The 55,085-nt window shown below is 59.6% G+C and carries 52 protein-coding genes, 5 tRNA genes and 1 pseudogene (1 of these 58 only partly in view); 30 read left to right on the top strand and 28 right to left on the bottom strand.

Annotation, left to right across the window (positions count from 1 at the left end; translation table 11 throughout):
- Both AC30D7_RS14335 and AC30D7_RS14330 read left to right on the top strand, forming a co-directional pair.
- A protein-coding gene (locus AC30D7_RS14335; RefSeq protein WP_490134493.1) for a DUF6124 family protein crosses the window boundary here: on the top strand, positions 1 to 363 show its 3' portion. Its footprint begins 15 nt before the window's first position; the window shows 363 of its 378 coding nt (coding positions 16-378); the start codon falls outside the window, past its left edge; its stop codon occupies positions 361 to 363.
- 16 nt (positions 364 to 379) lie between these two features.
- Positions 380 to 646 carry a hypothetical protein gene (locus AC30D7_RS14330; protein ID WP_490134492.1) on the top strand — a complete coding sequence of 89 codons (267 nt, stop codon included), beginning with the start codon at positions 380 to 382 and terminating at the stop codon, positions 644 to 646.
- 274 nt (positions 647 to 920) lie between these two features.
- Here AC30D7_RS14330 and ampC read toward each other — a convergent pair whose 3' ends face one another.
- Positions 921 to 2,075: a class C beta-lactamase gene (ampC, locus tag AC30D7_RS14325; RefSeq protein ID WP_490134491.1), complete on the bottom strand. Its 1,155-nt coding sequence runs from the start codon at positions 2,073 to 2,075 to the stop codon at positions 921 to 923.
- Between the two features lie 160 nt (positions 2,076 to 2,235).
- On the opposite strand from ampC, the gene AC30D7_RS14320 reads away from it, so the two are divergent.
- A complete protein-coding gene (locus AC30D7_RS14320; RefSeq protein WP_490134490.1) occupies positions 2,236 to 3,114 on the top strand; it encodes a LysR family transcriptional regulator in 879 nt (292 codons plus the stop codon).
- A gap of 40 nt (positions 3,115 to 3,154) precedes the next feature.
- Here the strand turns inward: AC30D7_RS14320 and gudD are convergent, their stop codons facing one another.
- Positions 3,155 to 4,498 (bottom strand): glucarate dehydratase, encoded by a 1,344-nt coding sequence (gene gudD, locus AC30D7_RS14315; RefSeq protein ID WP_490134489.1) that lies wholly within the window; start codon positions 4,496 to 4,498, stop codon positions 3,155 to 3,157.
- A gap of 23 nt (positions 4,499 to 4,521) precedes the next feature.
- Positions 4,522 to 5,868, bottom strand: coding sequence for an MFS transporter (locus AC30D7_RS14310; RefSeq protein WP_490134488.1), 1,347 nt, complete (start codon positions 5,866 to 5,868; stop codon positions 4,522 to 4,524).
- Between the two features lie 283 nt (positions 5,869 to 6,151).
- On the opposite strand from AC30D7_RS14310, the gene AC30D7_RS14305 reads away from it, so the two are divergent.
- Positions 6,152 to 6,868, top strand: a complete 717-nt coding sequence (locus tag AC30D7_RS14305; protein ID WP_490134487.1) for a FadR/GntR family transcriptional regulator — start codon at positions 6,152 to 6,154, stop codon at positions 6,866 to 6,868.
- Between the two features lie 110 nt (positions 6,869 to 6,978).
- Here AC30D7_RS14305 and trhP read toward each other — a convergent pair whose 3' ends face one another.
- Complete coding sequence (trhP, locus tag AC30D7_RS14300; protein WP_490134486.1) at positions 6,979 to 8,304, bottom strand: prephenate-dependent tRNA uridine(34) hydroxylase TrhP; 1,326 nt, start codon at positions 8,302 to 8,304, stop codon at positions 6,979 to 6,981.
- 175 nt (positions 8,305 to 8,479) lie between these two features.
- Here trhP and AC30D7_RS14295 point away from each other — a divergent pair, with 175 nt between their 5' ends.
- A complete protein-coding gene (locus AC30D7_RS14295) occupies positions 8,480 to 9,541 on the top strand; it encodes an AI-2E family transporter (RefSeq protein WP_490134485.1) in 1,062 nt (353 codons plus the stop codon).
- On the opposite strand, the gene AC30D7_RS14290 is transcribed toward AC30D7_RS14295, so the two are convergent.
- The 3 genes from AC30D7_RS14290 to AC30D7_RS14280 form a co-directional block, all read right to left on the bottom strand.
- Positions 9,538 to 9,720 (bottom strand): hypothetical protein, encoded by a 183-nt coding sequence (locus AC30D7_RS14290; RefSeq protein ID WP_007940423.1) that lies wholly within the window; start codon positions 9,718 to 9,720, stop codon positions 9,538 to 9,540. The genes AC30D7_RS14295 and AC30D7_RS14290 overlap by 4 nt on opposite strands.
- Before the next feature lie 101 nt (positions 9,721 to 9,821).
- Positions 9,822 to 10,016 (bottom strand): hypothetical protein, encoded by a 195-nt coding sequence (locus tag AC30D7_RS14285; protein ID WP_018925407.1) that lies wholly within the window; start codon positions 10,014 to 10,016, stop codon positions 9,822 to 9,824.
- A 192-nt stretch (positions 10,017 to 10,208) separates the two neighbouring features.
- Positions 10,209 to 10,577 carry a hypothetical protein gene (locus AC30D7_RS14280; protein WP_490134484.1) on the bottom strand — a complete coding sequence of 123 codons (369 nt, stop codon included), beginning with the start codon at positions 10,575 to 10,577 and terminating at the stop codon, positions 10,209 to 10,211.
- 238 nt (positions 10,578 to 10,815) lie between these two features.
- On the opposite strand from AC30D7_RS14280, the gene AC30D7_RS14275 reads away from it, so the two are divergent.
- Together AC30D7_RS14275 and AC30D7_RS14270 are read left to right on the top strand one after the other, a co-directional pair.
- Positions 10,816 to 11,634 carry a shikimate 5-dehydrogenase gene (locus tag AC30D7_RS14275; RefSeq protein ID WP_018925409.1) on the top strand — a complete coding sequence of 273 codons (819 nt, stop codon included), beginning with the start codon at positions 10,816 to 10,818 and terminating at the stop codon, positions 11,632 to 11,634.
- 198 nt (positions 11,635 to 11,832) lie between these two features.
- Complete coding sequence (locus AC30D7_RS14270; protein ID WP_490134483.1) at positions 11,833 to 12,351, top strand: cupin domain-containing protein; 519 nt, start codon at positions 11,833 to 11,835, stop codon at positions 12,349 to 12,351.
- Positions 12,352 to 12,521: 170 nt separating this feature from the next.
- On the opposite strand, the gene AC30D7_RS14265 is transcribed toward AC30D7_RS14270, so the two are convergent.
- Positions 12,522 to 13,169: a YceH family protein gene (locus AC30D7_RS14265; RefSeq protein WP_305480573.1), complete on the bottom strand. Its 648-nt coding sequence runs from the start codon at positions 13,167 to 13,169 to the stop codon at positions 12,522 to 12,524.
- Between the two features lie 127 nt (positions 13,170 to 13,296).
- Here AC30D7_RS14265 and AC30D7_RS14260 point away from each other — a divergent pair, with 127 nt between their 5' ends.
- On the top strand, positions 13,297 to 13,806 hold the full coding sequence (locus AC30D7_RS14260; RefSeq protein ID WP_095633963.1) for a DUF1993 domain-containing protein: 510 nt from the start codon (positions 13,297 to 13,299) through the stop codon (positions 13,804 to 13,806).
- A gap of 70 nt (positions 13,807 to 13,876) precedes the next feature.
- Here the strand turns inward: AC30D7_RS14260 and sstT are convergent, their stop codons facing one another.
- A complete protein-coding gene (sstT, locus tag AC30D7_RS14255; protein ID WP_490134482.1) occupies positions 13,877 to 15,109 on the bottom strand; it encodes a serine/threonine transporter SstT in 1,233 nt (410 codons plus the stop codon).
- Between the two features lie 334 nt (positions 15,110 to 15,443).
- Here sstT and AC30D7_RS14250 point away from each other — a divergent pair, with 334 nt between their 5' ends.
- Complete coding sequence (locus tag AC30D7_RS14250) at positions 15,444 to 16,598, top strand: MFS transporter (RefSeq protein ID WP_028941214.1); 1,155 nt, start codon at positions 15,444 to 15,446, stop codon at positions 16,596 to 16,598.
- Between the two features lie 4 nt (positions 16,599 to 16,602).
- Here AC30D7_RS14250 and nhaR read toward each other — a convergent pair whose 3' ends face one another.
- Positions 16,603 to 17,502 carry a transcriptional activator NhaR gene (nhaR, locus tag AC30D7_RS14245; RefSeq protein WP_138867943.1) on the bottom strand — a complete coding sequence of 300 codons (900 nt, stop codon included), beginning with the start codon at positions 17,500 to 17,502 and terminating at the stop codon, positions 16,603 to 16,605.
- A gap of 156 nt (positions 17,503 to 17,658) precedes the next feature.
- On the opposite strand from nhaR, the gene AC30D7_RS14240 reads away from it, so the two are divergent.
- A complete protein-coding gene (locus AC30D7_RS14240; protein ID WP_007940414.1) occupies positions 17,659 to 17,901 on the top strand; it encodes a hypothetical protein in 243 nt (80 codons plus the stop codon).
- 28 nt (positions 17,902 to 17,929) lie between these two features.
- Positions 17,930 to 18,679, top strand: a complete 750-nt coding sequence (locus AC30D7_RS14235; RefSeq protein ID WP_018925415.1) for a TerC family protein — start codon at positions 17,930 to 17,932, stop codon at positions 18,677 to 18,679.
- Between the two features lie 80 nt (positions 18,680 to 18,759).
- Here AC30D7_RS14235 and AC30D7_RS14230 read toward each other — a convergent pair whose 3' ends face one another.
- On the bottom strand, positions 18,760 to 18,930 hold the full coding sequence (locus AC30D7_RS14230) for a hypothetical protein (RefSeq protein WP_490134481.1): 171 nt from the start codon (positions 18,928 to 18,930) through the stop codon (positions 18,760 to 18,762).
- Between the two features lie 171 nt (positions 18,931 to 19,101).
- Here AC30D7_RS14230 and AC30D7_RS14225 point away from each other — a divergent pair, with 171 nt between their 5' ends.
- From AC30D7_RS14225 to AC30D7_RS14215, 3 genes are all read left to right on the top strand, one after another.
- A complete protein-coding gene (locus AC30D7_RS14225) occupies positions 19,102 to 19,830 on the top strand; it encodes a cysteine peptidase family C39 domain-containing protein (RefSeq protein WP_490134480.1) in 729 nt (242 codons plus the stop codon).
- A 93-nt stretch (positions 19,831 to 19,923) separates the two neighbouring features.
- Positions 19,924 to 20,139, top strand: coding sequence for a DUF6021 family protein (locus tag AC30D7_RS14220; protein WP_490134479.1), 216 nt, complete (start codon positions 19,924 to 19,926; stop codon positions 20,137 to 20,139).
- Positions 20,140 to 20,151: 12 nt separating this feature from the next.
- Positions 20,152 to 20,376 (top strand): hypothetical protein, encoded by a 225-nt coding sequence (locus tag AC30D7_RS14215; RefSeq protein WP_490134478.1) that lies wholly within the window; start codon positions 20,152 to 20,154, stop codon positions 20,374 to 20,376.
- A 58-nt stretch (positions 20,377 to 20,434) separates the two neighbouring features.
- On the opposite strand, the gene pbpG is transcribed toward AC30D7_RS14215, so the two are convergent.
- Together pbpG and folD are read right to left on the bottom strand one after the other, a co-directional pair.
- On the bottom strand, positions 20,435 to 21,373 hold the full coding sequence (pbpG, locus tag AC30D7_RS14210; protein ID WP_490134477.1) for a D-alanyl-D-alanine endopeptidase: 939 nt from the start codon (positions 21,371 to 21,373) through the stop codon (positions 20,435 to 20,437).
- A 259-nt stretch (positions 21,374 to 21,632) separates the two neighbouring features.
- Positions 21,633 to 22,487, bottom strand: a complete 855-nt coding sequence (folD, locus tag AC30D7_RS14205; RefSeq protein ID WP_490134476.1) for a bifunctional methylenetetrahydrofolate dehydrogenase/methenyltetrahydrofolate cyclohydrolase FolD — start codon at positions 22,485 to 22,487, stop codon at positions 21,633 to 21,635.
- A 275-nt stretch (positions 22,488 to 22,762) separates the two neighbouring features.
- Here folD and AC30D7_RS14200 point away from each other — a divergent pair.
- The 12 genes from AC30D7_RS14200 to AC30D7_RS14145 all read left to right on the top strand — a co-directional run bounded on the left by AC30D7_RS14200 (position 22,763) and on the right by AC30D7_RS14145 (position 33,359).
- A tRNA-Arg gene (locus AC30D7_RS14200) sits at positions 22,763 to 22,839 on the top strand.
- A gap of 32 nt (positions 22,840 to 22,871) precedes the next feature.
- Positions 22,872 to 22,947: transfer RNA gene (locus tag AC30D7_RS14195), tRNA-His, on the top strand.
- A 56-nt stretch (positions 22,948 to 23,003) separates the two neighbouring features.
- Positions 23,004 to 23,088 (top strand) — tRNA-Leu (locus AC30D7_RS14190).
- 78 nt (positions 23,089 to 23,166) lie between these two features.
- Positions 23,167 to 23,242 (top strand) — tRNA-His (locus tag AC30D7_RS14185).
- Between the two features lie 400 nt (positions 23,243 to 23,642).
- Positions 23,643 to 24,953 carry a trigger factor gene (gene tig, locus AC30D7_RS14180; RefSeq protein ID WP_019580008.1) on the top strand — a complete coding sequence of 437 codons (1,311 nt, stop codon included), beginning with the start codon at positions 23,643 to 23,645 and terminating at the stop codon, positions 24,951 to 24,953.
- A gap of 93 nt (positions 24,954 to 25,046) precedes the next feature.
- Positions 25,047 to 25,682 (top strand): ATP-dependent Clp endopeptidase proteolytic subunit ClpP, encoded by a 636-nt coding sequence (clpP, locus tag AC30D7_RS14175; RefSeq protein ID WP_007940402.1) that lies wholly within the window; start codon positions 25,047 to 25,049, stop codon positions 25,680 to 25,682.
- A 111-nt stretch (positions 25,683 to 25,793) separates the two neighbouring features.
- Positions 25,794 to 27,077 carry an ATP-dependent Clp protease ATP-binding subunit ClpX gene (gene clpX / locus AC30D7_RS14170; RefSeq protein ID WP_019648407.1) on the top strand — a complete coding sequence of 428 codons (1,284 nt, stop codon included), beginning with the start codon at positions 25,794 to 25,796 and terminating at the stop codon, positions 27,075 to 27,077.
- A gap of 231 nt (positions 27,078 to 27,308) precedes the next feature.
- Entirely contained in the window at positions 27,309 to 29,705 is a 2,397-nt protein-coding gene (gene lon / locus AC30D7_RS14165; protein ID WP_490134475.1) for an endopeptidase La, read from the top strand.
- A 151-nt stretch (positions 29,706 to 29,856) separates the two neighbouring features.
- On the top strand, positions 29,857 to 30,129 hold the full coding sequence (locus AC30D7_RS14160) for an HU family DNA-binding protein (RefSeq protein WP_002552737.1): 273 nt from the start codon (positions 29,857 to 29,859) through the stop codon (positions 30,127 to 30,129).
- Between the two features lie 53 nt (positions 30,130 to 30,182).
- Positions 30,183 to 30,259 (top strand) — tRNA-Asp (locus AC30D7_RS14155).
- A gap of 102 nt (positions 30,260 to 30,361) precedes the next feature.
- On the top strand, positions 30,362 to 32,233 hold the full coding sequence (locus AC30D7_RS14150) for a SurA N-terminal domain-containing protein (protein WP_490134474.1): 1,872 nt from the start codon (positions 30,362 to 30,364) through the stop codon (positions 32,231 to 32,233).
- A gap of 277 nt (positions 32,234 to 32,510) precedes the next feature.
- Entirely contained in the window at positions 32,511 to 33,359 is an 849-nt protein-coding gene (locus AC30D7_RS14145; protein ID WP_490134473.1) for a DUF2242 domain-containing protein, read from the top strand.
- A gap of 291 nt (positions 33,360 to 33,650) precedes the next feature.
- Here the strand turns inward: AC30D7_RS14145 and AC30D7_RS14140 are convergent.
- Positions 33,651 to 34,746, bottom strand: a pseudogene (locus AC30D7_RS14140) (AraC family transcriptional regulator).
- Between the two features lie 3 nt (positions 34,747 to 34,749).
- A complete protein-coding gene (locus AC30D7_RS14135; RefSeq protein ID WP_490134472.1) occupies positions 34,750 to 35,880 on the bottom strand; it encodes a carbon-nitrogen hydrolase family protein in 1,131 nt (376 codons plus the stop codon).
- A 208-nt stretch (positions 35,881 to 36,088) separates the two neighbouring features.
- Here AC30D7_RS14135 and AC30D7_RS14130 point away from each other — a divergent pair, with 208 nt between their 5' ends.
- Both AC30D7_RS14130 and AC30D7_RS14125 read left to right on the top strand, forming a co-directional pair.
- Positions 36,089 to 38,128 carry an oxidoreductase gene (locus AC30D7_RS14130; protein WP_490134471.1) on the top strand — a complete coding sequence of 680 codons (2,040 nt, stop codon included), beginning with the start codon at positions 36,089 to 36,091 and terminating at the stop codon, positions 38,126 to 38,128.
- Positions 38,129 to 38,181: 53 nt separating this feature from the next.
- Positions 38,182 to 39,123, top strand: a complete 942-nt coding sequence (locus AC30D7_RS14125; protein ID WP_490134470.1) for a 1-aminocyclopropane-1-carboxylate deaminase/D-cysteine desulfhydrase — start codon at positions 38,182 to 38,184, stop codon at positions 39,121 to 39,123.
- A gap of 58 nt (positions 39,124 to 39,181) precedes the next feature.
- Here the strand turns inward: AC30D7_RS14125 and AC30D7_RS14120 are convergent, their stop codons facing one another.
- The 3 genes from AC30D7_RS14120 to AC30D7_RS14110 form a co-directional block, all read right to left on the bottom strand.
- Positions 39,182 to 39,736 carry a cytochrome b gene (locus AC30D7_RS14120; protein ID WP_490134469.1) on the bottom strand — a complete coding sequence of 185 codons (555 nt, stop codon included), beginning with the start codon at positions 39,734 to 39,736 and terminating at the stop codon, positions 39,182 to 39,184.
- A 192-nt stretch (positions 39,737 to 39,928) separates the two neighbouring features.
- Positions 39,929 to 40,756 carry a phosphonoacetaldehyde hydrolase gene (gene phnX, locus AC30D7_RS14115; RefSeq protein ID WP_490134468.1) on the bottom strand — a complete coding sequence of 276 codons (828 nt, stop codon included), beginning with the start codon at positions 40,754 to 40,756 and terminating at the stop codon, positions 39,929 to 39,931.
- 118 nt (positions 40,757 to 40,874) lie between these two features.
- Positions 40,875 to 41,984, bottom strand: a complete 1,110-nt coding sequence (locus tag AC30D7_RS14110; protein WP_490134467.1) for a 2-aminoethylphosphonate--pyruvate transaminase — start codon at positions 41,982 to 41,984, stop codon at positions 40,875 to 40,877.
- A 113-nt stretch (positions 41,985 to 42,097) separates the two neighbouring features.
- Here AC30D7_RS14110 and AC30D7_RS14105 point away from each other — a divergent pair, with 113 nt between their 5' ends.
- Positions 42,098 to 42,961 (top strand): LysR substrate-binding domain-containing protein, encoded by an 864-nt coding sequence (locus AC30D7_RS14105; RefSeq protein ID WP_490134466.1) that lies wholly within the window; start codon positions 42,098 to 42,100, stop codon positions 42,959 to 42,961.
- A 102-nt stretch (positions 42,962 to 43,063) separates the two neighbouring features.
- Here AC30D7_RS14105 and AC30D7_RS14100 read toward each other — a convergent pair whose 3' ends face one another.
- Complete coding sequence (locus AC30D7_RS14100; RefSeq protein ID WP_490134465.1) at positions 43,064 to 44,488, bottom strand: type VI secretion system Vgr family protein; 1,425 nt, start codon at positions 44,486 to 44,488, stop codon at positions 43,064 to 43,066.
- Positions 44,489 to 44,719: 231 nt separating this feature from the next.
- On the opposite strand from AC30D7_RS14100, the gene AC30D7_RS14095 reads away from it, so the two are divergent.
- Positions 44,720 to 45,424 carry a YebC/PmpR family DNA-binding transcriptional regulator gene (locus AC30D7_RS14095; RefSeq protein WP_007940960.1) on the top strand — a complete coding sequence of 235 codons (705 nt, stop codon included), beginning with the start codon at positions 44,720 to 44,722 and terminating at the stop codon, positions 45,422 to 45,424.
- Between the two features lie 154 nt (positions 45,425 to 45,578).
- Here the strand turns inward: AC30D7_RS14095 and AC30D7_RS14090 are convergent, their stop codons facing one another.
- From AC30D7_RS14090 to AC30D7_RS14050, 9 genes are all read right to left on the bottom strand, one after another.
- Positions 45,579 to 46,883, bottom strand: coding sequence for a leucine-rich repeat-containing protein kinase family protein (locus AC30D7_RS14090; RefSeq protein WP_490134464.1), 1,305 nt, complete (start codon positions 46,881 to 46,883; stop codon positions 45,579 to 45,581).
- A gap of 81 nt (positions 46,884 to 46,964) precedes the next feature.
- The gene (gene zapE / locus AC30D7_RS14085) at positions 46,965 to 48,092 is read right to left on the bottom strand and encodes a cell division protein ZapE (protein ID WP_490134463.1); all 1,128 of its coding nucleotides are present in this window, start codon (positions 48,090 to 48,092) and stop codon (positions 46,965 to 46,967) included.
- Positions 48,093 to 48,322: 230 nt separating this feature from the next.
- Entirely contained in the window at positions 48,323 to 49,369 is a 1,047-nt protein-coding gene (locus tag AC30D7_RS14080) for an ABC transporter substrate-binding protein (RefSeq protein WP_019580022.1), read from the bottom strand.
- 18 nt (positions 49,370 to 49,387) lie between these two features.
- On the bottom strand, positions 49,388 to 50,503 hold the full coding sequence (locus tag AC30D7_RS14075; protein ID WP_019580023.1) for an NAD(P)/FAD-dependent oxidoreductase: 1,116 nt from the start codon (positions 50,501 to 50,503) through the stop codon (positions 49,388 to 49,390).
- Positions 50,500 to 51,855 (bottom strand): FAD/NAD(P)-dependent oxidoreductase, encoded by a 1,356-nt coding sequence (locus AC30D7_RS14070; RefSeq protein ID WP_490134462.1) that lies wholly within the window; start codon positions 51,853 to 51,855, stop codon positions 50,500 to 50,502. Before AC30D7_RS14070 ends, AC30D7_RS14075 begins: the two co-directional genes overlap by 4 nt.
- The gene (locus tag AC30D7_RS14065) at positions 51,852 to 52,142 is read right to left on the bottom strand and encodes a (2Fe-2S)-binding protein (RefSeq protein WP_018925441.1); all 291 of its coding nucleotides are present in this window, start codon (positions 52,140 to 52,142) and stop codon (positions 51,852 to 51,854) included. Before AC30D7_RS14065 ends, AC30D7_RS14070 begins: the two co-directional genes overlap by 4 nt.
- Positions 52,143 to 52,149: 7 nt before the next feature.
- On the bottom strand, positions 52,150 to 52,944 hold the full coding sequence (locus tag AC30D7_RS14060) for an ABC transporter permease (protein WP_019580025.1): 795 nt from the start codon (positions 52,942 to 52,944) through the stop codon (positions 52,150 to 52,152).
- Between the two features lie 6 nt (positions 52,945 to 52,950).
- Positions 52,951 to 53,820 (bottom strand): ABC transporter permease, encoded by an 870-nt coding sequence (locus AC30D7_RS14055; protein WP_490134461.1) that lies wholly within the window; start codon positions 53,818 to 53,820, stop codon positions 52,951 to 52,953.
- Positions 53,817 to 54,842, bottom strand: coding sequence for an ABC transporter ATP-binding protein (locus tag AC30D7_RS14050; protein ID WP_064618870.1), 1,026 nt, complete (start codon positions 54,840 to 54,842; stop codon positions 53,817 to 53,819). The genes AC30D7_RS14055 and AC30D7_RS14050 overlap by 4 nt, the downstream gene beginning before the upstream one ends.
- Positions 54,843 to 55,085 lie beyond the last annotated feature (243 nt).

Below are 55,085 nucleotides of genomic sequence, written 5' to 3'. Positions count from 1 at the left end.
CCTAACCCTCCCGAAACCCAAGCCGATGATGATTCCCTAGATCCCGTCGAACTTTCCGAAGTGACCGAACCCGCCATCAGCGCTCGTTTACGTAACCCCAGGCGCGCCGACCCGATCAGCCACATCTTCACCATCGTCCCCGGTGTCCACACAGAAACCCTGCTAAGCCACGCCTGCGAAACCCTCGCGTCCCTGAATGTCCTGATCACCGATCTGGCCTGCAAGCTGGAAAGCTCCAACCGCAACGTGGCGCTGTCGATTCAGCAGTTGGCGGTGGTCGCCGAATTGCTGGTGAACCGCGCGCTGGACACTATCGATCCGCCCGAAGGCGTGTCTGCTGTTCAGCCAGGCACTCAACATTGATCAGGGAGGTTCAGCTATGGCTCGATACATGCCGATTACGGGCATCGACTGCAGAATCCCGTCGTTGCTGATTGATACCGAAGCGCCTGTGGATGTGTTGCATGACACGGCGGCCTACCGCATCAGAAGCGTGACTCAACTACTGGAAACCCTCTCCATCGGCGAGGGGATCAGCCGCGAGGCATTGCTGTTGCAGGACTTCGCGCGGGTGCTGGCGATTCCGTTGCGCGACGGCTGTGATTTGATGGATGTGATCGGGCGACGATTGCAGGCACAGATTTAAATGCAGTAACGAAAATGGGCGACCTCAACGGGTCGCCCATTTTGTTTGCCAACGGAAATCTGAAACTTGGTGATCCATTGTGGCGAGGGAGCTTGCTCCCGTTCGGCTGCGTAGCAGTCGTAAATCCGGCATCCGAGGGCTATCTGATGCAACGCGGTGATGGGTTTGGGGCCGCTGCGCAGCCCAGCGGGAGCAAGCTCCCTCGCCACAGGTTCTGTGCCAATCCGGCCAATGATTTCCAGGCTCGGCAGCTGCTACGGGGCGTCGCCCTCGGCTATTTGGTCAGCGCACTCAGAATCTGGTAGGCAATTTTGACTCGCTCCGGATTCGGGTAGTTTTTGTTGGCCAGGATCACGATGCCGATGTTCTTCGCCGGGATAAAAGCGACATAGGCGCCGAAGCCGCCGGTTGAGCCGGTTTTGTTGATCAGCAAAGTGTCGCGTTGAGGTTGCGGTGGGGTCAGCCACTGGACTTCATGGGCCTCCATCGCCATCTGCGACGAGTTGCCAGCCAGTAATGTGTCGAGTGTCACCGGGTAGTTGTAGAGCTCCCACCCCAGCCCTTGAGTCATGCCACCAACCGTGTAGTAACCGGTATGACTGATGGCGATCGCTTGCTGCAAAGGCTTTTCCAGCGAAGCGGGATTCATATTCGCTTCAACATAGCGAAGCAGATCCGAGGCGCTGGTTTTCACGCCATACGCTTCGGAATCCAGTGCACCCGGCTCGACCCGCACAGGCTTGTCGTCCTTGGTGTAACCCTGGGCGTAAAGCCCCATCTGATCCTGCGACACCTTGAGGTAAGTGTGTTTGAGGCCGAGTTTCGGCAACAAGGTTTTTTCCATCAGCTCATCGAACGGCGCCCCCATGCTCTGGGCTGCCAGATAGCCGAACAGCCCAAGGCTGGGGTTTGAATACTGGCGATGAGTGCCGGCGGCGTAGATGGGTTTCCACTGCTTGAAATAGTCGAGCATCTTGTCCTGATGGTCTGCCTCGCCAGGGAATTGCAGGGGCAGGCCGCCGGCGGTGTAGGTGCCGAGTTGCAGCACGCTGATGTTGTCGAAGGCGCTGCCGCGCAGGGCTGGCAGAATCTGACTGGCGTTGTCCGACAAGGACAGTTTGCCGCTCGCCTGGGCGTAGGCGGCGAGGGTGGCGGTGAAGGTTTTGCTCACCGAACCGATCTCGAACAGGGTGTCTTCGGTGACTGCCTTGCCGTTCTCTTTCGAGGCCACGCCGTAGTTAAAGTAATGCGGTTGGCCATTGACGGTAATCGCGATTGCGATGCCGGGAATCTGCTGTTGCTGCATCACCGGTTCAATGGCGGTATTGACGATGGATTCGATGCGCTCGTCAGCAAAGCTGTGACTGGCACCGAGGAAGAGTGCGAAAACGCTGTAGGGCAAGAGTCTTTTTTGATTGTTCGTGGGCATGATTGAGTTACTTTCCATGATTTCAGAGGATGTTAACCGCTACACTCCGAGCGGTTTTTCAAGCCGGTCCACTGCTGGGCGAGCCAAATCTATGCAGTTTGGTGAAGGCTGACAAACGACGATATTTCGGATGAGCCATTAGAAAATTTTGGGAGTGGGCATGATTCGACCTCATCTGCCGCTGAATGCGCTGCGCGCTTTCGAGGCGTCGGCGCGTCATTTGAGTTTCACCCGGGCGGCGGTGGAGTTGTGCGTGACGCAGGCGGCGGTGAGCCATCAGGTCAAGAGTCTTGAAGCCCAGCTTAACGTGACTTTGTTCAAACGCCTGCCCCGTGGGCTGATGCTGACCAGTGAAGGTGAAACCCTGCTGCCGGTATTGTGCGAATCCTTCGACCGGATTGCCGAAACTCTGGAGCGTTTCGAAGGCGGGCATTTTCGTGAGGTGCTGACGGTGGGCGCTGTGGGGACGTTCGCGGTCGGTTGGCTGTTGCCGCGATTGGCGGATTTTCAGAAGAAACATCCGTTCATAGATTTGCGCCTGTCGACCAATAACAATCGGGTCGATGTGGCCGCTGAAGGTCTGGATTACGCCATCCGCTTTGGTGCGGGAGCGTGGCATGGGATTGAAGCGGTGCGGTTGATCGAGGCGCCGCTGTCGGTGCTCTGCGTTCCAGAGATTGCCCGGCAATTGCAGACGCCAGAGGATCTGTTGCAGCAAACACTGTTGCGCTCCTATCGCACGGATGAGTGGCCGGAATGGTTTCAGGCGACCGGTCTTTCGTCCCATACCGTACTGCCTCGAAGCATCGTCTTCGATTCGTCGTTGGCGATGATGGAGGCGGCGCTGCAAGGAGCAGGTGTGGCATTGGCGCCGCCGCTGATGTTTGCCCGGCATCTGGCGGCGGGTGCAATCGAGCAGCCGTTCGCCATCGGGATCACCACCGGCAGCTACTGGCTGACCCGCTTGCAGTCGCGCCCCGAAACGTCGGCGATGGCGGCGTTCCGGGGCTGGCTGCTGCAAGCGGCCCAGATGAACTAGTGTGAAGACCACTCCCTGTGGGAGCGGTGTTTCCAGAGGTTTAGCGCACCAGGCACGGCCGCTTGTTATCGAACTTCCATCCCGAAATCAGAAACTGCATCGCCACGCTGTCATCCCGCGCGCCGAGCCCCATGCCTTTGTACAGTTCATGGGCCTTGGCCAGTTGATCCATGTCCAGCTCAACTCCCAGGCCAGGTTTTTTCGGCACCTGCACGCAGCCGTCGACGATTTGCAGCGGCGCTTTGGTCAGGCGCTGGCCGTCCTGCCAGATCCAGTGGGTGTCGATGGCGGTGATCTCACCCGGCGCAGCGGCCGCGACGTGGGTGAACATGGCCAGGGATATGTCGAAGTGGTTGTTGGAATGCGAGCCCCAGGTCAGGCCCCATTCGTGGCACATCTGTGCGACCCGCACCGAGCCCTGCATGGTCCAGAAGTGCGGGTCGGCCAACGGAATGTCCACCGACTGCAACTGGATCGCGTGGCCCATTTCCCGCCAATCGGTGGCGATCATGTTGGTCGCGGTTTTCAGGCCCGTGGCACGACGGAATTCAGCCATGACTTCTCGCCCCGAGTAACCATTCTCCGCGCCGCACGGGTCTTCGGCGTAAGCCAGGACGTGATGCTGATCCCGGCACAGGCGGATCGCTTCCTTGAGCGACCAGGCGCCATTCGGGTCGAGGGTAATGCGCGCATCGGGGAAGCGTTCAGCGAGGGCGGTGACCGCTTCGATTTCCTCGTCGCCGCGCAACACCCCGCCCTTGAGTTTGAAGTCTTTGAAGCCATAGCGGGCGTGGGCGGCTTCAGCCAGGCGCACCACGGCGTCGGCGCTCATGGCTTTTTCGTGACGGAGGCGGAACCAGTCATTGTCGGCGTCCGGCTCACCGCGATAAGCCAGATCGGTTTCGTTGCGATCACCGACGTAAAACAGGTAGCCGAGCATCTTCACTTCATCACGCTGCTGGCCTTCGCCGAGCAAAGCGGCGACCGGCACGTCCAGGTGCTGGCCAAGCAAGTCCAGCAGGGCCGCTTCCAGGCCGGTGACCGCGTGAATGGTGATGCGCAGGTCGAATGTCTGTAAACCGCGACCACCGGCATCACGATCGGCGAAGGTCTGGCGCACTTGATTGAGGATCTTCTGGTACGTGCCGATCGGGCTGCCGACCACCAGTGCGCGCGCGTCTTCCAGGGTCTGGCGAATGCGCTCGCCACCGGGTACTTCGCCAACGCCGGTGTGACCGGCGTTGTCCTTGAGGATCACGATATTGCGGGTGAAGAACGGGCCGTGGGCGCCGCTTAGATTGAGCAGCATGCCATCGTGGCCAGCCACCGGCACAACCTGCATGCTGGTGATGATCGGGGCTTTTGCGGCTTCTTGTGGGTTCATTTTTTTGTCCTTTAAACCAATGTTCAAGCGTGATTCGGCGCTGGTTTGCCCAGTGCAACGGCCGGTGCGGGTTTCGGTTTATTGCGCGCGGCGAAGACGATGATCGCGGCGATGATCGAGGTGGCGGCCAGGCCGTAGAGCCCGCCCTGGATTGAACCGGTGTGTTCTTCCAGCAAACCGAAGGTGGTCGGCGCCACGAAGCCGCCGAGGTTGCCCACCGAGTTGATCAGCGCGATCACGCCGGCGGCGATCCGCGCATCCAGGTACGCCTGGGGAATCGGCCAGAACAGCGACGAAGCCGATTTGAAACCCAATGCGGCGAAGCAGATTGCAACGAAGGCGAAGATCGGCCCACCGGTGGTGGACATGAACATCCCCGCCGCAGCGATCAGCAGGGCAGTGGCGACCCAGGCTTGCTGGTGCTTCCATTTGCCCGACAGCGAGGCAAAGGCGTACATGCCGACGATCGACAGCAGCCACGGAATCGAGTTGAACAAGCCGACCTGGATGTCGCTCAGGTCGCCCATTTTCTTGATGATGCTCGGCAGCCAGAAAGTCGCGGCATAGATGGTCAATTGAATGAAGAAGTAGATCAGGCAGAACAGAATGATCTGGCGGTCCTTGAGCAGTGTGCCCAGCGACGGTTTGATCGGCGTCGCGGCTTCGCGGGCCAGTTGTTCGTCATCGATGGCTTTGACCAGCGCGTCCTGTTCGGCCAGGGTCAGCCATTTGGCGTCGTGGGGTTTGGAGTCCAGCCAGAGCCAGACGAACACGCACAACCCGACCGAGAACATGCCCTCGATGAAATACATCCATTGCCAGCCGTGCATGCCCAAACCGTTGATTTGCAGCAGCAACCCTGACAGCGGGCCGGAGATCAGCGACGCAATAGCCGAACCGCTGAGGAAGATCGCAATTGCCTTGCCGCGTTCCGCGCCAGGCAACCAGCGGGTGAAGTAATAAATTACTCCGGGGAAGAACCCGGCTTCAGCCACACCAAGCAGAAACCGCAGGATGTAGAAGTGGGTTTCGTTCTGGATGAACGCCATGCAGGCGGCCACCAGGCCCCAGGTCAGCATGATGCGGGTCAACCAGATTCGCGCGCCGACTTTTTGCAGGAGGATGTTGGAGGGGACTTCGAACAGTGCGTAACCGATGAAAAACAGACCGGCTCCGAGGCCGTAGGCGGCAGCGCCAATCCCTAAGTCATGTTCCATGTGGGCGCGGACGAAGCCGATGTTCACACGGTCGATGTAGTTGACGATGAACATGATCACGAACAGCGGCAGGACGTGGCGTTTCACTTTTGAGATGGCGGACTTCAGGACCGAATCGGCGCCATCGTTCATCCCGGATATGGATGTATTCACTTGTTTTTCTCCCACTCGTTATTTTTATGCGGGGTGTGGCTGGGTGTAGCGTTGTTGATAGACATCATACAACTTGCTTTTTTGATTCGACAAGCACTGTTGTCCAATAAAATGGCTATTTGTCGGGTGATTTCTATGCTTTTTTGGGTCGGGTGTGGGGTTGTGATGGTGTTCTAGCGGTCAATTTGTTGAGTGTTGTCATACAAGTTTGAGGCTGTTTTCTGGGGATTCCAATCGATTCCGGTGCTACGATCCGGATAGCCCTGCCTTACGGATAATCACCATGCAAGAAGACATCGACGCACCCGCCCGCAAGCGCGCTCACAACCTGGCCCATGATCTGGTGGTCAAGCTGACCCAGAGCATTTTGCTCGGCCAGATGCTGCCGGGGGACAAGCTGCCGTCGGAGAACTCGATTGTCCAGGAGCATGGGGTCAGCCGTACGGTGGTGCGCGAGGCGATTTCGAAATTGCAGGCTTCAGGGCTGGTGGAAACCCGTCACGGCATCGGCACCTTTGTCATCGAGCGCGCGCCAGAGCAGGGGTTGCGGCTGAATGTCGATACCGCGCTGGGGGTGCGCAGCATTCTGGAGTTGCGCATGGGCCTGGAAACCCAGGCCGCCGCGCTGGCGGCGGTGCGTCGTACCGATCAGCAATTGGCGCAGATGCGTGAAGCGCTGGATGACTATCAGAGTTTGCTGACCAACAATGACAGCTGCGTCGAGGCCGACAAACGTTTCCACCTGCTGATCGCCGAAGCCACCGGCAATGTATGCTTCACAGAGATCATGCAGCACTTGGGCAATGCGATGATTCCCCGCACCCGCGTCAATGCCGCCGAGCGCGGGTCAGCGGACTTGAGCAAGCTGGGGCAACTCGCCAACCTCGAACACGAGGCGATTCTCAACGCCATCAAGCGCCAGGATCCGGATGCTGCGCGGGCGGCGATGTGGTTGCACCTGACCAACAGCCGCGACCGCTTTTCGGCGGGCGGCACCTGATTCGTCAGTGCGTAGGAGCGAGCAGTGCGGCGATCCGACTTGTCCGCGAAGAATACACCGCGTTTTTTCAGGTATTACGCGTCATCGTTCTTCGCGGGCAAGCCTCGCTCCTACAGGGGCGCTATATCGCGCATCAGCAATCCATAACGCAAATCCACCGCATCCGGAATCGGCAAATACACCGTGTGCCCATCCCCAGGCGCCACTTCAATCGCCTCGCCCCTGAGGTTCTGCAGTTGATGCAGGTCGAAGTGGAAGTTGCCCTTGGGCGTCATCAGTTCCATGTGATCGCCCAGGCCAAAACGATTCTTCACCCGTACCTCGGCCAGCCGGTCGCGGCGTTCGCCGGTCAACTCCCCAACGAACTGTTGGCGCTCTGAAACCGAGCTGCCGTTCTGGTAGTTCTGGTATTCGTCATGCACGTGCCGGCGCAGAAAACCTTCGGTGTAGCCGCGCTGAGCGAGGGACTCCAGATCAGTCATCAAGCTGCGATCGAACACTCGGCCAGCCACCGCATCGTCGATCGCGCGGCGATAAACCTGGGTGGTGCGCGCGCAATAGAAATGCGATTTGGTCCGGCCTTCGATCTTCAGTGAATGCACGCCCATCTGTGTCAGGCGCTCGACATGCTGGACCGCGCGCAGGTCCTTGGCGTTCATGATGTAGGTGCCGTGTTCATCCTCGAATGCCGGCATCAGTTCGCCGGGGCGATTGGCTTCTTGCAACAGGAACACCTGATCGGTCGGCGTACCGAGGCCCAGGGTCGGTTCGGGTGAGTGGTGCTGGACGATTTCACCCAGTTGATTTTCGCTGGCCGGTGTCGCCGAGTATTTCCAGCGACAGGCATTGGTGCAGCTGCCCTGATTGGCGTCACGCTTGTTCATGTAGCCCGACAACAGGCAGCGCCCGGAATAGGCCATGCACAACGCGCCGTGTACGAACACTTCCAGCTCCATCGCCGGGACGTGCTGGCGGATTTCGGCGATTTCTTCCAGCGACAGTTCGCGGGACAGGATGATCCGGCTCAAGCCCTGTTGCTGCCAGAACTCGACGCTGGCCCAGTTCACCGTGTTGGCTTGCACCGACAGGTGGATTGGCATCTGCGGGAAGTGCCGGCGCACCAGCATGATCAGGCCGGGATCGGACATGATCAGCGCGTCCGGCGCCATGCCGATCACCGGTTCCAGATCCTTGAGGAACGTTTTCAGCTTGGCGTTGTGCGGGGCGATGTTCACCACCACATAAAAGCGCTTGCCCTGAGCCTGGGCCTCGCTGATGCCGAGCGCGAGGTTGGTGTGATCGAATTCGTTGTTACGCACCCGCAGGCTGTAGCGCGGTTGGCCGGCGTATACCGCATCGGCGCCGTAGGCGAAGGCATAACGCATGTTTTTCAGGGTGCCGGCCGGGGCGAGCAGTTCCGGGGGGATGAGTGGCATGGCGCAAGTCATGGCAGTGTCGATCGCAAAAGCCGGCAAGGGTAAGCGACCTGCACGCGGGGTTTATTGATCTGGATCTATGCTTGACCAACAAACAGATGGCACTCGCGACAACCGTGGCGGACTAAACATAAGGACGCGAATTTTCGCCTCTGCGCATTGGCATGGACCGGACATGAACGAAACGAAGCTCCAGAACACTTCGCTGATGGTCTTGCTGGCTGTGGTGACCTTTGCCTTTGTCTGGATTCTGCTGCCGTTCTACGGTGCGGTGTTCTGGGCGGCCATCCTCGGCATTCTGTTTGCGCCCTTGCAGCATCAATTGCAGCTGAAATTTGGTTGGTCACGCAACCTGACGGCCCTGTGCACTTTGAGTCTATGTGTGCTGATTGCGATCCTGCCGGTAATCATCATCAGTACCTTGCTGGTTCAGGAGGGCGCGGCGCTTTATGGCCGAATCGAAAGCGGCGAACTGGACATTGCCGGGCATGTGTCGCAGTTCAAACACAGTTTGCCGCCGTACTTTCAGCACTTGCTCGATCGTTTCGGCATGGGTGAGCTGAGCGGGCTTCGCGAGAAAATCATCAAGAGCATGATGCAAGGCAGTCAGTTTCTGGCGTCTCAGGCGTTCAGTTTTGGCCAGGGGACGTTCGATTTCGTGGTGGGTTTTTTCATCATGCTGTATCTGCTGTTTTTCTTTCTGCGGGACGGCTCCGAACTGGCACGCAAGGTTCGCGCGGCGATACCTCTGGAAGATAATCAAAAGCGCCGCTTGCAACTCAAGTTCAATCGGGTGGTGCGGGCCACGGTGAAGGGCAGTTTGCTGGTGTCGATCACGCAAGGGGCGTTGGGCGGGTTGATTTTCTGGTTTCTGGATATCCCGAGCGTGCTGCTCTGGGCGGTGTTGATGGCATTCCTGTCGCTGTTGCCGGCGGTGGGGGCGGGTATCGTCTGGGTGCCGGTGGCGGCGTACTTCCTGCTCAGCGGTGCGATCTGGCAGGGCACGGTGCTCGCGTTGTTCGGGGTGTTCGTGATCGGGTTGGTGGACAACGTGCTGCGGCCGATCCTGGTGGGCAAGGACACCAAAATGCCCGACTACCTGATTCTCATCTCGACCCTGGGCGGTCTGGCGATTTTCGGCCTGAATGGTTTTGTCATCGGCCCGTTGATTGCTGCGTTGTTTATGTCGAGCTGGGCGATTTTCGTCGATACCAAACAGCGGATTCAGCTGCCTTAAGCGCTGAGCTGGCCTGAGCCGATACGTTGCGACAGAGCCTGGGCGTCAGGAAGCGAGGTGAGCGGGCCGCTGATCGGTTCGCCGTCCTGCACCAGATACCAACAGGCGAGCAATCCCAGTGCTCTGAGCGGTGCGGGAACGGCGCTGCCGATAACGGACATAATTTGAACCTGAGCCATAAGTACCTCCATCAATCTATGGGGCTACCTTACGGATCGGGCGCTTGAACGGACAATCAACGCTCTCGATAGTCGTCATTGACGCCGGTGAGTGTTGGTGGTCAGTCCACGACTTGATCGAGCATATGCACGACTTCCTGCTCATTGAGCAGGCCTTTGCGCACCAGGTTTTCCGCCAGCAGCGAGAGAAACTTGGCGCTGCGATGGCCTTCCAGGTGCTTGAGTTCGGTCAGTGCGTTGTACACCTTGCTAGACGTGCACAGGCCGACAATGCGGTGCGGGTTTTGTGTGGGCATGAGGTCGTCCTTGTTTTTATCAACCTGTTGTTTATGGACAGATCAAGCTTGCGGGCCTGTCATGACATAAATATGACCAACTTTACCTGCCGGGACTGTCCCGACAGCGACCTTGACGAGATTTATTCAGACTTGGCTCGCCCTGCGGCCACAAAAAAGGCCCCGCTATTGAGGCGGGGCCTGATGAGTCTGTTACCAGCGGTCGCCACGGTAATAACCATGGGGATGGCCATAGTAACCGTGCGGTGGGCCATAGTAGCCGCGTGGCGGACCGTAATAAATCGGTGCCGGGCGGTAATACATCGGTTGTTGGACGTAGACCGGCGCCGGTTGGTAGTAAACGGGCGGTGGCTGTACGTAAACCGGTTGAGGCTGAACGTAAACCGGTTGCTCTACATACACCGGCCGGTCGCGGCCGATAATTGCTGAGCCGATGATTGCCGAGCCGACGATCGCACCAAACACAGCCGGACCTTCCCAGCCACGACCACCTGCTTCTGCCTGCCCTGCGATAGCGAGAGCACCGATCAGCAAGGCTACTGTGGGGATTTTACGGATCATGATAAGTCCTCGGTTCTTCGACCCGGCGCTTGCGTCTGCAATAGAAACAAGTTGTCGCGGGGATACTTCTAAGACAGCGTTTTTTTGAAAATCAGCACAGCCATTGGGTAAATTTTGTGTAAGGTCTGTACCGGTTTCTTTACGGGGCTGTCTGGTACAGACATACCCTTATGATCGACCACAATTCGGTGGAATGGTTATTTCCGTCCATCTGAAAGTGCTATTGAAGGAGATTCGGATGCAGATGAACCCCAACAAAGACACCCAGTTGTGCATGTCACTCTCGGGGCGCCCCGGCAATTTCGGCCTGCGGTTTCACAATCATCTGTACGAACAACTGGGGCTGAATTTTTATTACAAGGCCTTTAGCAGCCAGGATCTGACGGGGGCTGTCAGCGGCATTCGTGCATTGGGTATTCGGGGTTGCGGCGTGTCGATGCCGTTCAAGGAGGCCTGCATCGCGCTGGTCGATGAACTGGACGCATCGGCGGAAGCCATTCAATCGATCAACACTATCGTCAACACCAACGGCCACCTCAAGGCCTACAACACCGATTACATCGCCGTCGCCCAGTTGCTTGAAACCCACCAGGTGCCCAAGGATTCGACCTTTGCCCTGCGCGGCAGCGGCGGCATGGCCAAGGCCGTGGCCAGTGCCTTGCGCGATGGCGGCTACAAAAACGGCTTGATCGTGGCCCGTAACGAACGCGCCGGGCGTGCCCTGGCCGAATCGCTGGGTTACCAATGGCAGGCGGAACTGGGTGCTCAACGCCCGCAGATGCTGATCAACGTCACGCCGATCGGCATGACCGGTGGCCCGGAAGCCGATCAACTGGCGTTTCCCCCTGAAGCCATCGCTGCTGCTGAAACTGTCTTCGACGTAGTGGCAATCCCCTCGGAAACACCGTTGATTGTGCGTGCTCGTGCTGAAGGCAAACGAGTCATCACCGGGCTCGAAGTGATTGCGATCCAGGCGCTGGAACAGTTTGTGCTGTACACCGGCGTACGGCCGACCGATGAACAGTTTCAAAAGGCCGTGGCGTTTGCCCGGAGCTGATCATCCCAAAATGTGTTGGCTGTACTGGCCCCTTCGCGGGCAAGCCACGCTCCTACAGGTTCTGCGCTGACCTTGTGGGAGCGTGGCTTGCTCGCGATTGCCGAGACTCGGTCTCCAGCCATTGCCGCGAATATCCCGGCCTATACTGCTCGCCAGCAAGCGAAGATTTGCTCTCCAGTCACCGTGGCCGAGGTTCCCATGCATCCTGCCATTCTCAACCTGAATCAGGTCGAACTTGTACCGCTGCCCGAAGGTTTTGCCCCCACCGGTGAAGCCGCCGGCCGCTATCAACAACGCCAGGCCCGCATTGGCCAGCAACTGGGCGCGCAAAAGCTGGGTTATCGGTTGTATGCCCTGGAGCCAGGCATGCGCGGCAGTCCGTTTCATAGCCATCGGGTCAACGAAGAGATGTTCTACATCGTGGCCGGGGAAGGGGAGGTTCGCCTTGGCGCCGAACGCTTTCCGATCCGCGCCGGGGACGTGATCGCCTGCCCGGCGGGCGGGCCTGAAACCGCGCATCAGATCATCAACAACAGCCAGGGCGAGTTGCGCTACCTGGCGGTCAGCAGCCAGCAATCACCGGACATTTGCGAATACCCGGACTCCGGCAAATACGCGGTGATGGACGATTTCAAGGTCGATGCCGAGGGCAATGCGTCGGGCTTCGTCGCCGTCGCGAGGCAGGCTGATGGCGTGGATTATTGGGACGGGGAGTAGCATTTCAGACTGTGGCGAGGGAGCTTGCTCCCGTTCGGCTGCGAAGCAGTCGCAAGGCCGGCAAACCCGGTGTGTCAGATGTGATGCGTTGACTGCTTTGGGGCCGCTTCGCGACCCAGCGGGAGCAAGCTCCCTCGCCACAGGGAGCTCGGCACATCGGGAGCACGGGTCTATTCGAGGCGCGCCAGGCGTTCTTCCAGGGCCGCGATCCGTGCTTCAAGCTCTTCGATCCGCTCAACCGACACACCGCTGCTGGCACCACGCTCAACCGGGTTCTGCCGGGCAGCGAGGATCGCTTCGATATCCGCCGGATCGCCCAGCGCATGCATGTAACGATCTTCGCGCTGGCCGGCTTGACGCGGAATCAACAGCGCCAGGCCTCGGGCGATCAAGCGCTCCAGTTGATGCACCACCTGTTCGGCATCTTCGAAGTCATGCATGCGGCCGCTGCGGGTCAGCAGTTCGTTGACCGTCTGCGGACCGCGCAGGAACAACAGCCCCGTCAGAATCACCTGGGCCGGCACCAGTTCCAGCGCCTTGTCGACCCGATGCTCCCAGCGGTCGGCACGGCTGCCCATCACCAGCCGGGTGAAGCCGCGACCTTCAAGGGCGCGCAGGCTCTGGCCGACCTGGCCCTGGCTGAGGTTCATCACCGGTTCGCGGCTGGTTTTCTGGTTGCAGGCAATCACCAGGGCATTGAGGGTCAGCGGATAGGTTTCCGGGCTGGTGGCCTGTTTTTCGATCAACGAGCCCAAAATGCGGATTTCCGTGCTGTTGAGCCGCGGTTCGTCGAAGGTTGTCTCTTGTTCAGTGCTCATCGCGCTTTTCCCTAGGCAGTCGAGCCGCCTAGCCTAATCCTTGCTGGATAAAAGACAAGTCGCAGGGCGCGCCGGCATGGCTATAATCGCTCCACGTTTTTTACTCCCGTCACCACACGAGACTGCCATGACTATTTCCCTGTACGCCGCATCCGTTCCGGTTTTCCAGCAAATGCTCAACGCCCTGAGCAACAACCTGAGCAAGGCCGAAGCCCACGCCACTGCGAAAAACATCGACCCGAACGCATTCCTGCAAGCCCGTCTGTACCCGGACATGTTCCCGCTGGTGCGTCAGGTGCAGATCGCCGTTGATTTCGCCAAAGGCGTGTCGGCGCGCCTGGCTGAAGTCGAACTGCCGAAATACGATGACACCGAAACCACCTTCGCCGAACTGCAAGCGTTGATCGCCAAGGTTCTGGCCTTCATCGGCGAGATCAAGCCCGAGCAGATCAACGGCAAGGAAGGCATCGAAATCGTGACCCGTCCTGGCACCCCTAAAGAGAAGCGCTTCACTGGCCAGGCTTACCTGCTGAGCTACGGTCTGCCGCAGTTCTTCTTCCACGTCACCACCGCCTACGCGCTGCTGCGTCACAACGGTGTGGAAGTGGGCAAGCGCGATTACATGGGCGCGTTCTAAACCACCCAGGTACAAAAAAGCCCGCCAAGGTGTAAGCCTTGGCGGGCTTTTTCGTTTTTGTCGGTGCGTTCTACGCCAAACGCTGCGCCTTCAACTCTTCACCCTGGCACGCCGCCGCGGTGAACAGCACGTCGGTGGAGGAGTTCAGCGCGGTTTCCGCCGAGTCCTGCAATACACCGATGATGAAGCCGACCGCCACTACCTGCATGGCGATTTCGCTCGGGATGCCGAACAGGCTGCACGCCAGCGGAATCAGCAACAACGAACCGCCCGCCACGCCCGAGGCGCCACAGGCACAAATTGCCGCGACGACGCTGAGCAGAATGGCCGTCGGAATATCCACGGCGATGCCCAGGGTGTGCACGGCGGCCAGGGTCAGCACAGTGATGGTGATCGCCGCGCCGGCCATGTTGATGGTCGCGCCGAGCGGGATCGACACCGAATAGGTGTCTTCGTGCAGGCCCAGGCGTTTGCTCAACTCCAGGTTGACCGGAATGTTCGCCGCCGAACTGCGGGTGAAGAAGGCAGTGATGCCACTCTCGCGCAGGCAAGTGAGCACCAGCGGGTAAGGGTTGCGACGCAGCTTCCAGAACACGATGGCCGGGTTCATCACCAACGCGACGAACAGCATGCAGCCCAGCAGCACCGCCAGCAGGTGCATATAGCCGATCAATGCGCCGAAACCGGAAGTGGCGAGGGTCGAAGCCACCAGACCGAATATCCCCAGCGGCGCAAAGCGAATCACCAGGCGCACGATCACGGTCACGCCATTGGACAGGTCGCCCAGTACTTCGCGCGTCGTCTCGCCAGCATGGCGGATCGCAATGCCCATGCCGATCGCCCACGCCAGAATGCCGATGAAGTTGGCATTCATCAGTGCGCTGACCGGGTTGTCGACCACGCTCAGCAGCAAACTTTGCAGCACTTCGCTGATGCCGCCCGGCGCGGTGACTGCAACGTCCTGGGTCGACAGCACCAGGCTCGACGGAAACAGCGTACTGGCGATCACTGCAACCACGGCTGCGGCGAAGGTGCCCAGCAGATACAGAAACAGGATCGGCCGGATATGGGTTTCCTGGCCGTGCTTATGGTTGGCAATCGAGGCCATGACCAGCACGAACACCAGGATCGGCGCGACAGCCTTGAGCGCCGACACGAATACTTTGCCAATGAAGGCGGTGGACTTCGCCACCTCAGGCGCGAACAGGGCCAGGGCAATCCCGGCGATCAGGCCGATGATGATTTGCGTGACCAGGCTGCTGCGTTTCAGGCGTTGCAAAAGAGAAGGGGATGAAGCGGTCATAACGGTATCTCTGATTTTATTAGGGTGCAGGGTTCCTTGGCTCATGCAGCAAAAAGCCGGGCAGGCTACATGGAGGGAACCGAAGGGGTCGCCACATCAATGCCAATCACTGGCCGATGAGCAAGGTGTCAATCTCGCGGGTCGCGGACTTTATCACAGCGTAGCCGCGATCCTTCAGACCTGTGACGATCTGCCACTCGATTGTTCAACGCGATTTGCAGGTTCGTGCAACTTCGTTTGGAAACACTCTGTTAAGCTTCGCCATCCTCATTTTCTAGTTCTGCCAGTGGGCCTCCGGGCTGTCGCTGGTGTCGTCGTTTTCCTGGAGTTCTGCATGCTGTTGCCCATTCTTCTGTTGTCCGCCGCCGGTTTCACGGTGCTGACCACGGAATTCATCATCGTCGGCCTGTTGCCGGCAATCGCCCGTGACCTGGACGTCAGCATTCCTCAAGCGGGTTTGCTGGTGACTCTGTTCGCGTTCACCGTGGCCGCGTTCGGGCCGTTCCTGACGGCGTATTTCGCAAGGTTTGAACGACGCAAACTGTTCATCAGCGTGTTGATCATGTTCGGCCTGGCCAACACGCTGGCGGCATTTGCGCCGAACATTTGGGTGATGGCCATTGCCCGGTTGATTCCGGCGCTGGGGTTGCCGGTGTTCTGGGCGTTGGCCAGTGAAACCGCAGTGGACATCGTCGGGCCGGACTACGCCGGGCGGGCGATCGCCAAGATCGGTTTTGGCATCGTCTGCGCAACGGTGTTCGGCATTCCGGTCGGCACGCTGATTTCCGACGCATTCGGCTGGCGCAGTGCCTTTGGCATTCTGGCGGTGATCGCGTTTGCCAAGGCGCTGCTGCTGTTTATCTATTTGCCGAAAACCAGCCTGCACCAGCATCAGGTGAGCTTCCGTTCGCAGTTCAAGATCCTGCGCAGCCCGCTGATGCTGGGTCATGTACTGCTGTCGATCCTGGTGTTCAGCGGCATGTTCACCGCCTACACCTACCTGGCCGACATTCTTGAACGCCTCGCCGGTTTCAACGGCACGGTGGTTGGCTGGTGCCTGATGGGCTTTGGCGCTGTGGGGCTGATCGGCAACTCGCTGGGTGGCCGCGCGGTGGATCGTCACCCGCTGATCGCTTCGGTGACGTTTTGCGCGTTCATGATTGCCGGTATGGTGACGCTGGTGCCGAACATTCACTCGCCGCTGGGGCTTGCGGCAGCGATGGGGATTTGGGGCGTGACCCAGGCGGCGTTGTTCCTGGTCAGTCATGTGCGTTTGATGAAGGCGGCGCCTGAAGCGCCGGCCTTTGCTGCGTCGCTGAACATTGCCGGGGCCAACCTCGGGATCGGCCTGGGTGCCATGGTTGGCGGCCGGGTGATCGACAGTGTGGGCTTGGGCGGACTGGGTTTCGCCGCAGCCGGTTTTATCCTGGTGTCGATTCTCCTGGCCATGGCGCTGATGACCTTCAAGCCCCGGGAAATCTGCGCCTGAGGCTTCACATCTCGGTGAACAGCTCGCGTCGGGCACCTTCGGTAATGGCGACAATGCCGGGGTGCTTGACCTTGCGTTCCACCGAAATGGCGTAGAACGACTCGCGCACCGCGTCGGTCTGGCCGATCAACTCCACGCCGCATTGGCGTTTCACCTCGTCGGCAATCACGCTCGGGCCGATGAATATCCCGCTGCCAGATTGGCCGAAGGCCTGCATCAAGGCACTGTCGTCGAACTCGCCGACGATTCGCGGCTGGATCTGCTGTTCGGCAAACCAGCGTTGCAAGCGACTGCGCACCACGGTTTCCGGCCCGGGAATCAACAACGGGGCGCCGTGCAGGCTGTGGGGAAAATCCTGGCCGTATCGCGCGGTCAATTCGGCGGTGGCGAAGAAGCTGATGCCGCATTCGCCGAGCTTCTGGCTGTAGCCCTTGATGTCCAGATGCGAGGGCATCGGGCTGTCGGAAATCACCAGGTCGAGGCGTTGAATCGCCAGGTCGGCGAGCAATCGTTCCAGTTTGTCTTCGCGGCAGGTGATGCGTAGCGGCTCGCTCAACTCCATGGTCGGCGCGATCAGGCGATAGACGATGGATTTGGGCACCACGTCGGCGACGCCCACCCGAAACAGAATCTGTTGCTCATTGGGTTGTGCCCGCAGCATCAATTCCAGTTCGCCTCCGAGTTGAAACATCTGCTCGGCGTAGGGCAGGGTCTGACGCCCGGCTTCGGTGAGTTCCAGTTGCCGGCCGACCCGGCGAAACAATTCGATGCCATAGGTTTGTTCGAGCAGGGAAATCTGCCCGCTGATGGTCTGTGGCGTCAGGTTCAGTTGCTCGCAAGCGCGCACGATGCTGCCGGTCTTGGCTACCACCCAGAAATAATGCAGCTGTCGGTAATTCAGCATTCATGTTCCCCGTAGCGTATGTTCTGCTCTGGATTCGTAAAAAACGAAGTATAACCGCTGAAAATACGAATTTTCCTGAAGTGTCTGCGTCTTTAGACTGCCTCGCTATCGACGGAGCGCCTTTTGGGTTCTGTCTGTTCTATCGAGGAGAGCATCATGAAGCTTAAAACCACAGCGCTGCTGATCACGTCTTTACTGGTGTTGGCCGGTTGCGACCAGGCCGAGAAGAGTGCTCAGCAATTGATGGGCAAGGCAGCCGAAAGTGCCAAGCAGGCGATTGACGATACCCACAAAGCGGCCGAACAAGCGTTGAGCGAGGCCACGAGTGGCTTGATCAGCAAGAAAGAGCAACCGGCCAAAGAGACGGGTAAAACCGATTCTTCGTCCCAGGAAATCTAAGCCGTCTACAACGAGTCAGGACTGACCCATGGAATACCTTTTAGAACTTGCTGCAAGCCCCACCGCCTGGGTCGCCCTGGCCACGTTGGTGGTGATGGAAATCGTGCTCGGCATCGATAACCTGATCTTCATATCGATTCTCACCAACAAGTTGCCCGAACAGCATCGCCAGAAGGCGCGGCGCATCGGTATCGGCATGGCGTTGATCCTGCGTCTGGCGCTATTGAGCACCATCGCGTTCATCGTCCAGTTGACTGAGCCCGTGATCGATATTCTCGGCCACGCGTTCTCCTGGAAAGACATGATACTGATCGCCGGCGGCCTGTTCCTGTTGTGGAAGGCGACCACCGAGATTCATCACAGCATGGACCCATCGCCGGAAGATCCGACGTCGGCCACCTCGACCGTGACCCTGGGCTTTGCCGCTGCGATCGGTCAGATCCTGATGCTGGATATGGTGTTCTCCATCGACAGCATCATTACCGCTGTCGGCATGACCGAGCATTTGCCGATCATGATCATCGCAGTGGTGGTGTCGGTCCTGGTGATGTTGCTGGCCGCTGATCCGCTGGCCAAGTTCATCAACGACAACCCGACGGTGGTGATGCTGGCACTGGGCTTCCTGATCATGATCGGCATGACGCTGATCGCCGAAGGTTTTGGCGCCCACGTACCAAAAGGCTACGTCTACGCGGCCATGGCGTTCTCGGCGACGATCGAAGGCTTGAACATGCTGTCGCGGCGGGCCAAACAGAGGCGCGTTGCAGCAGAAGCTTAATCGCCGATAAACGAAACGGCCGCCTGAACTCGCGAGAGTCCAGGCGGCCGTTTTTTGTTTGTACGACTGAAAAGCGCCAGTCAGTGCGCGGTGACGGGGTGTGTAGCCGGTTTATCGGTTTTGGCCACGGGCGTCGATTGAACCGGGTGGTAATGGTGCCGACGGGTAATGCGCAAAACGCCCCACAACATGGCTGCGGCCACTGCCAGCCAGCCGGAAATCAACATCACAATGGTCATTGTCAGGCTCATCAGTGCCTCCTCTTTGCCCTGCAGCGGGCGCACGCTCTTCCTTGGTAAAGGACAGTCTAGCCGTTGCTGTGTTTCAGGCTATTGACCAAAGGTCACCAGTCATCAACCCGTTCGCTCTATCAAATGCAAACAACTGCCGGTTAAGGCTATACCGCTGTCGCGCGGCATCCTATGATCGACGGCCAAGCCGGCTGTGTGAGCGCCTGGCGTCTGAACAAGAGAGTGATGATGGTGCGGGTATTTTCTCGAATTCGATCTTTGGCACTGATCGTTGGCTGCGTTGCCGGCCTGGCTGGCTGCGCGGGGAGCGTAGCGCCTGAGATCAAGCGCCTACCGGAGCGTGTCGAACTCAGCGGCACGTTCTACCGTGGGCAAAGTTATCAAAGCGGGCCTCAAGTGCTGGCGAGCCTGTTGTCCCAGCAAGGCATCGTGATGACTCCGGGGCTGCTCGAAAAGCCCCTGCATTTGCCGGGTGCCGAAGACCGGTTGCAGCAGAACATGCAAAACCTCGCCCGCGAGTACGGGATGGTGGTCTATCCCCTCGACAGCCAATTGCCGGCGCTGCTGGCCCAGGTCGCGGCCGGTTATCCGGTGATGGTGCGCTTCACTGAAGGCTCGGCGTTCTGGGCTGAGCCGCGATACGCCATTCTTGCCGGTTACAACCGTCAGAAGCAGACCGTGTTGCTGCGTACCGGGATGGATCGTCGGTTGCTGATGGGGTTCGGCGCTTTTGAGTCGGCGCTCGGGAATGCCGGCGGCTGGGCCGTTTTGATCCAGAAGCCGGACCAGATTCCGGCCAACGTCGATCAACAGCGCTGGCTGAAAGCGGCGAATGATCTTGCCCAGTCGGGCCAGGAGCAGGCGGCAGCCAGGGCGAAAAAGGCGCTGACCGCGCAGTAGGTTCCGCTCGTCATCTGCAAGGCACGACTCAGCGATTTTGGTCTCTTATATAAAGAGCCCGGATTCTCGCCGGGCTGTGACCAGGAGGCGTCCATGGCTCATTCCAATACACCTGTCGGCCCGCACTCGTCGGAGCATTCGTCTGATAATGAGTTGGGGTTCGACCCCGATTCCCCGGACGTTGCGGATCCTCAGGTCGACCCCATCGGACCTGCCAGGGCGCCCAGGGACATAAAACCGGGTGAGGAGGGCAAGAAGAAGCCGGCCAAGCCTTACGACCCGCTCGGTAATCTGAGACCCAGGTCTTAGTGAGAGGTGCATATGTCTACCGATTCGAGCTTCGACGACAAACATCCGGACCCTCCCGACAGTGTTCCAACAACCGCCGAACCGGAACTGGATCCGGTGATGGATCCGGACAGCCCGCTAAGGGATCCCTTGGCCAGGCCAACGGTGGTGCCGACTAAGCACCCACAGGGCTGGAGAGATCCGAGTGCCGGGGATGGCATTCCGGATGACGATCAGATGCCGCTGCCCAATGATTGAGCGCCGGACAAAAAAAGCCCCGAATATTCGGGGCTTTTTATTTACGGATGTTTCGACCTTATTTTGAGGCTTCAATCACACCGCTCTGGCGATGCTTGAGGTTCTTGTCTGACTTGTATTGCAGCGCGACGGACGGCACGTTGGTGCTCTTGCCGGTTTCGACCCAGCTACGAATCCGGGTCGCATCGGCAAAGTGCGTGTATTTGCCGAAGGCATCGAGAATCACCAGCGCAACCGGACGGTTACCCATGCTGGTCACCAGCACCAGGCAGTGGCCGGCCTCGTTGGTAAAACCGGTTTTCGTCAGCTTGATGTCCCAGTTCGGCTTGTTGATCAAATGGTCGGTGTTGTGGAACCCCAGGCTGTAGTTGGGTTTACGGAAACTGACGGTTTTTTCCTTGGTGGTGCTCAGCTCGGTCAACAGCGGGTACTTGTGCGCGGCGATCAGCAGTTTGCTCAGGTCGCGGGCGGTGGACACGTTACGCGGGGAGAGGCCCGTCGGTTCGACGAAGTGGGTGCTGGTCATGCCCAGTGCCTTGGCTTTGGCGTTCATGGCGGCGATGAACGCGACATAACCGCCCGGATAGTGATGCGCCAGCGTCGCAGCGGCACGGTTTTCCGATGACATCAGGGCAATCAGCAGCATCTCGCGGCGCGACAATTCGCTTTTTAGTTTGACCCGGGAGAACACGCCCTTCATTTCCGGGGTGTCGCTGATGTTGACGGGAATGTATTCGTCCATGTTCTGTCGCGCTTCCACGACCACCAGGCCGGTCATCAGTTTGCTGACGGACGCGATGGGTACGACGACATCAGGATTGCTGGCATAGATGACTTTGTTGGTTTGCAGATCCATCAGCAAAGCGCTGCCGGACGCGATCTTCAGTTGTGAATTGTCTCGTGGCGCTGCGGTGGTTTCGGCAGCGTTGACCGTTGGCGTGATGAAAGTCCCTGTAACTGCAAAAACTAGGCTCAGGATGGAAAGACGGATTTTCACGCTGGCAGACTCATAAAGGGTGGATATGCCGTTCTGTAACGGGCTGTTTCTTAAAAACGACGCATTTTAGGAGTATGTGCCAGGAAAGCCATAGGCGCCTGTAAGACAGGGGGTAAAAGTGAAGAATATTTAATTCAGAGGCCCTTTTTCAGCCGTCCGGTCTTGCAGCTTTCCGACAGTGGCAGAGTTTTTCTACTGGCAAAAAGAACCCCGCAATGGGCGGGGTTCTTTTAATGCGGCGCTGCGTGCGAGCGTGAACTCAGCTGTGCAGTGTTTCTGCGGCGTACAACGTGTTTTCCAGCAGGCAGGCGCGGGTCATCGGGCCGACGCCGCCCGGTACCGGAGTGATCCAGCCGGCACGGGCCAGGGCGGATTCGTAAGTCACGTCGCCCACCAGCTTGCCGTCTTCCTGACGGTTGATGCCGACGTCGATCACGATCGCGCCTTCCTTGATCCACTCACCTTTGACCAGGCCCGGCTTGCCGGCGGCAACCACTACCAGGTCGGCGCGACCGACGTGGCCGGCCAGATCCTTGGTGAAGCGGTGGGTGACAGTCACGGTGCAACCGGCCAGTAGCAGTTCCATCGCCATCGGACGGCCAACAATGTTGGAAGCCCCGACAATGACCGCGTCCATCCCGTAAAGATTGACGCCGGTGCTTTCCAGTAGCGTCATGATGCCTTTGGGCGTGCACGGGCGCAGCAGCGGAATGCGCTGGGCCAGGCGACCGACGTTATAAGGGTGGAAACCGTCGACGTCCTTGTCGGGACGAATGCGCTCCAGCAATTTGGAGGCGTCCAGGTGTTCAGGTAGAGGCAGCTGAAGCAGAACGCCGTCGATTGCCGGGTCGTCGTTCAGGCGATCGATCAGATCGGTCAGCGCTTCTTGAGTGGTGTCGGCAGGCAGGTCATAGGCTTGGGATAGGAAGCCGACCTCTTCACAGTCTTTACGCTTGTGCGAGACATAAACCTGAGAGGCAGGATCGCTGCCGACCAGGATCACCGCGAGGCCGGGTGTGCGCAGGCCTTGCTGGCGACGCTCGGCAACTCGTTTGGCGATCTGCTGGCGCAGGCTGGCGGCGATCGATTTGCCGTCGATTAGTTGTGCAGTCATTGCGCGTGATTAACCATCGAGAGGGGAAAAAAAGAGAGCGCATTCTCGCATGTCATGAGGTGAGGGCAAAGGCGCTTGGTCTGCAAATTCCCCTAACTCCTTTAATTAAATGAATTTTTTTCAAAAAGGATTTGACGACCTTCGGGGGGCTCTATACTATTCGTCGCACTTGTCGGGCACAGCCTAGCACTGGTTAAGAAGGTCGAGCGAAGTTACGGTTTCGCAAGACTGAAAAGCACTTAGTTTGTAGTCCTTCAAGGGTACAGATTAACAAGGCGCCCGTAGCTCAGCTGGATAGAGCATCCGCCTTCTAAGCGGATGGTCGCAGGTTCGAGTCCTGCCGGGTGCGCCATTAGGCAGCATTGGCACAAGTAGCGCGATATGGTGGGCGTAGCTCAGTTGGTAGAGCACGGGATTGTGACTCCCGTTGTCGTGGGTTCGATCCCCATCGTCCACCCCATATTTCGAAAGGCGCCAGATTAACAGTCTGGCGCCTTTGCTTTAACAGCTTCAACCGCGGATGTGGTGGAATTGGTAGACACACTGGATTTAGGTTCCAGCGCCGCGAGGCGTAAGAGTTCGAGTCTCTTCATCCGCACCAAATAAAGCTTCACTCATGCCGCTTGGCATGATTGAGGTTCAACAAAGAAGTTGTTTGGCTTCTTTGTCATGCAATATGGTGGGCGTAGCTCAGTTGGTAGAGCACGGGATTGTGACTCCCGTTGTCGTGGGTTCGATCCCCATCGTCCACCCCATATTCCGAAAGGCGCCAGATTTAACAGTCTGGCGCCTTTTTTGTTTCAGTGGTTTGAGTGTCGGCGGCTGCAGGTTGTGGGCCGCAGGGGCAGGTCGCTTCGTCGTATTTATGTTTCTCGATGATGCTCGATTTGCCCGCCGATCCCCTCGCGGGGTTGGCTGTCAGGGACGGATTGCCGAATCCTTCTATATATAGGAAGGTGGGTGCAGAGCCCTGGCTTGATTGGCTGTATTTGCTAACAGGGCGAGGCATAACCGTTTGTCCCCGCCTATAAATTGCCTGCTGTTTTTTTACCCGTTTTCAGTAGGGTGACTTCTTGAGTTTGACCCACTAGAATGCATGCCCTTGATTCTGGGGTCGGAAACGGCCGGCTAACGTCTGTGCAACGAGGAATATCCATGCAAGTTTCTGTTGAAAATACTTCTGCTCTTGAGCGCCGCATGAGCATCACCGTGCCGGCTGAGCGCATCGAGACTCAGGTCAACAAGCGTCTGCAGCAGACTGCCCAAAAGGCCAAGATCGCTGGCTTCCGTCCAGGCAAAGTGCCAATGAGCGTGATCCGTCAGCGTTTCGGGGCTGATGCGCGTCAAGAAGCTGTGGGCGACGTGATCCAGTCTTCCTTCTACGAAGCTGTCGTCGAGCAGAAGCTGAACCCGGCTGGTTCGCCTTCGATCGAACCTAAAACCCTGGAAGCGGGCAAGGACCTGGAATACGTAGCTGTATTCGAAGTGTTCCCTGAGTTCACCGTTGCCGGTTTCGAAGGCATCACCGTCGAGCGCCTGAGCGCCGAAGTGGCTGACGCCGATCTGGACAAGATGCTGGAAGTCCTGCGCAAGCAGAACACCCGTTTTGAAGTGGCCGATCGCGCTGCCCAGAACGAAGACCAGCTGAACATCGATTTCGTCGGCAAGGTCGACGGTGAAGTGTTCGCAGGCGGTTCTGCCAAGGGTACTCAGCTGGTGCTGGGTTCCGGCCGCATGATCCCTGGTTTCGAAGACGGTCTGGTTGGCGCTAAAGCCGGCGAAGAGCGCGTTCTGAACCTGACCTTCCCAGAGGACTACCAGAACCTCGACCTGGCAGGCAAAACTGCTGAGTTCACCGTGACCGTGAACACTGTTTCTGAGCCTAAACTGCCAGAGCTGACCGAAGAGTTCTTCGCTCAATTCGGCATCAAGGAAACCGGTCTGGAAGGCTTCCGCACCGAAGTTCGCAAGAACATGGAGCGCGAACTGCGTCAGGCGATCAAATCCAAGGTCAAGAATCAGGTGATGGACGGTCTGCTGGCCACCAACCCGATCGAAGTGCCCAAGGCTCTGCTGTCCAACGAAGTCGACCGTCTGCGCGTGCAGGCTGTTCAGCAGTTCGGTGGCAACATCAAGCCTGACCAACTGCCGGCCGAGCTGTTCGAAGAGCAAGCCAAGCGCCGCGTCGTGCTGGGTCTGATCGTGGCTGAAGTGGTCAAGCAATTCGACCTCAAGCCTGACGAAGCCCGCGTTCGCGAGATGATTCAGGAAATGGCTTCGGCCTACCAAGAGCCTGAGCAGGTTGTGTCCTGGTACTACAAGAACGACCAGCAACTGAACGAAGTCCGTTCGGTTGTGCTGGAAGAGCAAGTTGTGGATACTGTTCTGCAGAAAGCTAGCGTGACCGACAAATCGGTCTCTTACGAAGAAGCAGTCAAGCCGGTAGAAGCTCCACAAGCCGACTGATCGTTTTTGCGGTAAGAAGCACACACCATAAGCCAGCCTTCGTGCTGGCTTATGCGTATTCAAGACATAACTATTTGGGAGTGACTGCAGAGCATGTTCCGTAATTCGTATATTCAGCAGAACTCAGATATCCAGGCCGCAGGCGGCCTGGTCCCGATGGTTGTCGAGCAGTCTGCTCGTGGCGAGCGCGCCTATGATATTTACTCGCGTCTTCTCAAGGAGCGAGTGATCTTTCTGGTTGGTCCGGTAGAGGACTACATGGCTAACCTGATTTGTGCGCAACTGCTGTTCCTTGAAGCGGAAAACCCGGACAAGGACATCCATCTCTATATCAACTCCCCGGGCGGTTCGGTAACGGCGGGCATGTCGATCTACGACACCATGCAGTTCATCAAGCCAAACGTGTCGACCACCTGTATCGGTCAGGCATGCAGCATGGGCGCATTTCTGCTGACCGCCGGTGCCCCCGGCAAGCGTTACTGCCTGCCGAACTCGCGTGTGATGATTCACCAGCCACTGGGCGGTTTCCAGGGGCAGGCGTCGGATATCGAAATCCATGCCAAGGAGATCCTGTTTATCCGCGAGCGTCTCAACACGCTGATGGCCGCGCATAGCGGTCGCACTCTTGAAGAAATCGAGCGCGATACCAATCGCGATAATTTCATGAGTGCAGAAGCTGCGCGTGAGTACGGCTTGATCGACGAAGTGATCAGCCAGCGCCCTGTTTAAAATAAGCAGCCCAAAACAGGCTTGGTCGGCAGGTCCGACACCAGCGGGCTTGAAAAAGCCCGCAATAGCCTTCATCTTGTGTTGCAAGCCTATCGGATTTGGATCGAACGAATGACTGACACCCGCAACGGCGAGGACAACGGCAAGCTGCTCTATTGCTCCTTCTGTGGCAAAAGCCAGCATGAAGTGCGCAAATTGATTGCCGGCCCCTCGGTCTTTATCTGCGACGAGTGCGTCGACCTGTGCAATGACATCATCCGCGAGGAGGTGCAGGAAGCCCAGGCCGAAAGCAGCGCGCATAAATTGCCTTCGCCTAAAGAAATCAGCGGCATCCTCGATCAGTACGTGATTGGTCAGGAGCGCGCGAAAAAGGTTCTGGCCGTAGCGGTGTACAACCACTACAAACGTCTGAACCAGCGTGACAAAAAGAATGACGACGTCGAACTCGGCAAGAGCAACATCCTGCTGATCGGCCCGACAGGCTCGGGTAAAACCCTGCTGGCCGAAACCCTGGCCCGCTTGCTGAACGTTCCGTTCACTATCGCCGACGCAACCACCCTCACCGAGGCAGGTTACGTGGGGGAAGATGTCGAGAACATCATTCAGAAACTGCTGCAGAAGTGCGATTACGACGTAGAAAAAGCCCAGATGGGCATTGTCTACATCGATGAGATCGACAAGATCTCGCGCAAGTCTGACAACCCGTCGATCACCCGGGACGTTTCCGGTGAAGGCGTGCAGCAGGCCCTGCTCAAGTTGATCGAAGGCACGGTCGCTTCCGTTCCGCCTCAAGGTGGTCGCAAGCATCCGCAGCAGGAATTCCTTCAGGTCGACACCCGTAACATCTTGTTCATCTGCGGCGGTGCGTTCTCCGGTCTGGAAAAGGTTATTCAAAACCGTTCCACCAAGGGTGGCATCGGTTTCAGCGCAGAAGTGCGCAGCAAGGAAGAAGGCAAGAAAGTCGGTGAATCCCTGCGTGAAGTCGAGCCTGACGATTTGGTCAAGTTCGGTCTGATCCCGGAATTCGTCGGTCGTCTGCCGGTACTTGCCACGCTGGACGAGCTTGATGAGGCTGCGCTGATGCAGATTCTCACCGAGCCCAAAAATGCTCTGACCAAGCAGTATGCCAAGCTGTTCGAGATGGAAGGCGTGGACCTGGAATTCCGGGCCGACGCGCTGAAATCGGTCGCCAAACGTGCCCTGGAACGCAAAACCGGTGCCCGTGGCCTGCGCTCGATTCTCGAAGGTGTATTGCTCGACACTATGTATGAAATCCCCTCGCAGTCCGAGGTGAGTAAAGTAGTGATCGATGAAAGCGTTATAGAAGGCAAGTCCAAGCCACTGTATCTCTACGAAAACAGTGAGCCGACTGCCAAGGCAGCACCGGACGCCTAAGCGTCACACTGCTGTAATAAAGAAGGGGCCTTCGGGCCCCTTTGCTATTGTGGGAGTCGGGGCAGCAACCTGATTTCTCGGATGCGCCTGGATCAATGCAGGCGCTGCCGTAAGCTCTGATTTTTTAAGTGATTCTTTTATCCGCTTGTTTTTTTTGAGAACAGCCCCCATCTTGGTTTCAAGCTTACTTCCATCTGTTTACGGCCTTATGGCCGCCGTAGAGGCGAAATCATGAAGACGACCATCGAATTGCCTCTCCTGCCATTGCGTGATGTCGTGGTTTATCCGCACATGGTTATCCCGCTGTTCGTGGGGCGCGAGAAATCCATCGAAGCTCTCGAGGCAGCGATGACGGGCGACAAGCAGATCCTTCTGCTGGCTCAGCGGAATCCTGCTGACGACGATCCCGGTGAAGAAGCACTTTATCGCGTAGGCACCATTGCTACCGTTCTGCAGCTGCTCAAGCTGCCTGACGGCACCGTCAAGGTTCTTGTCGAAGGCGAGCAGCGGGGCGCCGTGGAGCGCTTCAGCGAAGTCGACGGCCACTGCCGTGCCGAAGTCTCGCTGATCGACGAAGTCGACGCGCCTGAGCGCGAATCGGAAGTGTTTGTCCGTAGCCTGCTGGCTCAGTTCGAACAATATGTGCAGCTGGGCAAGAAAGTCCCTGCTGAAGTCCTGTCGTCGCTCAACAGCATCGACGAGCCGGGCCGCCTGGTCGACACCATGGCCGCGCACATGGCCCTGAAGATCGAGCAGAAGCAGGAAATCCTCGAAATCATCGATCTGTCGGCTCGGGTCGAGCACGTCCTGGCGTTGCTGGATGCCGAAATCGATCTGCTGCAAGTCGAAAAACGCATTCGCGGTCGCGTTAAAAAGCAAATGGAGCGTAGCCAGCGCGAGTACTACCTGAATGAGCAGATGAAGGCCATTCAGAAAGAGCTGGGCGACAGCGACGAAGGCCACAACGAAATCGAAGAGCTGAAAAAGCGCATCGATGCAGCGGGTCTGCCGAAAGACGCGTTGGCCAAGGCTCAGGCCGAACTGAACAAGCTCAAGCAAATGTCGCCAATGTCCGCGGAAGCGACCGTGGTGCGTTCGTACATCGACTGGCTGGTTCAAGTGCCGTGGAAAGCCCAGAGCAAAGTGCGCCTGGACCTGGCTCGCGCCGAAGATATTCTCGACGCCGACCACTACGGTCTGGAAGAAGTCAAAGAGCGGATCCTCGAATACCTCGCCGTGCAGAAGCGTGTGAAGAAGATTCGCGGCCCGGTATTGTGCCTGGTCGGTCCTCCAGGGGTGGGTAAAACCTCTCTGGCGGAGTCGATTGCGCATGCCACCAACCGCAAATTCGTCCGCATGGCCCTTGGTGGCGTGCGCGATGAGGCGGAAATTCGTGGTCATCGCCGGACTTATATCGGTTCGATGCCAGGAAGATTGATTCAAAAGATGACAAAGGTGGGCGTCCGCAACCCGCTGTTCCTGCTCGATGAAATCGACAAAATGGGCAGCGACATGCGTGGCGATCCGGCGTCGGCGTTGCTGGAAGTGCTCGACCCCGAGCAGAACCACAACTTCAACGATCACTATCTGGAAGTCGACTATGACCTGTCCGATGTGATGTTCCTGTGCACCTCCAACTCGATGAATATTCCACCGGCGCTGCTGGACCGGATGGAAGTGATTCGTCTGCCGGGTTACACCGAAGACGAGAAGATCAACATCGCCGTCAAATACCTTTCGCCCAAGCAGATTGCTGCCAACGGCCTGAAGAAGGGCGAGCTGGAATTCGACGCCGAAGCGATCCGCGACATCATCCGCTATTACACCCGCGAAGCCGGTGTGCGTGGGCTGGAGCGCCAGATTGCCAAGGTTTGCCGCAAAGCGGTCAAAGAGCATGCACTGGAAAAACGCTTCTCGGTGAAGGTGACAGCCGACATGCTGGAACACTTCCTGGGTGTGCGTAAATTCCGCTACGGCCTGGCCGAGCAGCAGGATCAGATCGGGCAGGTAACCGGCCTGGCATGGACCCAGGTGGGCGGCGAATTGCTGACCATCGAAGCCGCAGTCGTGCCGGGTAAAGGCCAACTGATCAAGACCGGTTCCCTGGGTGACGTGATGGTCGAATCGATCACCGCAGCCCTGACCGTTGTCCGCAGCCGTGCGAAGAGCCTGGGGATTCCCCTGGACTTCCACGAGAAGCGCGACACGCATATCCACATGCCTGAAGGGGCGACCCCGAAAGACGGCCCTAGCGCCGGTGTAGGCATGTGCACGGCCCTGGTGTCGGCATTGACTGGTATTCCTGTGCGCGCGGATGTCGCCATGACTGGCGAAATCACCTTGCGTGGTCAGGTATTGGCAATTGGTGGCTTGAAGGAAAAGCTGCTGGCGGCTCACCGTGGTGGAATCAAGACGGTGATCATTCCCGAAGAGAACGTACGCGATCTGAAGGAAATTCCTGACAATATCAAGCAAGATCTGCAGATTAAACCAGTTAAATGGATTGACGAGGTCCTGCAAATTGCGCTGCAATACGCGCCGGAGCCCTTACCGGATGTGGCTCCGGAGATCGTTGCAAAGGATGAAAAACGCGAGTCTGACTCTAAGGAAAGAATTAGCACGCATTAGTACGCATTTGCCTGGGGGGCTTCCTTGACAGTTTTTTAGAGCCCTTGTTATAAAGCGGCTCTATAAGTGTCTGTAGGCCATTCAGCACTCGTTTTTTTGCTTTCACCAAAAAACTTAGAATCAAACTCAAATAGATATAAGGGGACTTAGAGTGAACAAGTCGGAACTGATTGATGCTATCGCTGCATCCGCTGATATCCCGAAAGCTGCTGCTGGCCGTGCGCTGGACGCTGTAATCGAATCCGTCACTGGCGCTCTCAAGGCTGGCGACTCTGTTGTTCTGGTTGGTTTCGGTACCTTCTCCGTGACCGATCGTCCAGCTCGCATCGGTCGTAACCCACAGACCGGTAAGACGCTGGAAATCGCCGCCGCCAAAAAACCAGGTTTCAAAGCCGGTAAAGCACTGAAAGAAGCTGTCAACTAAGTTCGATTCAGGTTTTTGCCTATCCGGGTCGGGGTCATTCCTGACTTGGCAGCGGAGCGGTAGTTCAGTCGGTTAGAATACCGGCCTGTCACGCCGGGGGTCGCGGGTTCGAGTCCCGTCCGCTCCGCCAGTTACGAGAAGGCGCATCCTCGGATGCGCCTTTCTTCTATCCGGATTCTACCCACGCTCCACGGTTGCCTAATTTTGAAGTTCAACCGTTTCTGGGGGACGCATGCTGCAGAATATCAGGGACAATTCACAAGGCTGGATTGCCAAGACCATTATCGGGGTCATCGTTGCACTGATGGCTTTGACCGGTTTCGACGCTATTTTCAAGGCCACGACGCACAAAAATGACGCGGCCAAGGTCAACGGCGAAGAAATCAGCCAGAACGAGCTGAGCCAGGCGGTCGATATGCAACGCCGTCAGCTCATGCAACAGCTGGGCAAGGATTTCGATGCTTCCTTGCTCGACGAAAAAATGCTGCGCGAATCGGCCCTCAAAGGCTTGATCGATCGCAAACTGCTGCTGCAAGGCGCAGAAAAATCGAAATTCGCTTTCTCCGAAGCCGCTTTGGATCAGGTGATCCTGCAAACGCCTGAATTCCAGGTGGACGGCAAGTTCAGCGCCGAGCGTTTCGACCAGGTGATCCGTCAACTGGGCTACAGCCGTCTGCAATTCCGTCAGATGCTGGCTCAGGAAATGCTGATCGGTCAGCTGCGCGCTGGCCTGGCCGGTAGCGGTTTCGTCACCGATGCACAGGTGTTGGCCTTCGCTCGTCTGGAAAAACAGACCCGTGATTTCGCCACCGTGAACATCAAGGCAGACCCGGCGGCAGTGAAATTGACCGACGATGAGGTCAAGGCCTACTACGACGAACACGCCAAGGAGTTCATGACGCCGGATCAGGTGGTCATCGATTACCTCGAATTGAAGAAGGCATCCTTTTTCGATCAGGTCAGCGTCAAGGACGAAGACTTGCAAGCGGCGTATCAGAAAGAAACCGCGAACCTGTCCGAGCAACGCCGGGCTGCGCACATTCTGATCGAAGTGAACGATAAGGTGACCGAGGCGCAAGCCAAGGCCAAGATCGAAGAAGTGCAGGCGCGCCTGGCCAAAGGCGAGAGTTTCGAGGCCCTGGCCAAGGAGTTTTCCCAGGATCCAGGCTCGGCGAACAACGGCGGTGACCTCGGTTTTGCAGGTCCAGGCGTTTACGATCCAGCGTTTGAAAAAGCCCTGTATTCGTTGGCCAAGGATCAGGTCTCGGAGCCGGTTCGCACTGACTTCGGTTTCCACCTGATCAAGCTGTTGGGTGTCGAAGCGCCTGAAGTGCCAACGTTCGCCAGCCTGAAAGACAAGCTGACCCGCGAGTTGAAAACCCAGCAAGTCGAGCAGCGTTTCGTCGAAGCGACCAAGCAATTGGAAGACTCCTCGTTCGAGTCCTCTGATCTGGCCCAGCCGGCACAAGACCTGAAACTGACCGTTCACACGTCCGCGCCATTCGGCCGTGAAGGTGGCGAAGGCGTTGCAGCCAATCGTGCCGTGGTGACCGCTGCGTTCAGTCCTGAAGTGCTGGATGAGGGTGCCAACAGCACCGCCATCGAGCTGGACCCGGAAACCGTGATCGTGCTGCGCGCCAAGGAGCACCGCAAGCCTGAGCAACTGCCGCTGGAAAGCGTAGCTGCCAGCATCCGCGTGCAATTGACCAAGGAGCACGCCAGTGCCGCCGCCAAGACCAAGGCCGATCAACTGATCGCCAGCTTGCGTGATGGCAAGACCGCACTGGACAAGGCGATCGATGGTCAGAACTGGAAAGTCACCGCCACTGCGACTCGCGCTCAGGAAGGGGTCGACCCAACCGTGCTGCAAGCGCTGTTCCGCATGCCCAAGCCAGTCTCCAAAGACAAGCCGACCTTCAGCAGCGTGACCCTGGCCGACGGTAGCCTGGTGATCGTGCGTCTGAACGGCGTGAATGAAGGCGCTGCGCCGACCGAAGAAGAGAAGGCTCAATACCGTCGCTTCCTCGCCTCGCGCATTGGCCAGCAAGACTTCGCGGCTTACCGCAAGCTGCTGGAGCGTGAGGCTGAGATCAAGCGTTTCTGATGCCTGACTGAGTTTTGCGCGACACAAAGGACCCCAGCCCAAAGGCTGGGGTTTTTTATGGGTGAAACGAAAATATCGCAGCCTGCGACAGTTCTTTCAGGGGATCGCGGTCATCCGTAGGCGCTGCCACAGGCTGCGATCTTTTGATTTTCGCTCCGGCGGGACTTTCTCCCGAGATGATGGTCAATGAATCTGTAGCCGTTTTAGACAATCGTTGCTCCGCTAAGCATCGATCTGTTGCACAATACGCCTCGAACCGTTTTCCTCAGGATGTTCAATGTTTAAATCAATTCCCATGCGTGTTGTAGGGCTGGCCTTGGTGCTGGCCGCCGCTGCCGGTTGTTCGTCGAAGAAGGCCGCCATCTATGAGCATGAGAACTTCGACGACTCGGGGACGTTTTCGCGCAGCTATCCGGTGACCGATGCGCAAACCTGCGAAGCCGCCCGTCGGGCCTTGCTTAGCCAGGGTTACATCATCACCAGCAGCGACCCGAAACTGGTCAGTGGGCACAAGAGCTTCCAGCAGACCGGCGAAACCCATATGGAGATCAGCTTCAATGTGGTTTGTGCCGATGACGGCAGCGAAGGGCACCATGCGACCATGTTCGCCAACGCCCTGCAGGACCGTTATGCGCTGAAAAAGACCAATAACTCCGCCAGCCTCGGCGTCGGCGTGTTGGGCTCGGTATCGATGCCGATCGGCTCGTCCGACGATTCGATGGTCAAGGTTGCCAGTGAAACCGTGTCCTCGGCCAAGTTCTACGAGCGTTTCTTTACTCTGGTCGAACTGTTCCTGCCGCCGGAAGCGAAGAAGGCCGCGCACATCATCGAGAAGCCGAAAACCGAACTCGGGATGCCTGAAGCCAAGGCTGCGCCGGCTCAGTTGGCGCCGACCCCGACACCGGCGGCAGAACCATCGCCAGCACCGGCAGCCTCACCGGCTCCTGCCGAAACCGCTCCAGCCGCTTCGGAGCCCGTTGCGCCGCCTGCTGAAACCGCGCCGATTACCCCGACCAAGAGCACCGAGCCGACATCGTCCACGGAAACGGTCACTCCAGTAGCGGACTCAAGCACGCTGCCTCCGCCGACCGAGCCGATTTCGGCGATGCCTGTCTCCGGCCAGTAATGGGGCTTGCTTGTTATGGGGGCGGGTCAGACGATACCGCTCCCGTAACGTCTTTCAAGACTGATCCACATCAAGTCGGGCTGTATTCCCACAGCCTGTATCGAAAAATCCAGTGATAAATTCCTGACCACCTGCTACGTTTTATTCAGTAGCGACGTAGTGTCGTGTCCGCGTCATTTTTCTTTCATGCGGGCACTTTATGCTCAGAGCGCTGGTCATTTATTCAGACGTTTTTTCAACAAGTGATGGGGGTTTAATAATGGACGATTATCAAGAAGAACTGCTCGAGTATCAGGCCTTTGAACTGGACCCGTTGGAACCGGCCGAAGACGCAACCGAGTTGTAATTAAGCGGATTGGCGATGACTGCGGCGAAACTCGCCGGGCGTCTGGCCATTCCAGCGTTTGAAGGCCCGCTGAAAGGCTTCGGCTGAGGCAAACCCTAGCAGGTAGGCAATTTCGCCGAACGCCAGTTCGGTGTCGCGGATGTAGGTCATGGCCAAGTCGCGGCGCGTATCGTTGAGAATTGCACGAAATTGCGTGCCTTCCTCGGCGAGTTTGCGGCGCAAGGTCCAGGTTGGCAGCTTCAGGCGTGCCGCCACTTCTTCCAGGTCGGGTTCCCGGCCACCATTGAGCAACGGGCCCAGCAACTGAGTGATGCGTTCACGCAGGCTGCGGGTGCGTGTCAGTTGCTCCAGTTCCCGTTCACACAGTTGCAGCAGGTGCCGCCAGGTGCTGGGGCAGTGCTCCGGGTTGCGCTGGGCGAGGCTGTCCAGGCTCAAGCGCAGTTGATTCTGTTCAGCGCCAAACTGGATCGGGCAGTCGCCGAGTACGGCGTAGGCCTCCCGGTAATCCGGTGCTTCGAATTCGATTTCGATTCGTTCGGCGCGCAGCGGGGCAGGGCTCAGGCTGGACAATTGCTGCAACCAACCAGCGATGATCGAATCCACCACGAAGCGGTTGTAGGCGTTGTAGGGACTGATCGAATAGAACCGCAGCCAGGCGCCTTGGGCGTCTTCGTGAAAGCTCGACTGGCCGCGATAGTTGGAGCCATACAGCGCCTCGAAGCGAATCAGGCAGCGCGCCGCTTCGCGCACGGTGGGTGCCTGGGCGGCGGTGACGCCGGCGAGGCCAACCTGGCTCAGGCGACTGAGCTGGCCCATGCGCAAACCCAGCGCCGGGTCGTCGGTCAGTTGAATGGCGCCGTGGCCCAGGCGCATGTAGCGCGGGATCGACAGGCGAGCGCCGGCTTCGGCCAGTCGCGCGGCGTCGAGGCCGTACTGTTCGAGCAACGGTTGTGGATCCAGGCCATGGCTGCGCACGGCGTCGGCCAGGCTATGGACGAAGCCCACCGACAGATCCCCGAGGCGCATCGGCTGCGGTTTCATCGATTACAACCAGAGGTTCAGCAAGCGCGCGCCGCGGGCATCGCCGTCGGCGAAATGCTGCCCGTTGCTACTGAGGAAGCTTTGACCGGCGCTGCTCTTGTCCCAGAACTGACCACGCAGGAACACGCTCATGCCGGCGATGCTCTGGCTGCTTGGTGGTTGGGCGATCAGCGTCAGTCGCTGCCAGGCCTGACCCTCGCTGAGTTCGCCGGCCTTGAGGCTGACAGAGCTCGGCGTTGGCAGGCCTTTATAACCACGCCACGGTTGATCCCAGGATCCATGCCCGACGACGAACGCCGGGACCGCCACCAGTTGTGCGCCTTGGTCGTTGAGTTTGCGGTAGTTGTCGGGGTACCAGCTGTCGCTGCCGATCAGCACGCCCAGGCGCCCGGCCGGGGTGTCGACGACGTTGACCGGATGATCGGAGTTGCTTTGGAGCGTGCTGTGTCCAGCGAACGTCGGGTGCAATTGTCGTTGGGGCTGGCCGATTGGCAGGCCGTCGCGACCGAACACCACGCTGCTGTTATACAGCGCGCCGTGGCCGATGTGCAGGATGCCGTCGTTGACGCTCGGTTCGGGCAGCACAATGGAACCGGCCACCAGGGTCACGTGGAATTCTTTCGCCAGGCCACCAAACAGCGCCTGATAGTCCTTGGCCATGCGCTTGGCTTTCATCCGAAAGTGCGCGTCGTCGACTCGGCTGCTGCCCTCGGCACTGATCAGGGCGCGGATGAACTGCAACGGGTTGCTCACCGCCAGCCAGTTCATGGCTTCCTTGAGGGTGGTGGCCTGGTACAGCTCATCTTTTTCGCCGCTGACCATCAGCCAGGTGCCGACATGTTCAGGCAGCACGACGATGGTTTTTTCGTTCAGCAGCCCCTGGTCCTGGGCCTTCTGCAGGTAGGCCGCGAGCTTGCGGTGCAGATGTTCGGGACTTTGATAGTCGGTAGGGAACAGCTCGGGCTGGATGCCCAGCAGGTTGCCGCGATCGGCGGGCGTGCCCTGATCGACCGCAAGATTGATGCGCAGGTCAGACAGGTAATGCCCCACCGGCCGGTCCGCGGCCCACATCGCGTAGGTCGTCAGAACGGCGATCAACGCCATGGAGAGGGTCAGGTACAGAAGTTTGCGCATGGGAAACGGTCAACGGCCGTGTGCAGGGTTCGCGACTAGGGTAGGGCCCATGCCCGCGCTTGCCAAGGGGCGCTGCGCATTTGGATCAATAAGTTGTCAGTTACGGTCATTGAGTGACAGCAGTGCGACTCTTAGTCTGTCGAATATGACTGACGGGAGCCGAAGAGCTCCTGCAACTTTTCCGTGATCGCTCGTTGTGGAGTTACCGATGGCCGCCGCTCATTACCCGCACCTGTTGGCCCCGCTGGACCTGGGTTTTACCACGTTGCGCAACCGCACCCTGATGGGCTCGATGCACACGGGCCTTGAGGAAAAGCCTGGCGGTTTCGAGCGCATGGCCGCGTACTTCGCTGAACGTGCTCGTGGCGGCGTAGGCTTGATGGTCACCGGTGGTATCGGCCCGAACGATGAGGGCGGGGTTTACTCCGGCGCGGCCAAGCTGACCACCGAGGAAGAAGCGCTCAAACACCGGATCGTCACCCGCGCGGTGCACGAGGCGGGCGGCAAGATCTGCATGCAGATCCTGCATGCCGGGCGTTATGCTTACAGCCCGAAACAGGTGGCGCCGAGCGCGATCCAGGCGCCGATCAACCCGTTCAAGCCTAAAGAGCTGGACGAGGAAGGCATCGAGAAGCAGATCAGCGATTTCGTTACCTGCTCGACCCTGGCGCAAAAAGCCGAGTACGACGGCGTCGAGATCATGGGTTCCGAAGGTTATTTCATTAACCAGTTCCTCGCCGCCCACACCAACCATCGCACTGACCGCTGGGGCGGCGCCTACGAAAACCGCATGCGCCTGCCGGTGGAAATCGTCCGTCGGGTGCGCGAAGCGGTCGGCCCGAACTTCATCATTATCTTCCGCCTGTCGATGCTCGACCTGGTGGAAGGCGGCAGCACCTGGGAAGAAATCGTGCAGTTAGCCAAGGCCATCGAGCAGGCGGGCGCGACCATCATCAACACCGGGATCGGCTGGCACGAAGCGCGGATTCCGACCATCGCCACTAAAGTGCCCCGTGCGGCGTTCAGCAAGGTCACGGCGAAACTGCGTGGTTCGGTGAGCATTCCGCTGATTACCACCAACCGCATCAACACCCCGGAAGTCGCCGAGCAGATCCTGGCCGAAGGCGATGCCGACATGGTGTCGATGGCACGACCGTTTCTCGCCGACCCGGATTTCGTCAACAAGGCGGCAGCCGGTCGTGGTGATGAAATCAATACCTGCATCGGTTGCAACCAGGCTTGCCTGGATCACACGTTCGGCGGCAAGTTGACCAGTTGCCTGGTGAACCCGCGGGCCTGTCATGAAACCGAACTCAATTACCTGCCGGTGCAGCAGATCAAGAAAATCGCCGTGGTTGGCGCCGGTCCTGCGGGCCTTTCCGCCGCTACCGTGGCCGCCGAGCGCGGTCATCAGGTGACGCTGTTCGATTCGGCCAGCGAAATCGGCGGCCAGTTCAATATCGCCAAGCGCGTGCCGGGCAAGGAAGAGTTTTTCGAAACCCTGCGCTACTTCAACCGCAAGTTGCAGACCAGCAACGTCGAGCTGTGCCTGAACACCCGTGTGGACGTGGCGCAACTGGTCGAGGGCGGTTACGACGAAATCATCCTCGCTACCGGCATCGCGCCGCGGGTGCCGGCGATTCCGGGTGTCGAGCACGCCAAGGTGCTGAGCTACCTGGACGTGATCCTCGAGCGTAAACCGGTGGGCAAACGCGTCGCGGTAATCGGCGCTGGCGGTATCGGTTTCGACGTGTCGGAATTCCTCGTGCACCAAGGCGTGGCCACCAGCCAGGACCGCGAAGCGTTCTGGAAGGAGTGGGGCATCGATACGCACCTTGAAGCGCGTGGCGGTGTCGCGGGCATCAAGGCTGAGCCCCATGCGCCGGCCCGTGAAGTGTTCCTGTTGCAACGCAAGGCATCCAAGGTCGGCGACGGCCTGGGCAAGACCACCGGCTGGATTCACCGCACCGGTCTGAAGAACAAAAAGGTGCAAATGCTCAACAGCGTCGAGTACCTGAAGATCGACGACGAAGGCCTGCACATCCGCATCGGCGAAAGCGGCGAACCGCAGGTGCTGCCGGTGGACAACATCGTGATCTGTGCCGGGCAGGATCCGTTGCGCGAGCTGCACGACGGTCTGGTCGCGGCCGGACAGAACGTGCACTTGATTGGCGGCGCGGACGTGGCGGCGGAGCTGGATGCCAAGCGTGCGATCAACCAGGGTTCGCGGTTGGCGGCTGAGTTGTAATCAACACAAAGTCTGCTGTTAACATACCGGCTCTTTACCCAGAGCCGGCATCAATGCTTTCCCCTCCAACAGACTGGCTCTCCCAAGCCCCCCTCGAGCCCCTTCACCTCGACTGGCTCGTCACCGCCGGTATCGAAGTCGCTATCCTGCGTCTGGACCGGATCGACCCGCTGATCAGCGGCAACAAGTGGTTCAAACTCAGCGAACACCTGAAAGCCGCTGATCAGAACGGCGCCCAAGGCATCATCAGCCTGGGCGGTGCTCACTCCAACCATCTCCACGCATTGGCCGCCGCAGGCAAGCGCTTCGGGTTCACCACGGTCGGTTTGCTGCGCGGGCATCCGCAAGACACCCCGACAGTAAAGGACTTGCAGGCGTTCGGCATGCAGTTGCACTGGCTGGGTTATGGCGGTTATCGAGCGCGGCATGAGCCGGGTTTCTGGCAGCCGTGGCGGGCGCAGTATCCCGAGCTGCAACCGGTGCCGGAAGGTGGTGCCGGCTTGCGTGGGGCGAAGGGCTGCATGCAGCTGGTGGCACAGGCCCGTGAGCAACTGAGTGGCCTGGACTGGAGCAACTATGACGGCTGGTGGCTGGCCTGCGGAACGGGCACGACCCTGGCCGGGCTGGTGCTGGCGGAGGCGGGTGAACACCCGGTGTATGGAGCGCTGGCGGTGCCCGATGATCATGGCGTGGCGCAGCAGGTCGAGATGATTATGCAGGAAGCCGGTTGGGTCGATCCCTTGTATGAACTGCTGGATGCCAGCCGTGGCGGTTTTGCCAAAGTCGACCCACAGCTGCTTGCATTCATCGAGCAGACCGAACAGGCCAGCGGCATTCTTTTCGAGCCGCTGTACACCGGCAAAGCGCTCATGGCTCTCAAGCAACAAGTCGAAGCTGGTAAATTTCCCCAAGGCACGCGCCTGATCTTCATCCACACCGGCGGCTTGCAGGGCCGCCGGGGCGTAGGAGCGAGGCTTGCCCGCGAAGAACGATGACGCTTAATACCTGAAAAACCGCGGTGCATTCTTCGCGGGCAAGCCTCGCTCCTACAGGTTATGCGTCACCGCGTTTGGGCATCATCCGCAGCAAGGTGTTATCGCGCACCACATAGTGGTGGTAAATCCCGGCCACCGCGTGCAACCCGATCAGCCAATAACCGATGGTGGCGCCGAGCTCATGCCAGCCTTGGAACTGCTTGGCCAGCGGTTTGTTTTCTTCGATCAGCAATGGCAGGTCAACGCCATAGAACATCACCCGATGCCCCTCGGCGCTGGTAGTCAGCCAACCCAGAACCGGCACGGTGATCATGAAAATATACAGTGCCCAATGCATCAGCCTGGCAACCACGGTTTGCCAGCGAGGGGAGGCGGGGAATATCTGCGGTGCCGGCCCCAGGCTGCGGGCGAATAGCCGCAACCAGACCAGCACGAACACCGTCAGGCCGAGCATGAAGTGTGCTTCCTTGATCAGCGTCCGGCCGCCACTGCCTTTGGGAAAGATCCCGCGAAATTCGATACAGGCGTAGACCAGTATTAACAGAACCAGCATCAACCAGTGCAGCGCGATCGATACGGTGCTGTAGCGTGATTCGGAATTCTTCCAGGGCATACGGTGTTTCCTCACAATTCTGGTCTGAAGTCACCGTTCTTGTTCGACGGCGTGCACTAACTGTAATCCTGTTTCGCAGGATTTGCCCGAGGCAAATGGGCCGCTCAATGCTCTAAATCAAGTCATCGACCACAAAAAAGCGCCAGTTCCATCCAAGGAACTGGCGCTTTTATTATGAGGCGAGGGGGGCGATCAGTTGGCTTGCGGCATCTCGCCGTTGGCCAGGCGCATGTTGATGTCGGCGATCACCTCGGGCAAATCGGTGATGGTGTCGATCATGTAGTGCGGTCGCGAGCCTTCGAACAGGGCATGAATGCGCTTGCGTTCGCTGGCCAGTTTATCGCTGCTTAGCGCGCGATAACCTTCGTAGTCCAGACCCAGCGCGTTACCGGAGCAGATCAACGCCACGGTCCACATGCCGGCACGGCGACCTTCGAGAATGCCCGGCACCGTGTCGTCGATCTTCACGCAGGCCGCGACGTCGTCGATGCCCAGCGCAATCACATTGGCCAGGGCCTGAGCGGGCCATGGGCGGCCGTTGGGCACTTCGTCGGTGGCGACCACGTGATCGGCGACGTAGCCGTTGCTGGCGGCCAGTTCCACCACTTTGTCCATGACCTGTTTCGGGTAGCCGGAGCACGAGCCGATCTTGATCCCTTGTTGGCGCAAGTTGGCGATGGTGTCCAGGGCGCCCGGAATCAGTGCCGAGTGTTCGGCGATTTTTTCGATCTGCAGCGGCATGAAGCGTTGGTAGATGGCGGTGACGTCATCGTCGGTCGGCGTGCGGCCGAACACCTGGCGATAACGCTCGGCAACTGACGGCTGATCGCACAGGGTGCGGATGTGATCCCACTTGCCCATGCCCATCGGCCCACGGGCTTCTTCGATGGAAACCTGGACGTCGAACTCGGCGAAGGCTTCGACGAAAATCTGGGTCGGGGCGAAAGAGCCAAAGTCGACCACGGTGCCGGCCCAGTCGAGGATGGCGGCTTGCAGTTTGGTTGGGTTTACATAGTTCATGTCTCTGATCTCTGTAGGAGCGAGGCTTGCCCGCGAAGAACGATTACAGGGTTTAACTGACGCACCGTGTCGTCTGCATTCGCGGGCAAGCCTCGCTCCTACAGGGAACAGTGGTGGTTTAGATTTCGAGGACTTCCATCTCGCGCAGCACCTCGGCCACGGCCGCCACCGCTGCGTGCATTTCGGCCTGGTTGACGTGGCCGATGCAGCCGACCCGGAACGTTTCGACCTGGGTCAGTTTGCCGGGGTAGAGGATGAAGCCCTTGGCCTTGACCCGTTCGTAGAATTCCTTGAACTGGTAGCGCGGGTCTTTCGGCGCGTGGAAGGTGACGATGATCGGCGCCTGGATCGCCGCGGGCAGGAAGCTGCGCAGGCCCAGTTTGGCCATGTCATCGAGCAGCACCTGGCAGTTGTTGGCGTAGCGCTGATGCCGGGCCGGCAAACCACCTTCTTCGTTGTATTGCAGCAAGGCTTCGTGCAGCGCCGCTACCACGTGGGTCGGCGGGGTGAAGCGCCATTGGCCGGTCTTGGCCATGTAGGCGTGCTGATCGAACAAGTCCATCGCCAATGAGTGCGAGTGACCGGCAGCCTTCGCCAGCGCTTCTTTGCGCGCGAAGACGAAGCCCATCCCCGGCACGCCCTCCAGGCATTTGCCCGAGGCGGCGATCAGGGCGTCGAACGGCACCTGTTGCGCATCGATCGGCAGGGCGCCAAACGAGCTCATGGCGTCGATGATCAGGCGTTTGCCGTGCTGCTCGATGACGTGGGCGATTTCCGCCAGCGGGTTGAGGATGCCGGTGCTGGTTTCGCAGTGAATCAAGGCGACGTGGGTGATGCTGGCGTCGGCCCGCAGCAAGCGGTCGACGTCGACGGCGGTGGTCGGTTCGTCTTCGGCGGTTTCGAAGGTGTCGAACGAACGGCCGAGCACTTCGCAGATCTTCGCCAGGCGTTTGCCGTAGGCGCCGTTGATCAGCACCAGCACTTTACCGTGCCGGGGCACCAGCGTGCCGATCGCCGCTTCGACCGCGAACGTGCCGCTGCCTTGCAGGGGCACGCAGTGGTGGCTGTCGCCGCCGTTGATGATCACCAGCAATTGCTCGCACAGGCTGGCGGTCAATTGGTTGAAGCGGTCATCCCATGAACCCCAGTCGACCATCATCGCCTGACGGGTACGTTGCGATGTGGTCAATGGGCCGGGGGTGAGCAGGATGGGCTCGGCAGTACGCATTCTTGTGTCCTTGCAAAAGCTCAGTGGGATGAAACTACGGGGCATAAATTGCAATTCGGCGTGCTATCAATCAAATTGTTTGTTGTTATGCCAGCTATCAGTGAGAGTTATTCATGAATCTGTTCCAGCTGCGTGCCTTCGATGCCGTGGCCCGCGAGGGCAGCTTCACCCGCGCCGCCGCACGCCTGTTCATCAGCCAACCGGCGGTCACCGGGCACATCAAGGCGCTGGAGGAGCGTTACCAGATCACCTTGTTGCGCCGTACCGCGCGGCGCGTCGAGCTGACGGAGGAGGGCACCAGACTCGCGGCGATCACCCGAGCGATGTTCGGCCTGGCCGAAGAAGCGCAGGCGATGCTGGAGGCCAACCGGCAGCTACTCACCGGGCGCCTGGAAGTGGCGGCGGATGGCCCGCACATGGTCATGCCGATGCTCGCCAGCCTGCGCGCGCGGTATCCGGGGATCACCGTGAACCTGCGGTTGGGCAATGCCCAGGAAACCCTCGCGGCGTTGTTATCCGAGCATGCCGACGTGGCAGTGCTGACCGAGGTTGAGCCGCGCAAGGGGTTGCACTTGCAAGCGTTGAACGAGTCGAGGATTTGCGCGTTGGTGCCCGCCGGCCATCCGTGGGCGCAGCAGTCGCAAGGGCTGCCGCTCAAGGCGCTGGACCAGGTGATCATGGTGTTGCGCGAGCCGAGTTCGATTACCCGACGCACGTTCGACGAGGCGTGCATTCAAGCCCGGGTCAATCCACGGGTGTTGCTGGAACTGGACAGTCGCGAGGCCGTGACCGAGGCGGTGGCCGCCGAGTTGGGCGTGGGCGTGGTGTCGTCGGCGGAAGTCAGCCACGACCCACGGGTGGCGGCGGTGTCGATCATTGGCGAGGGGCTGGTCAATCGTCACATGATCGGTTGTATGGAACGGCGGCGGGATTTGCGCTTGATACAGGCGTTTTTTGGGTTGGCGCCCGTCGGGTAGAGCGCGGCGTGGCTATCGCGGGCAAGCCACGCTCCCACAGGTTTTGCGTCGTACACAAGGTTGGCGGCCAGCCTGAATTCCTGTGGGAGCGGCTCGGTAAAATCACGGCATGAGATCCGAGCGATTGGTCAGCCAATCGAGCAGTAGATGAGCATCGCGGCGTGGTTCGGGAGCGGGCCGGGAAGGCTGGAGGTGGCCCATGCCGGCACACAACACCGGCCGGTCCGGGTCACTGTCGAGAAAACTGACCAACACTTCGGTGCCGGCCATGGGCAGTCTGGACGGATCGATCCGACCGTCCGGTGCTGCGAGGGCGACCGGTAGCCAGAGCCCAACGGACTCATCCGCCTCGAACCCCGGTTTTGGCCACAAGCAGACCTGTATTCGGCCTTGTTTATCGAGCGCTGCCGGTTGCCCGACGGGGCCCAGCACCCGGGCGGTTTGATAGCCCGGGATGCTCGGCTTGACCTGTTTGAGCGCTGGCCTGAATACCGTTGACCAGGGGATGGCGGTGAAACGATTGCTGTAGTGCCGGGCAATGCCGGGTTCGTCCTCGGCGAGTATCGACGGCTGCTGCCCCTGGTGCTGGATATCGGTGAGCAGCCACTGATCGTTGAAACTCGAGAGCGGGTGCTGCTCCACTTGCACGATTCGTCCAGTGCGCAGCTCGTTCAGGGTGCTTTGGCCGTGGATCTGCCGGTGCTGGCAACGCAGGCGTTCCAGCGTGCGGCGGCCCAGCTGTTCGCGATGAAGCTGTTCGGGCGCAAGTCTTGCCGTAACCGGGCCCGTTCCGGCGAGCGGGTGGTTGGCCGCGCCGTCGCCGATCACGTGCGCGCCGCGATTTCTGGCATCCCATTGTGCGGGGGCGGGAGCCGGGTCATGGCGCTGGAACAGTTCGCTGATCACCGGCAAGAGCGGGTCGTTGAATGCGTCGGCATGGAACGGCATCAACAGCGGCTCCTGCGGGAAACTCAGGCTGTCGTCGGCCAGAACCAGCAGGTGCCCGTCGGGCTGATGCTCGAAGTGGAAGTGGATGCCTTCTTCTTCACACAGCCGCTGCATGAAGGCCAGATCGCTCTCATCGTACTGAATGCAAAAAGGCCGCAGCGGGTAGCGCTCGCTGGTCAGGTCGAAGCGATAGATGTGCTCGGGCAATTGATGCTCCTCCAGCAACTGACGCACGATGGCTGGTACGCTGAGACGATGAAACACCCGGCGCGAGCTGTGCAGGTGAAGTCGTTGAAGATGGGGCGCGAGCACCAGCGAGTAGCCGACCCGATGCGGGCCGCGATGTTCGCGACTGATGCTGTGGATCACGCCATGAATGCCCTGATCAGCCGACAGCCTCAGGAACGCTGGTTGTTGCAGCAACCGGTGCAGGTTCATCGCCGGTGCGAGGCCGATCACCTCGATGTCGAATCGATAGGGCTGGTTGAGGCCTTCGCGGCCATTGAACTGCAATACCTGCAAACTCAGACCACCGTCGAGGAGTGTCAAGGTATAGGGACTTTCCTTGTCGTTGTGCATCGAATGCGCTTCTGCCATGGAGAACGGGCGCAGAGGGTACGAAACCACAGCCCTGAAGCGTCACCGCAAATCGACTTTTCAGAATCGCCCTACAAACATTGGTGAAGATGTCGACCCGTCATGGGCTGAATATCTTGGAATTTTTGGTCGATTGGCATCTTTAGGCCGTATAAACTTGCGCTACGCGTCGGCCAATAGATGTCTCGGCGCCACAGATCAAGAGAGTGAGTAATGGGCGCACAGTGGAAGGTTAAACACAAAGAAGCGGCAGCCAACGCCAAGGGCAAGATCTTCGGCAAACTGGTGAAGGAAATCACCATTGCTGCGCGCAACGGTGCCGATACCGCCACCAACGCACACCTGCGTCTGGTGGTCGAACAGGCGAAAAAAGCCTCGATGCCTCGCGAAACCCTGGAACGCGCGATCAAGAAAGGCTCCGGCCAGCTCGGCGAAACCGTGCAATACCATCGCGTGACGTATGAAGGGTTCGCACCGCATCAGGTGCCGCTGATCGTCGAATGCGTGACTGACAACATCAACCGCACCGTCGCTGAAATCCGCGTCGCGTTCCGCAAGGGCCAGTTGGGCGCTTCCGGTTCGGTGGCTTGGGACTTCAACCACGTCGGTATGATCGAGGCGTCCCCGGACAGCCCTGACGCCGATCCGGAAATGGCCGCGATCGAAGCCGGCGCCCAGGATTTCGAGCCGGGTGAAGACGGCGCAACGCTGTTCCTGACCGACCCAGCGGACCTGGATGCGGTACAGAAAGCGCTGCCGGAGCAGGGCTTTACCGTGTTGTCGGCCAAGTTGGGTTATCAGCCGAAGAACCCGGTGAGCGGCTTGAGCGACGAGCAGATGGCAGAAGTCGAAGCGTTCCTCGAAGGCCTCGATAACCACGATGACGTGCAGGACATGTTTGTCGGGTTGGCGGGTTAAGCGGTTCTGACCGTTGTGATTTAACCTGTGGTGAGGGAGCTTGCTTGTGGCGAGGGAGCTTGCTCCCGCTGGGTTGCGAAGCGACCCCAAAAGCGACGGCTGCTGCGCAACCGAACGGGAGCAAGCTCCCTCGCCACAGGTTCTATATTTGCTGCTAGTTGAACGCGGCCATCTCCCGCACCACCTCACTGAACCCCGGCCGCGCCAACACATCCGGCTGACAGCAGCGCTGCTGTAAATCCTCTAACGCGACCCGCTGTTCAGCGCTCAACCCTGAGTCGATCCGCTCCAGCAATTCTCCCAGCAAAACCCCGAACGCCCGCACTTCGATCCGTTGCAGCGCGCGGCTTTCAAGGTTGTCCGAGGTGGCGTGGAAAGATGCCGCGCCAAAATCCCCCAACAGACAATCGCCATGCTCGTTCCACAGAATGTTGTGGCCATAGAGGTCGCCGTGGGTGATGCCTTGGCGGTGCAGGTGTTCGGCCACCGAGGCGATGCCACTGGCGATGCGCATGGCCACGCCGGCGCTGAACCGGGTGTCGTCGGCATAGATGTCGCGGGAGCACGACGTCAGGCTCGGCAGGCTGGCCAGGTTGCGGTAGCTCGGATCGATTAGTTGCATCACCAGCCCGGCTTGCGCCTGCGGATGCCCGACGATCCGCCCTTCGACCCGGATCAGGTTGGGGTGGATGCCGGCGGTGATGCAGGCGTTCATTTCGTGCAACGGCGAGCCGTCGCTGGTCATTTCGCCTTTGTAGAGTTTTACCGCGACCTGTTTTGTCTGCTCCCACAACGCCTGATGAATGACCCCCGACGCGCCTTCACCCAGCTTCTTCTCCAGGCTCAGCTCGGACCAGGGAATACTCGCCGTGGCTTCAAGCGCCGCCGCATCGGCTTCGGTTTCCAATGGGTTGCCGGCGTACGCCAGCCAGGTCAGGCTCGGCAGGGTCAGTAGCCATTCGGGAAGCTCGCTGAGCTGATTGGCGGCAATGCGGATCAGCTCAAGTCGATGACACTGGCTCAGGCTTTCGGGCAAGCGCTGTAAGCGGTTGCCGGCGAGCATGAGTTTTTGCAGGTGCGGGCGCTCGCCCAGTTCGGTTGGCAGATCCGTGATGCGGTTGTCGGTCAGGATCAGCCAGCGCAACAGCGGCGGCAGGGCGGCGGCCGGCACGTGTTCGATGGTGTTGGCCTTGAAACCGATCATCGTCAGTGCCGTACACTGGCCGAGGCAGGCGGGCAGTTCGGTGAACTGATTGTCCGAGCAGAACAGCACGCGCAAACGGGTCAGGCGGTGCAGATCGTCCGGCAGGCTGCGCAAGGCGTTGCCGCTGAGGTTGAGCACTTCCAGCGAGTCCGCCAGGTCGAATATTTCCCGGGGGAATTCGGTCAGGCCACAGACCAGGTCCAGGCGGGTGATACCCGACAATTGGCCGGCGCGCAGTTGTGCGAGGGTGTGCATAGGCAGGTTCGCTATTGATCTGAAGGAAGGCGCGGGGGCCTGGAAATGGGCGACATGATAGCGGGAAAGTGGTGGTGGCTGTCAGGCGAGTTCCCTGACCTCCAGCAACTGCCCCAACCGGCTGCGCGTGCGCGCCAGGTCGATGGCATCGCCATCCAGGCATTCGCGCAATGACTGGTGGCCGAGCAGAATCAGGTGTTTGTCTTGGTCGTACAAGACGTCGATCAGGTTGATGAAGCGTTGTTGGGCGGCGATTGAACAGTCGGCGAGGCTGGGCAGTTTGTCGATGATCCAGCGGTCGAAGCGCCGACACAGTTCCAGGTAGTCCATGACGGCGGTGGGGTGTTCGCACAGGTCGGCGAAGGTGAAGCCGATGGTTCGCCCTTCGCAGTATCGGGCATGAAGGTGCCGTGTCCCGACGGGCAGTCGAATGGGCGGTGCGTCGTGTTCGAGCAGGTGCAGCGCCTGACGCTGGCTCACCGTGGCCGGCCAGACGTACTGGCCCTGGGTAAACAGCTGCTGCGCATGGGGTCGCGCCTGACTGCGGTAATCATGGGGGCCGCCGACTTCCATCACCTGCATGCGCGTGTTGATCAGGTCGATCACCGGTTTGAAACGAGCGTGGTAGAGCGGGTTGGGCAGTAAACCTTCCGGCGGGTAGTTTGAGGTCACCAGCAGCAGAATCCCCCGGCGAAACAGCGCCTTGAACAGCCGGGTGATGAGCATCGCATCGCCGATGTCATGCACGTGGAATTCATCGAAACACAGCACCCGGCAGTCTTTCAGCAGTTCGTCGAGGGTGGTTGCCAGCGCATCGGGCTGATCGCGATGGCTGAACATGCCCTGATGCAATTGCGCAAAAAACTCATGGAAGTGCAGGCGCTGTTTTGCCGTGACGGGGATGGCCTGGAAAAATCCGTCGAGCAGCCAGCTCTTGCCGCGCCCGACCGCACCATGGAGGTAAAGCCCGGGGAGTGGCGCCGATGACCCCGGCAGCGCCGATGCGTGCTGCGCCATGCAGTCGATCACGCGCAACTGGCTGTGGCTGAGGGTGTAGCCCTGAACATGGGCCTTGTGGCGGAAGTAGTCGTGGATCACCCGACCTTGCACGCTGCTACTGGTTGGCGCCGCGAATGCCTTGCCGAAAAAACGGCGTAGCGCGGACCAGCGTGGTGTGAGTTGCGGACGGTTGGGCGGTCGTACGGCCACTGTGATGTCACCCCGTAATCTTCAGGCCGGCTCCCCCTGAGCCGCGGCGGCGTAGTTTAACCAAGTGGGTAATTTCCCTTCCACTGCTGCCGATAAAATCCGTAGGAGAGAGCGGTGCGGCGATCCGACTTGCCCGCGAAGAACGATGACGCGGTGATACGAAAAAACGCGGTGCATTCTTCGCGGGCAAGCCTCGCTCCTACAGGATTTCGATCTTTTGATCTTCGAGGTTAACGCTCGATACTGCGATTCCACCGATCATTCCATGCCGGGCGCTGTTCGTTGACCTGATCCCAATCGATGGCAATCGCTGTCTCCAGATAGCGCTTCATCGCCTCGACCTGACCGCGGGTCTTGTCGGTGGTTGGCGTATTCGGGTTCGACGGAATCTGATCGCCGTCTTCAAGCGCCGCAGCCTGTGCTTCAGGTGTCAGCAAGAAGGCTGCGAGTTTCTGCGCCAGTTCCGGTTGGGTGTTGTTGGCGATGGCGCATTCGGCCACGTTGAGCACCACCGAGCCTTCCTTCGGCTGCGCATATTCCACCGGCATGCCCTTGAGTTTCAGCGCGGTGACCTGGGTCGGGGTCAGCGGGAACAGCGCCGCTTCGTCGGTCTGGAGCATTTCGGAGATTTTCGCCGAGCTCGGAATGTACTCCAGCACGTTGCGCCCGACGGTGTTCGGCCAGGCCTTGAACCCCGGTTCGACGTTGGTTTCGCTACCGCCCTGAATCCGGTTGAACATCAGGAAACCGTGCAGGCCGAAGGTCGAGGAGGCCATCGACTGGAACACAACCTTGTCCTTGTATCGAGGATCGGCCATGTCCATCCAGGAGGTCGGCGCGTTCCAGCCTTTCTCCTTGAACAGCCGCGTGTTGTACGCCAACCCGGTAACGCCGAGGCTGACCGCCACCGCTTGATCCTTGATGCGGCCCTTGGGCGGAATCTGCGCCAGGGTCGGGCTGTCTTCGAGTTTGTCGCACAAGCCCATGGCAATGGCGCGGTACATGATGCCGTCGTCGAGGAACATCACGTGCAATTGCGGGTTGCCTTTGCTGGCCTGGACCTTGGCCAGAATATCGGCCGAGGTTCCCGGCACGATCACCACTTTGACGTTATTGGCTTTCTCGAAAGCCGGCAGCACCTTGTCGGCGTAGAGCCGCTCCATGGTCCCGCCGTTCATGCCCAGGTAAAGCGTCGGCTCGGCGTGGGCCTGAGTGACCGTGAGCAGGGCGCTCATGCAGGACAAACCGAGCAGTGCAGTGCGTTTGAGGTTATTCATTGGCGCGACCTTCCTCTATCAAGCTACGGAGATGGAGTGAAACCGGGTGATGGAAAACGCATCCAGCGGCGTCTTTGACGCGCCGCTACAGATGATCTCGGTGAGCGCCTGGCCCACCGCAGGCCCGATCTGAAAGCCCGCGCCGGCAAAGCCGAATGCGTGCAACAGACCGGGTTGGGTGCTGCTGTGACCGATCACCGGTTGGCGGTCGGGTAAATAACCTTCGGTGCCGCTCCAGGTACGAATAGCCTGGGCGCCTTCAAGAAACGGGTAGAGCTCGACGGCCTGACGCAGGATCTCGATCACCGCGCTCTGACCAGGCCGGGCGCGGGCACCATCAAGGGCAAAGCCCTGGCCGCCGCCCAACACACAATTGCCCCGCGCGACCTGACGGGCATAGATGCCGCCGCCTTCGACGCCGGTGCTGGCATTCATCACCAGCGGCAACGGCTCGGTGACCAGCATCGCCGGGTGTCCGGCGTGCATCGGCACCGCTTCACCGAATTGCGCGGCAAGGTTGCCGGCCCAGGCGCCGGCGCAGTTCAGCAGCCAGGGGGCGCGCAGTTCGAGGCCGGTTTGAGTGCTGACGCGAAAGCGCTGACCATCGTGTTCCACCGCCGTAACTGCGCATTGCTCATGCACCTGCGCGCCATGCCGACGTGCCGCTTGGGCAAACGCCGGAGACACCAGGCGCGGGTTGGCGTGACCATCGTCCGGGCACAGCGAAGCACCGACTGCGACGTCTCCGACCCACGGAAAACGTGCGCGCAACTCACTGCGGTCGAACAGTTGCAAATCGAGGCCGAACCCCTGGCTGCTGGCGGCGTAATCCTGCAACGCTCGTAAATCGTTGAGACTGCGGGCGAGTTTCAAGTGACCGCTGCGCTGGTACTCGCCGTCGATGCCGATCAATTGCGGCAGCTGTCCCCAGATTTCGTGGGCCCGTTGCGACAACGGCAATTGCGACAGCGGCCGGCCCTGACGACGCACGCCGCCATAGTTCACGCCACTGGAATGCGAACCGCAAAAATCCCGTTCCAGCAGCGCCACACGTCGGCCGGCCTTGCTCAGAAACAGGGCGGCGGAAGCCCCGACAATGCCGCCGCCAATGATGACTGCCTCGACCTCGATCATGGCTCGACCTCCAGACCGAACGGCAAGGGTTTGATCGGTGCCTGAGCCCGCAACCGACCGATTTCGGCTACGGAACGCTGACTTTCGCAGGCAATGATTTCCGCGGCGGCGGCCCCGCACATCCGGCCCTGACAGCGACCCATGCCGACCCGGCAGTGGGCCTTGACCCGGTTGATCTCCCAATGACCTTCGCGCACCACCTGGCGGATGTCGCCGGCGCGTACTTCTTCGCAGCGACAGATCATCAGGTCATCCGCAGCGTCAGCGGCCCAGCTTTCGGGGAAGGCAAAGGCACGCTCAAGGCCCTGGCGGAATCTGCCGCTATCTTTCAGCGACTGTTCCAGCTGGGTGGCACGTTGCGGCGGGAGCAGGTGACCGCTGTCTTCGAGCAAGGCGAGGGCTGCCCGTTCACCGGCCATTTCCGCCGCGTCGGCGCCCATGATGCCGGCGCCGTCACCCGCCAGGTACACCTCGGCGACACTGCTGCGCCCGGCACTGTCGTGCTGTGGCAGCCAGGCGCGGTTGAGCGGGTTCCAGGTGAATTCGCAGCCCAGCAGGTCGGCGAGTTGGGTTTCGCTGCGCAGACCATGGGCGAAGGCGACGGCGTCGCAGTCGATTCGATGTTGGCCTTTTGCGTTGCGCCAGTTCAGCGATTGCACACGCTGTTGGCCATCGATGCCTGACAGGCTGGCGCCCTGATGCACCGGGATGCCGTGGGCGGTCAGCCAGGTGCGGTAATAGAGGCCTTTGGCGAGGGTAGCCGGTTGCGACAACAGACCGGGCAGGGCGCGGGCCTGAGCGCTGAACGGCGAACTGTCGAGCACCGCGACCACGTTGGCACCGGCCTTGGCGTATTGATAGGCCACCAGGTACAGCAACGGTCCGCTGCCGGCGAACACCACGCGTTCACCAATGGCACAGCCCTGAAACTTCAAGGCGATCTGCGCCGCGCCGAGGCTGTACACCCCCGGCAATGTCCAGCCCGGCACCGGCAGAATCCGGTCGGTGGCACCCGTGGCGACAATCACCCGGGAGAACGCCACACGTATGGCGCGGCCCTCGTGCAAGGTGTCGAGCGCGTTGGCCTCGGCGTTCCATACCAGCGTGTCGGGGCGGTAATCGAGTTGTTCGCGCAGTGCGTCGACGGTTTGATGCAGCGCGTTGGCCTTGGGGGCTTCGAAGCCATACAACTTGACGGGCGAGCGCTTGAAGTTCACCGGCTGCCGCCGATAAATCTGCCCGCCACCGCGTGCGGCTTCGTCCAGCAGAACCGGGCGCACGCCATGCGCCACCAGCGTCTGCGCCGCACGAATCCCGGCAGGGCCGGCGCCGATGATCACCACAGCGTTCATACCGAGCGCCCCGGTTCGCGGCTGACCTGCTGGCCGGCCTCAAGCTGCGTCGAACACGCCCGCACCCGGCGGCCATCGCCCAGGCGTACCCAGCAGTCCTGGCAGGCGCCCATCAGGCAGAAGCCGGCGCGGGGTTCGGCGCTGAAGTCGCTGCCGCGCAGGTGTTCGCTGCAGGTCAGCACGGCGGTCAGCAGGGTGTCGCCGAGCAAGCCACTGGCAGGCACGCCGTCGAGGGTAAAGTCCAGGGCCGGGCGGTCGCCTTCGGCCAGTCGTTTCAGCAGAGCCATGGCGCCCTCATTGTTTACCCACCAGAACCCGATCCAGGCCGTAGACCCGATCGAGCAGAATCATCGTCAGCGCGGTCAGCGCGATCACCAGGGCCGACACCGCCGCCATCATCGGATCGATGGATTCGGTGGCGTACACGTACATGCGCACTGGCAAGGTTTGCGTGGCCGGCGAGGTGACGAAGATCGACAACGTGACCTCGTCAAAACTGTTGATGAACGCCAGCAGCCAGCCACCGGCGACCCCCGGCAGAATCATCGGCAAGGTGATTTGCCGGAACAGCGTGAAGCGCCCGGCACCCAAGGATTGCGCGGCGTGTTCGGCGCTGCGGTCCAGGCCGATGGCCGACGCCAATACCAGCCGCAACACATACGGCGTGATTACCAGCACATGCGCGAAGATCAGCCAGGCGAAGCTGCCGTTGACGCCCATCAGCGCGAACAGGCGCAGCAACGCCACCCCCAGCACCAGGTGCGGAATGATGATCGGCGACAGGAACAGGGCGTTGAAAAAGTCCCGTCCGGGGAACTCGAAGCGGGTGATCGCCAGCGCCGCCGGCACCGCAATCAGCGTCGCCAGACTGGCCGCGCTGAAGGCCAGGATCAGGCTGTTGTAGAACGCATCGACAAAGTCCGCGCGTTCGAACACGGCGCGGAACCAGCGCAGGGAGAAATCCGTGGTCGGCAGGCTCAGGGTGTTTTCCGGGGTGAAGGCGACGAGGCACACCACCACCAGCGGCGCGAGCATGAACAGCACCACCAGGGCATGGAACAGCAGGGCGAAAGGACCGTTTCTGGACATGACGAATTATCCCAATGACTTCTTGTAGCGGCCTTCGATCATCCGGTTCCACGACAGCATGATCAGCAGGTTGAGCAACAGCAGGGCCACGGCAATCGCGGCGCCCATCGGCCAGTTCAGCTCCGACAGGTACTGGCCGTAGATCAGCGTGGCGACCATCTTCAGCCGTCGTCCGCCGAGCAGGCCGGGAATGGCGAAGGAACTGGCCGCGAGGCCGAACACGATCAAGGTGCCGGAGAGCACGCCGGGCATGACCTGCGGCAACACTACTTTGCGTATCACTGTGAAGTGGCTGGCGCCCAGTGACAGCGCAGCCTGCTCAGCGGCCGGGTCAAGTTTTTGCAACGAGGTCCAGACCGGAATGATCATGAACGGCAGCATCACGTGGACCAGCGCGATCACCACTGCGAACGGCGTGTAGAGCAGCTTCATCGGCGAGCCACCGAAGGCTTGCAAGGTCTGGTTGACCAGCCCGTCGGCGCCCAGTAACAGGCTCCAGCCGAACGCCCGCACCACCACCGAAATCAGCAGCGGCGTGAGGATCAGAATCAGGAAAATCGAACGCCACGGTGCGCCCATGCGACTGAGGATGTAGGCCTCGGGCACGCCGATCAGCACGCAGAGCAGGGTGGTCAGGGCGCTGATCCACATCGTGCGCAGAAAGATTTCGTAGAAGTACCGGTCGCCCAGCAGGCTGCTGTAGTGGGCGAAGGTGTAGGCGTCGCTGTTGATCCCCGAGCTGTAGTCGAAGACGTTCAACGACAACACCAGCGTCAGCAGCAGCGGGATCGCCAGCAGGCCGACGTACAACGCCAGGGCCGGCGCCGACAACACATACCCTTGGCGTCCTTGACGGATGGCGGCGAGCGTATTCATGCCGACACCTCGTCGACACTCAGCACCCGCAGCAGTGCCGCGTCCCAGTCGAGGCCGACCGCCGTGCCTTCGGCCAGTGGCGCTGAGCCGTCGTTGCGACGCACCACGCAGAGTTCGCCCAGGGTTGTCGTTACGCCGTATAACCATTGGCTGCCGAGGAAGAAGCGGCTGGCGATTTTGCCTTGCAGACGACCATGGCCTTTTTCCCGCAGATCGATTTTCTCCGGGCGCAGGCTTAACGTCAGTTCACCGTTGCCGGTGTTGCACACCTGAACCACGCCGGCGCCATCTCGCTCACCGGGCAGCAGATTGGCTTTGCCGACGAATCCGGAAATGAACTCGGTGCGCGGGTGTTCGTAGAGGGTGTAAGGCGCGTCGATCTGGGTGATGCGCCCGGCCTGCATTACCACCACCCGATCGCTGATCGACAGCGCTTCGGACTGGTCGTGGGTGACCATCAGCGTGGTGATCCCGACTTCACGCTGGATGCGGCGGATTTCGAACTGCATCTCTTCGCGCAAATTGGCGTCGAGGTTGGACAGCGGTTCGTCGAGCAGCAGCACCGGCGGCTCGATCACCAACGCCCGGGCCAGAGCAACACGCTGGCGCTGGCCGCCGGAAAGCTCCCGTGGATAACGCTCGGCGTGCTGGTGCAGGCGAACCAGTTTCAGCACCCGATCCACCCGTTGCTGCAATTCACCGTTGGGTACTTTGCGCATGCGCAGGCCGAAGGCGACGTTGTCTTGCACGGTCATGTGCGGGAACAGCGCGTAACTCTGGAACACCACGCCCAGGCCACGGCTGGCGGGTTTGGCGTGGGTGATGTCGCGACCGTCCAGCACAATGCGTCCGCTGCTGACTTCAACGAAGCCGGCGATCATTTGCAGGGTGGTGGTTTTGCCGCAGCCGGAAGGGCCGAGCAGTGAGACGAACTCGCCTTTTTCCACCGACAGGTTGGTGGCGACGACTGCGTCGATCTCGCCATATCGTTTGCCGAGGTTTTCAAGCTGCACAAAGGCCATGACTGCGCTCCACCTGAGATTGTTATGCGTCGCCAACGGCGCGCTTTTTTGTATGGGCAGATACGAAAAGATATTGCGGGGGGTGTTGGCGCTCGACGTGTGTCGGCTGCCGTTGTTGTTCGAATCGCCCCTGTATGGACGCAGAGTAGGACGAAGAATAGGATGGGCTCAATAACCTATTTCACTGAAGCGATGACTATTTTCGGTTTTATTCAGTGAGTAAATTTATTGATGAGAAATCAA

The organism is Pseudomonas sp. DF5 (genome assembly GCF_058148225.1).
This window is presented reverse-complemented; position numbering and strand designations above follow the sequence as displayed.

What these genes read in the sequence shown, in the direction of transcription:
- AC30D7_RS14095 (WP_007940960.1), top strand. Translation starts at nt 44,720, where the DNA reads ATGGGCGCACAGTGGAAGGTTAAACACAAAGAAGCGGCAGCCAACGCC.
- AC30D7_RS14320 (WP_490134490.1), top strand. Translation starts at nt 2,236, where the DNA reads ATGATTCGACCTCATCTGCCGCTGAATGCGCTGCGCGCTTTCGAGGCG.
- clpP (WP_007940402.1), top strand. Translation starts at nt 25,047, where the DNA reads ATGTTCCGTAATTCGTATATTCAGCAGAACTCAGATATCCAGGCCGCA.
- AC30D7_RS14055 (WP_490134461.1), bottom strand. Translation starts at nt 53,820, where the DNA reads ATGAATACGCTCGCCGCCATCCGTCAAGGACGCCAAGGGTATGTGTTG.
- AC30D7_RS14145 (WP_490134473.1), top strand. Translation starts at nt 32,511, where the DNA reads ATGTTTAAATCAATTCCCATGCGTGTTGTAGGGCTGGCCTTGGTGCTG.
- AC30D7_RS14305 (WP_490134487.1), top strand. Translation starts at nt 6,152, where the DNA reads ATGCAAGAAGACATCGACGCACCCGCCCGCAAGCGCGCTCACAACCTG.
- AC30D7_RS14270 (WP_490134483.1), top strand. Translation starts at nt 11,833, where the DNA reads ATGCATCCTGCCATTCTCAACCTGAATCAGGTCGAACTTGTACCGCTG.
- AC30D7_RS14240 (WP_007940414.1), top strand. Translation starts at nt 17,659, where the DNA reads ATGAAGCTTAAAACCACAGCGCTGCTGATCACGTCTTTACTGGTGTTG.
- AC30D7_RS14090 (WP_490134464.1), bottom strand. Translation starts at nt 46,883, where the DNA reads ATGCACACCCTCGCACAACTGCGCGCCGGCCAATTGTCGGGTATCACC.
- lon (WP_490134475.1), top strand. Translation starts at nt 27,309, where the DNA reads ATGAAGACGACCATCGAATTGCCTCTCCTGCCATTGCGTGATGTCGTG.
- AC30D7_RS14100 (WP_490134465.1), bottom strand. Translation starts at nt 44,488, where the DNA reads ATGCACAACGACAAGGAAAGTCCCTATACCTTGACACTCCTCGACGGT.
- AC30D7_RS14060 (WP_019580025.1), bottom strand. Translation starts at nt 52,944, where the DNA reads ATGTCCAGAAACGGTCCTTTCGCCCTGCTGTTCCATGCCCTGGTGGTG.
- AC30D7_RS14275 (WP_018925409.1), top strand. Translation starts at nt 10,816, where the DNA reads ATGCAGATGAACCCCAACAAAGACACCCAGTTGTGCATGTCACTCTCG.
- gudD (WP_490134489.1), bottom strand. Translation starts at nt 4,498, where the DNA reads ATGAACCCACAAGAAGCCGCAAAAGCCCCGATCATCACCAGCATGCAG.
- AC30D7_RS14065 (WP_018925441.1), bottom strand. Translation starts at nt 52,142, where the DNA reads ATGGCTCTGCTGAAACGACTGGCCGAAGGCGACCGCCCGGCCCTGGAC.
- AC30D7_RS14075 (WP_019580023.1), bottom strand. Translation starts at nt 50,503, where the DNA reads ATGATCGAGGTCGAGGCAGTCATCATTGGCGGCGGCATTGTCGGGGCT.
- sstT (WP_490134482.1), bottom strand. Translation starts at nt 15,109, where the DNA reads ATGACCGCTTCATCCCCTTCTCTTTTGCAACGCCTGAAACGCAGCAGC.
- AC30D7_RS14050 (WP_064618870.1), bottom strand. Translation starts at nt 54,842, where the DNA reads ATGGCCTTTGTGCAGCTTGAAAACCTCGGCAAACGATATGGCGAGATC.
- AC30D7_RS14290 (WP_007940423.1), bottom strand. Translation starts at nt 9,720, where the DNA reads ATGGCTCAGGTTCAAATTATGTCCGTTATCGGCAGCGCCGTTCCCGCA.
- AC30D7_RS14215 (WP_490134478.1), top strand. Translation starts at nt 20,152, where the DNA reads ATGTCTACCGATTCGAGCTTCGACGACAAACATCCGGACCCTCCCGAC.
- AC30D7_RS14120 (WP_490134469.1), bottom strand. Translation starts at nt 39,736, where the DNA reads ATGCCCTGGAAGAATTCCGAATCACGCTACAGCACCGTATCGATCGCG.
- AC30D7_RS14105 (WP_490134466.1), top strand. Translation starts at nt 42,098, where the DNA reads ATGAATCTGTTCCAGCTGCGTGCCTTCGATGCCGTGGCCCGCGAGGGC.
- AC30D7_RS14250 (WP_028941214.1), top strand. Translation starts at nt 15,444, where the DNA reads ATGCTGTTGCCCATTCTTCTGTTGTCCGCCGCCGGTTTCACGGTGCTG.
- AC30D7_RS14285 (WP_018925407.1), bottom strand. Translation starts at nt 10,016, where the DNA reads ATGCCCACACAAAACCCGCACCGCATTGTCGGCCTGTGCACGTCTAGC.
- AC30D7_RS14280 (WP_490134484.1), bottom strand. Translation starts at nt 10,577, where the DNA reads ATGATCCGTAAAATCCCCACAGTAGCCTTGCTGATCGGTGCTCTCGCT.
- AC30D7_RS14225 (WP_490134480.1), top strand. Translation starts at nt 19,102, where the DNA reads ATGATCGACGGCCAAGCCGGCTGTGTGAGCGCCTGGCGTCTGAACAAG.
- AC30D7_RS14230 (WP_490134481.1), bottom strand. Translation starts at nt 18,930, where the DNA reads ATGAGCCTGACAATGACCATTGTGATGTTGATTTCCGGCTGGCTGGCA.
- AC30D7_RS14110 (WP_490134467.1), bottom strand. Translation starts at nt 41,984, where the DNA reads ATGCGTACTGCCGAGCCCATCCTGCTCACCCCCGGCCCATTGACCACA.
- clpX (WP_019648407.1), top strand. Translation starts at nt 25,794, where the DNA reads ATGACTGACACCCGCAACGGCGAGGACAACGGCAAGCTGCTCTATTGC.
- AC30D7_RS14330 (WP_490134492.1), top strand. Translation starts at nt 380, where the DNA reads ATGGCTCGATACATGCCGATTACGGGCATCGACTGCAGAATCCCGTCG.
- AC30D7_RS14150 (WP_490134474.1), top strand. Translation starts at nt 30,362, where the DNA reads ATGCTGCAGAATATCAGGGACAATTCACAAGGCTGGATTGCCAAGACC.
- AC30D7_RS14130 (WP_490134471.1), top strand. Translation starts at nt 36,089, where the DNA reads ATGGCCGCCGCTCATTACCCGCACCTGTTGGCCCCGCTGGACCTGGGT.
- AC30D7_RS14220 (WP_490134479.1), top strand. Translation starts at nt 19,924, where the DNA reads ATGGCTCATTCCAATACACCTGTCGGCCCGCACTCGTCGGAGCATTCG.
- AC30D7_RS14135 (WP_490134472.1), bottom strand. Translation starts at nt 35,880, where the DNA reads ATGCGCAAACTTCTGTACCTGACCCTCTCCATGGCGTTGATCGCCGTT.
- phnX (WP_490134468.1), bottom strand. Translation starts at nt 40,756, where the DNA reads ATGAACTATGTAAACCCAACCAAACTGCAAGCCGCCATCCTCGACTGG.
- AC30D7_RS14260 (WP_095633963.1), top strand. Translation starts at nt 13,297, where the DNA reads ATGACTATTTCCCTGTACGCCGCATCCGTTCCGGTTTTCCAGCAAATG.
- AC30D7_RS14235 (WP_018925415.1), top strand. Translation starts at nt 17,930, where the DNA reads ATGGAATACCTTTTAGAACTTGCTGCAAGCCCCACCGCCTGGGTCGCC.
- AC30D7_RS14080 (WP_019580022.1), bottom strand. Translation starts at nt 49,369, where the DNA reads ATGAATAACCTCAAACGCACTGCACTGCTCGGTTTGTCCTGCATGAGC.
- AC30D7_RS14125 (WP_490134470.1), top strand. Translation starts at nt 38,182, where the DNA reads ATGCTTTCCCCTCCAACAGACTGGCTCTCCCAAGCCCCCCTCGAGCCC.
- ampC (WP_490134491.1), bottom strand. Translation starts at nt 2,075, where the DNA reads ATGCCCACGAACAATCAAAAAAGACTCTTGCCCTACAGCGTTTTCGCA.
- trhP (WP_490134486.1), bottom strand. Translation starts at nt 8,304, where the DNA reads ATGCCACTCATCCCCCCGGAACTGCTCGCCCCGGCCGGCACCCTGAAA.
- tig (WP_019580008.1), top strand. Translation starts at nt 23,643, where the DNA reads ATGCAAGTTTCTGTTGAAAATACTTCTGCTCTTGAGCGCCGCATGAGC.
- AC30D7_RS14070 (WP_490134462.1), bottom strand. Translation starts at nt 51,855, where the DNA reads ATGAACGCTGTGGTGATCATCGGCGCCGGCCCTGCCGGGATTCGTGCG.
- AC30D7_RS14265 (WP_305480573.1), bottom strand. Translation starts at nt 13,169, where the DNA reads ATGAGCACTGAACAAGAGACAACCTTCGACGAACCGCGGCTCAACAGC.
- folD (WP_490134476.1), bottom strand. Translation starts at nt 22,487, where the DNA reads ATGACTGCACAACTAATCGACGGCAAATCGATCGCCGCCAGCCTGCGC.
- nhaR (WP_138867943.1), bottom strand. Translation starts at nt 17,502, where the DNA reads ATGCTGAATTACCGACAGCTGCATTATTTCTGGGTGGTAGCCAAGACC.
- AC30D7_RS14295 (WP_490134485.1), top strand. Translation starts at nt 8,480, where the DNA reads ATGAACGAAACGAAGCTCCAGAACACTTCGCTGATGGTCTTGCTGGCT.